Raw genomic sequence first — 51,873 nt, 5'->3', positions numbered from 1 at the left:
GGCGACAAAATCAGCTTGGATGGTTTTGATGAGTTCAGGGAAAAAATAATAAGGCTCATTGGTGGACATGCGTTGCATTTATATAAAATCCAAAAAGTTGCCTAGGGGTCTGATCAATGCCTGATAAAAGTTCATTAGCGATTAAATTAAAAACACTTTGCTCTAAGTTTGGACAAATCAATTGTTTTTTAATCACTTAAACAATTAATTTAAAAAAAAGCTTCACAAAAGGCACCGCTTTCCCTATTATGCAGGCCGTGCGGAGAGATGGCAGAGTGGTCGAATGCACCGGTCTTGAAAACCGGCATGGGTTTATAGCCCATCTAGGGTTCAAATCCCTATCTCTCCACCACTTATTTAATAAGTGTGTGGTAATTAAATTATCATTCATTTAAATAGTTATTAGTTCACTCTTACTTTTAACTTAGCAGTATCGGAGAGATGGCAGAGTGGTCGAATGCACCGGTCTTGAAAACCGGCATGGGTTTATAGCCCATCTAGGGTTCAAATCCCTATCTCTCCACCATATAACAAAAAAGCCCGCTAAATTAGCGGGCTTTTTTTTATCTATAGAAAACTAATACCAATCTGCTTATATATGGGGTCTATTTAACGTTAAGAAAATTACGCTAGAACTAGGCAAAAATTTTTATATCTAGTTGTTCTAAATAAAAAATTTTTAACGACGTTATAGTGAAATTTAATTCGTTAAATTGATCAAAGATTTATGCAGGTTGGTATAAAATGCATTATTGTTAAATAGAGTCTATATAGGCCGATTAGGGCCTTTTATCTTTCGAGCTTGAATTTACAGTAGACTGTTTGGTTTTTGCTCAAGGCAGAGCCTATGTTATGTGGTTATTTTCCCATAAATAGGCGATAACGCAGCTCAAATGCCAAGCGTGCGCTGCTCTTGGGTTCGTGCTAGGGAACGCTTTGTTGCCTACATGTAGTATGTAGGTAAGGGGCGTGAGCAGGACGCGGATGTTTTACTCAATTTTTACTTATTCTTACATGAATGTAAGCCTGTAGGGTAACGCAGGAGCAGTTACCAAACCGACTAAGTATAAAAAATCGCCTAGTTATAGCGCAATTTCTTTATCGTTAAATAGACTTCATATATAAGCTGATTGGTATTACTTATCATTTTATATTTACTGAGAAAATGAAACCAGTAATTAGCGATGAATTTGTGGTATTTTATTAGCAAGCGTGTTTTTAAAGGTATGTAAAATATGACGTTGTGGCTTAAAGATGATTTAGCGTCAAGAAAGTTGGTTGTATACAGGGCAATTTTATTTTCGATAGTAACTCTATTTATTCTATTCGTATTCCAACCTTTTGGTACAACCAACGATACTGAACCTTATAAATTACTCCGGCTTTCAGGTTACGGCTTAGTCACGTTTTGCGCTTTATTGCTTTCGGGTTTTATTGAGATCTTTTTAATTCGGTTAAACCTTAGCAATAAACTTCGAATAATAGTGACCCCCAGCCTTTATATTTTAGTTACTGCTTTGTTTAACCACGGATATTTTGTTGTTGCTATGTTAGGGGCTTGGCATTGGCAAAACCAAATACTCTTCATTGTATATACATTAGCAGTTGGGTTATTCCCGATTAGTTTCATATTTGTTGTCAATCGTCATGCAAAGCATATGGTCTTAACAACTGAAAAAATACCGGTTGTTAAGACTAAACAGCGTTCTTGTGAAGAGGTAGAAAAAAATAACGCCCCCCCACACCCTCTAATAACACTTATTGGCGATAATAAAGGTGACAAGCTAACAATTGCGCTATCGGATATATTGTTTATTAAGTCAGCCGATAATTACTGTGAGCTCGCAACGATAGAAAACGATGTTGTTTCTCATAAATTGCTGCGTATAACGTTAACTGGTTTATTAAAACAATTACCCCAAAATACATTTTTATATCGCTGTCATCGGTCTTATGCAGTTAATTTACAATTAGTCGCAGTAAGTAAAGGGAATGCCGGAGGATTACAGTTATCGATGAACTCATTTGATTTCACAATTCCAGTTTCGCGAACTTATGTTGATGTCATTAAACAAGCCTTGTTGTTAACCCCTGATGTTTGTTGATGACCCCAAAAACATGTAGTTAGCACCTAAAAATGAAATTTAGCCCTAATTGATCGATTTCATAATTAGTGATTGCCATGATTAAGTTGAATTTAAAATTGTAACTTAAGAAGGTACGTATGAAACATACAATTAAAGCACTGCTACTAATTACCACATTTATATTTTGTCATTACATGATGAAAGAGTTCTGGGGGGATAACTGGGTAAGTGTCCTATCTGACCTTGATCAACAATCAGCCCTTTTGTTATTTCCTGCTAAATACTTGTTTATTTATGGGCCATTGTTAGTTGTGGCAACATTATTATTTAAACATGAGAGTTGGTACAACGTTTTAGGTGTCGACATTGAAGGTTTTCAACGTTATTTACTCGCAGCGGTAGTCTGTTGCACACCTATGGTGATAGGTTACGCTTATTTGAGTAACGCGCTAAACCTTTCAATTACGGGGATAATTACAGGTTCAATATACGCGGGAGTTTTTGAAGAAATAATTTTTAGGGCTGCTTTGTTCGGCGTGTTATTTCGTTTTTGTCGTTGGGGGTTTATTCCCGCCGCATTAATTAGCTCAACGATATTTGGTTTGGGTCATATTTATCAAGGACATGATGCTATTTCAGCTGTGATGGCTGTTGCAATTACAACAATTGCAGGAACTTGGTTTGCGTGGTTATTTTGCGAATGTGGATACCGTATTTGGTTTCCATTATGGATGCATATATTTATGAATGCGGCTTATGGCATATTTAGCATGTCAGGTGGTGCAGCAGGGGATTTAAAAGGCAATTTGTTCAAGGCAACTGCAATAATTTTAAGCATACTCTACGTAAATTTACTTATCCGTCGTGGTAAACCGCGCCAAATAACACTCTTCACACTATTTAAAAAACGTCTAGGTTTTTCGTCTAAGCATTATAAATTAGCAACACAAAACACTTAAAGGAGATAATAATGTTTGAATTATTTTTAATTATAATGATTTTTTTGTCGCCTTTTTTACTTTTAGTGCTAATTAAAAATTACTTTACCTATAAAACGACTACTAAAGAAAAGTCACTTTTATTACAAGATAAAAATCAGAAAAATACGATTGTTATGCTGCAAAGAAAGTTAGACGTTTTAGTTGATAGAGTCATAGTGCTTGAAGAGTTGGCGATAAATAAAAATATCGATTTATCACAAAAAATAGCTCAGTTGTAACTACTGAGCTATTTTTTATTTCTTTTAAAAACTGGGCTTTTATTACTTTATTAAATTACCTAGCTTATATGTTGTATGTTTTATCATCATAAGTTACGACCATAGTCTCTATTTCTAAGCTTTAGATCTTGGTGCATGCTTAATACATTAAATTTTATACGCTGTATTAAGGATTATTAGATGAAACATCAACTTGCAAAAAGCGTCGCGCTTTCATTATTGTCCCCGGTGATTGTTGGCAGTTTATTAGGTTTGTATTATGCACTAGCGTTGCAGGGGGATTTTCTATCGGTATTTTTTCAACTGCTGATGACGGCTATATCAAATGCGCATATTGTAGGTTTAACGATGGCGGCTTTTGTTGTGCCTGGATACTTGTTGATGTTTAAATATTCTAAGGTTAACTATTCAGGTGTTTTGACACTTGGTTTATTAGGTGGCGCTATATTTAGTTATTTGTTGAGTGCATCAACGGGTGAGATATTTTTAATTAATAGTGTAATGTCGGCATTCGCAGCTGGGCTGTTTTTATTTGGACTTCGTAAATCGATAAAAAAATAATCGCAGCATTATTGACCAAGCACGCTGATAAACGGTGCGATTTCCTTTTTTTTACCTCCAAAAGGTTCCAATTTTTCACGACAAAGAGTACCTTTAGCTACTGTCTGTTTAATAAGAAGTAGTTTGGTATGCAAAAGCACGATTTTTACCAGTCATTAGTTAAGCAAACTGAATCACTAATAGCTGGTGAATCTAATGTAATTGCCAATATGGCAAATATAAGCGCGCTATTATTTACCTCTTTAGAAGATGTAAATTGGGCTGGCTTTTACTTTATGGATTCTCCTACTGAATTAGTACTTGGCCCGTTTCAAGGTAACCCTGCATGCATCCGTATTCCAGTAGGAAAAGGGGTATGTGGAACGGCTGCGGCAACCGCAGAAACGCAATTAATTGAAGATGTTCACGCTTTTGATGGGCATATAGCCTGTGATGCAGCGTCTAACTCTGAAGTGGTTGTACCTATCATGAAACATGGTAAAGTATTTGCTGTACTCGATATCGATAGCCCTAGTATTGGCCGATTTGATACTGATGACAAAGCCGGTCTTGAAGCGATAGTTAAATGCTTAGAGGCGAGCCTGTAATGAAAGATTTGCTAAATGTTCAAGACTACCTATTTGCTGTGCAAGATGTTGGCGATTGGGAAGGCGAAGAAGAACATGTAGCGGAAACGCTCAATGATTTGATTCACATTGCTTGGGATCGTCTTCCAGATGATTCAGAATGTGAATTTATTGATGAAACAATTAATGGTATTTGGGAACACCTTCGAGGTGATATGGCTGTTATTGAAGCCGATTTCGAAGAGTTGGTCGACTGGGTAACACACTACGTCGATTCGTCCCTTGATGAAAAGATGTGAAAAATAGGTTCTAAAATGGAAACCACAAACAAGCTAAAAGATATTAATGAAGTGTTGGAATTTTTATATAAAGAATTTCCACAATGTTTTAAACAAAAAGACGGTATCAAGCCGCTTAAAGTCGGTATCTTTAAAGATATTGCTGAGCGTATTGAAGGGTCTGATAAAGTAAGCAAGACTCAAGTACGTCAAGCGCTAAGAAAATATACGTCTAACTGGCGCTATTTAGAAGCTGTGACTAAGTCAGAGTTTCGTATTGATCTTGATGGCAATCAAGGTGAAAAAGTTGAGCAAGAGCATATCGACCATGCACAAAAAGCATTGGAAGAAAGCCGCGCTAAAATGGCAAAACGCAAAAAACAACAGCGTCCTCGCCAAGATTCTGATGCTAAGTCTTTCAAGAAAAAGCCAGCACATGCTAGCAAAGCAGGTGATAAAAACGCCTCCACTGCTAATAAACCAGCTAAAGTAGTACCGGCTAAACGTTCAGGAAAAATTGAACCTTTACCAGCAACTGAGGTCAAGGTTAATAATAAGGTTAAGGTTAAACTTGGCCAAGCACTTGTAAATGCAGTAATCACTGAAGTGAACAAAGATGACGTTCATGTTGAATTAGTGACGGGTATGCAAGTTAAAACCAAAGCTGACAGTTTATACATCGTTTAAACTGTAAATAAATTAAGGAGTTTGTATGAGTAAAAAGTTTACGCTCATTCCGTTAGTTGCTGCCCTGTTTTCAGGTTCATTATTTGCTGCTGTTGAAGCCGTCACAATTGACGATCTACCCCAGCTCAAACAAGAAAGTCAACATGGTACTGCCAGCAAGCGCGTGGCTAGCTTATTTACTCGTTCACACTATATCCCAGTTCGATTTAACGATGAGCTTTCTAGTAAAGTGTACGATCGTTATATCGAATCCCTTGATTTTAATAAAAGTGTTTTTTTAGCCAGCGATATTGCCTCTTTTGAGCAATATCGTGATGACTTTGATAATGCTTTAACTACCGGTAAGGTAGGCTTCACATTTGATATTTTTAATTTAAGCCTTAAACGTCGTTTTGAACGTTATGAGTATTCATTAGCATTACTTGAAAAAGAGATGACCTTTGACAAAGAAGATGAATACTTTTTTGATCGTGAAGATGCCACGTGGCCAACGTCTCAGGCTGAGCTTGACGAAATTTGGCGCGAACGTGTTAAATACGATGCATTGCGTTTAAAAATGACAGGTAAAGATTGGAAAGGTATTAAAGAAGTGCTTACCAAGCGCTATAGGAATGCCCAAAAGCGTTTAGTACAATCAAACGCTGAAGATGCATTCCAAATAGTACTAAATTCTTTAGCACGCAGTATTGAAGCGCATACATCTTATTTATCGCCACGCCGTGCAGAGCAATTTAAAATGGATATGGACCTAGAGCTAGAAGGCATAGGTGCAGTATTAAGTCCAGATGAAGATTACACGGTTATTCGCAGTTTAGTGCCAGGTGGCCCTGCGGATAAAACCGAACAGATTAAAGCTGATGACCGTATTATCGGTGTTGCTCAAGATGGTGAAGAGTTTACTGATGTCATCGGTTGGCGTTTAGACGACGTCGTTGATTTAATTAAAGGTCCTAAAGGGACTAAGGTGCGTCTGCAATACTTAAAAGGTGCTGATGCCCATGGTACGCCTAAAACAGTTGAAATTACCCGTGATAAAATTCGCCTCGAAGATAGGGCGGCCAAATCAGAAGTGTTTGACGCTAAATATTCAGACTTAACCAGTAAAATAGGGGTGATCGAAATACCTGGTTTTTACAACAATCTTTCCAAAGATGTAAAAGTTGAATTGGCAAAGCTTAAAGAAGAAAAAGTGGATGGTATTATTATCGACTTACGCCAAAACGGTGGCGGCTCTTTATACGAGGCAACGCAGCTTTCAGGATTGTTTTTTGACCAAGGCCCTGTAGTTCAAATACACACTTTAAATAATCGTATTGAAGAACAAAGAGATCGTGATGGTATTACCTATTACGATGGCCCGCTTACAGTGTTAGTTGATAGATACAGTGCGTCCGCATCTGAAATATTTGCAGCAGCAATGCAAGATTATGGTCGAGCGGTTGTTATTGGCGAGCAAACATTTGGTAAAGGCACGGTACAACAGCACAAACGCTTAGGTCGTAAGTATGATTTATACGATAATCCACTTGGCAGTGTACAATATACTATTGCTAAGTTTTACCGCATTAATGGTGGTAGCACGCAGCATAAAGGTGTGATCCCTGACATATCGTTTCCTTCAGCAATCGATCCTGCACAGTGGGGAGAAAGCAAGCAAGACAATGCACTGCCATGGGATAGTATTGTAAAAGCTAAATATGATAAGCTGGATAATTTAACGCCAGTTATTACGCAGCTTCAAAAGCAACATGAATTGCGTATTAAGTCAGAGCCAGAATTTAATTATGTACTTACTGATATTGCACGCTACAACGAAGAAAAGGACCGTAAAACAATTTCGTTAGTAGAAGCTAAGCGCGTTAAAGAAAAAGATGAAAACGAAGCACGCACACTTGTACGCACTAATGAGCGGCTTAAGCGTTTAGGTAAAGATCCGGTAGAAAACTTAGATGATTTACCTGAAGTCATCGAAGAGCTAGATCCATTTTTAGAAGAAGCGGCGTTAATTACTCAAGATTATATTAAGTATGGCCGTATAGCTAAGCAGTAACAACTGGTTTTACCTCTATAAAAAAGGCGCTTATGCGCCTTTTTTACTACCTATAATTTACTAAATTGTTATAATCTCTGATTACATAAAGTTGAGCCAGATCAAAGGTGCTCAATTAATGCGCTAATTGTGCTTAAAATAATAATTAGACACACCTTAAGTGTGTGTAGGAGTCTCTACTTTGAAGCCATTGGAAGATAAACCAATTAAACCCGCCTCGTTTTTTGATGCACTTATTCCGATTTCAGTTTTGATCTGTTTGCTTGGAGCTGCCGTTTACTTATTTGGCGATAACTCATCATCGGGTCCAAACCAAATTGCACTTTTATTTGCTACTTTTGCCGCTGCGTTAATTGGTCTTAAAAATGGGTACACTTGGAAAAAACTTGAGCAAGCCATGATTGAAGGGATCACACTTTCACTTGGTGCTATTTTGATTTTACTAATGGTAGGTGCCTTAATTGGCACATGGTTACTTTCGGGAACCGTACCAACCTTAATTTATTATGGCTTGCAGGTTATCAATCCGAGCTGGTTTTATGCAGCTAGCTGCTTAATTTGTGGCATTGTTGCAATGAGTATTGGTAGTTCATGGACAACAGCTGCAACAATCGGTGTTGCGTTATTAGGTGTTGCAACGGGTCTTGGCCTTGAGCAAACGGTCACAGCAGGTGCGGTTATATCGGGCGCATACTTTGGTGATAAATTAAGCCCGCTGTCAGAAACCACAAACTTAGCGCCAGCAGTGGTGGGTGCTGATTTGTTTGAGCATATTCAACACATGCTTTGGACCACAGTACCAAGTTTTGTGATTGCGCTTATTATATTTATTTTTATGGGCTTTAATGCAACGGCTTCAAGTGAAGCGGGGCGCATTGATGAGATAACAGCTATTTTACAGCAAAACTTTAATATTGGTTTTGAAATGTTAATACCGCTTATAGTATTACTTGTATTAGCGATTAAAAAAATGCCAGCGTTTCCAGCTATTTCAATTGGCGCAGTTGTGGGTGCTATTTGGGCTATGTTGTTTCAGTCTGATTTAATTAGTAGCCAAATAGATATTTCCCAAGGACAGTTAGTCGGGTACTTTAAGCTTGTTTGGACCACCTTTTTTGATGGTTTTAGCATAAGTACAGGCGATGATAAAATGGACTCACTCCTTAGCGGTGGCGGTATGTCAGGTATGCTAACAACCACGTGGCTTATTATGACTGCACTGATGTTTGGTGCCATTATGGAAAAAACAGGCCTTTTGGATATTTTTGTTAAAAGCATACTTAAAATAGCTAAAAGCACGGGCTCATTAATTGCTGCCACTATTGCTACTTGTATTGGTACCAACGTTATTGCGGCCGATCAGTATATTGCTATTGTTGTACCAGGGCGTATGTTTAAAGACGAATATAAAAAACGTGGGTTAAAGCCTGTAAATCTATCTCGTACTTTAGAAGATGGCGGCACGATCACGAGTCCACTAATCCCGTGGAATACATGTGGTGCTTACATGCAAAGCGTTTTATTAATAAATCCTTTTGATTATGCTCTTTACGCTTTCTTTAACTTGATAAACCCAGTTTTAGCGGTTATTTATGCCTATTTAGGTATTAAAATCTTACGCATTAAGCCAAAACAATCTGCCTAATTTAAATAGCTCCTTTTAACTCAAAAGGAGCTATTTTGGAGTATTTATGACTGAATCAAATAAACCTCAAGCACACTATCTTAAAGACTATAAAGCTCCTGATTTTTTAATTAATCACACAGAGCTAACTTTTGACTTACAGCCATTATCAACGAAAGTGAGCGCTTTGTTGACGCTTACACGTATAGGGGATAAGAAAGCACCTTTAGTGCTTGATGGTATTGATTTACGCTTACTGTCTTTATCTGTTGATGCATTGGACATAACAGATTATAAAATTGCTGGAGAGCAACTAATAATTAATAATCTGCCGGATAGTTGTCAATTAAGTATAGTCACCGAGATATCGCCTGAAACCAATACTTCACTTGAAGGTTTATATTTATCAGGTGGTGCGTATTGCACGCAATGTGAAGCGCAGGGATTTAGAAAAATCACCTATTACATGGACCGTCCTGATGTTTTATCTACATTTGATGTAACGATAATTGCTGATAAAAAATACCCACAATTATTGTCTAATGGTAACCAAATAGACAGTGGTGAAACTCAAGATGGTCGTCATTTTACCAAATGGCAAGATCCGTTTAAAAAACCAAGTTACTTATTTGCCCTAGTTGCTGGCGATTTTGATGTATTAAAAGACAGCTACGTTACTCAAAGCGGTAGAAATGTTGAGCTTGCATTATTTGTTGATAAAGGTAATTTATCTAAAACACCCCATGCCATGACTTCACTAAAAAAAGCGATGCAATGGGATGAAGCGCGCTTTAATTTAGAGTATGACCTTGATATTTATATGATTGTAGCCGTAGATTTTTTCAACATGGGGGCGATGGAAAATAAAGGGTTAAATATTTTCAACAGTAAATGTGTTTTAGCAAATCAAGAAACGGCTACAGATAAAGACTATCACACCATTGAATCAATTGTCGGGCACGAATATTTCCATAACTGGACGGGCAATCGTGTAACGTGCCGAGATTGGTTTCAGTTATCGTTAAAAGAAGGCTTAACGGTATTTAGGGATCAAGAGTTTAGTAGTGACTTAGGCTCGCGTGCGCTTAATCGAATTGATGCTGTAAAAGTAATGCGTACACATCAGTTTAGCGAAGATGCTGGTCCTATGGCACACCCCATTCGTCCAAAAAAAGTTATTGAAATGAATAATTTTTATACGGTTACAGTGTATGACAAAGGCGCTGAAGTTATTCGTATGATGCATACGCTACTAGGCGAGCAAAACTTTCAAAAAGGCATGACGCTATATTTTGAGCGTCACGACGGTCAAGCAGTAACCTGTGATGATTTTTTAAGTGCAATGAGCGATGCATCAGGGATTAACTTAGCACAATTTAAACGCTGGTATAATCAAGCAGGTACGCCACGTCTAAATGCGCTGCAAAGCTTCGATAAAGATTCAAATACCTACAGCTTAACAGTAGAGCAATTAGCACCGCTTAATCAACCAAATAATGAGCCTTTACACATTCCTTTTGCGATTGAGTTATTGGATGCAAACGGACACAGTATTGCGCTTGAGTATCAAGGCAAAAAAATTGAGCATGTGTTAAATGTGACGCAATCTACGCAAACATTTAACTTCGATAATATTAGCAGTAAACCAGTTGCTGTATTACTGGAAGATTTCTCTGCACCGTGTATTTTAAATCAACAAACAGATGAACATGCGCTTCTTCATATTATGCGTTTTGCACGGAGTGATTTTTCTCGTTGGGATGCCCAGCAGCAGCTATTTATCAATGCAGTAAAAGCAAATATAAAGAGCACCGAAAGCATTGCACTAAGTGATGAAATAATTAATGCGCTCAGAGTGTTAGTTGTAAACCAACAAGGTGATTTAGCGCTAATTGCTGAGTTATTAAAGTTACCTAGCTTTGATACTCTAGCTGGTGAATTTGAAGTTATCCCTGTTGATGAAATAATTAAAATTACTCAGCAATTTGAAAAACAAATAGCAGATTCATTATGTAGTGAATTTATTCAATGTTTTGAATCATTATTTGATGACGGTAGTGTAAGTGCTAATGCGGTTGCTATTCGTTCATTAAAACAATTATGCCTTCATTATTTAGCTAAGACGCAAAGCATCCAGGCAACTGAATTTATTAAGGATGCAGCGAGCTCATCTAATATGACGAATGCGTTAGGTGCGTTGAGTGCTGCGGTTAAAGCATCGCATGAAGTGTGTGATGAATTATTAAATCACTTTGATAGTCAGTGGCGCCATGATGTTTTAGTTATGGATAAATGGTTTGCTTTACAAGCGATGCAAACATCAGAAAACGCAATCGAAAATATTAAAGCCCTGTATGAGCACCCATGTTTTGATTTTTCTAATCCTAATCGAGTTCGTGCGTTAGTCGGCAGCTTTAGTCATTTTAATACGCCGCAGTTTCACCGTGCCGACGGGCAAGGTTATTCACTATTAGGTGATTTATTAATAAAGCTAAATGCTATAAACCCACAAAATGCATCACGTATGTTAACGCCTTTTATGTCATGGAAGCGTTACGATAAAGTTCGTTCTCATGCAATGAAGCAGCAATTAGAGCGTATAGCTGCTTTGGATGGCCTAAGCGACGATTTATTTGAAAAAGTTGAGAAAGCGCTAGCGTAAATGATTGAGTACTATTTTAACTTAACACTGAGCTACAACGATTGCATGGATTATTATCATGGTCGTTTTAGCTCCTTACAAGTAGTGGAAGATGGTGGGAAAAGAATTCGTTTTTCTGCTAACCACTTGAGACCTTACATTTCTAGCTTAGGAATACGAGGTCGTTTTAGAATATTATTAACACCTGAAAATAAGTTCATTCGTATTGAACGAGTGGCTTAGCGCGCTATTTTTATGTTATAGATACATAAAAATATTGTCTTTTTGTTAATTTCAATTTGTTCTATTGTTAAATAACGTGTATAAATTATCTGGTATGACGTCTTACCAATACGTAAACGTCAGCCAGAATAAATGTATAACAGATTGAATGCGACCATTTGTAATTTATTAATATCGCTTCTATCGTTATGATTACACTAAAAACAATAATTTGATCACACAAAATGACCCGCGACAGGGGGGAACCACAATGATAAGAAGATCGCTTTTTGTTCGAAACAAAATAGCTTTAAGCATAGCAGCCGCTAGCTTAGGGTTGTCTGCAGCCAGCACACAAGCTGTAACATTCGAAGCTGGAGGTTTTGATATAACCTTCGACTCTACTTTTTCTTATGGGCAAAGTGTCCGTGTAGAAAATAGAAACTTTGACCTAATTGGCAAAAGTAATAATCCAGCGTTTAATTGGACGGGTTATAATCCTGCATTAAACACAGTCTATTCATCGCAAGATGTATGGGCACAACCAGGCTCATATTCAAATAATGGTGACGCCGGTGGGTTAAACTTCGACAGTGGTGATTCATTTTCAAAACTGTTAAAAGGCACACACGACCTATCAATTAGCAAAGATAACTACGGTTTGTTTACCCGCTTTATGTACTTTTATGACTTTGCGTTAATGGATAGCGATCATGCTTACGTTAATCCAACATCGGGTCAAGGCGTTGATCCGTGTGATGATAAAGACACTAAAGAGCAAAGCTGTGCAGATATTCGCTTGTTAGATGCGTATGTGTGGGCTAATTTTGATTTTAATGGTGGTAATAACCCTTTATCAATCCGCATTGGTCAACAAGTTGTTAACTGGGGGGAAAGCACACTTATTTCTCACGGTATCAATGTAAACCCAGTCGATATTGCGCGTTTAAAAGCGCCAGGTGCGGAGCTTAAAGAAGCATTTATTCCTGTAGGCATGCTATGGGCTTCACTCGGTATTACTGAAAATATAACCCTTGAGGGTTTTTATCAGTACCAATGGCATGAAACACGTTTACCAGCAGCGGGAACTTATTTTTCAACGAATGACTTTGCGGCTGAGAACGGCTATCAACAAAATGTTCAATTAGGTTTTACAGCTAACCCTGACATTGATTTAGCATTTTTAACAAGTAGCTTAAATAATTTAACGACTAACTTTGCTCAAGTCGCTGCAGCTCGCGGTATTGACCCTTCTAGCACTGAAGGCCGAGAACTGCTTTCAAATATGTACCTTGCCCATCCAACTAAAGTTGCGTTAAAGGGTAAAGGCGATGAAGGTAAATCAGAGCCAAGCGATGACGGCCAGTACGGTTTACGCTTAGGTATGTTTTTACCTGACTTTTATGACACTGAAATTGCGTTATACCATGTCAATTACCATAGCAGCCGTCCTCTCATTTCTGGTCGAGTCTCAAACTTTACGCAAGCCTCTATAGCACAAGATTTAGCGATGCTTTCTACTACAGAAATCACACCTGATAACATATCAGATTTAAGAGCGTTTTCTAAAGCGACCAACGAATACCCTGAAGATATTAAACTCTATGGTTTGAGTTTTAATACGTCACTGGGTGAGACTGCCTTTGCGGGTGAGTTTACTTTTAGAGAAGATGAGCCACTGCAAATAGATGATGTTGAACTGCTTTATGCAGCTATGCCAGAGCAGCTTGCTGTTGCTGGGCTGCGTCCTGAATTTGCTGGTATTTCACAGTTAAGTATTGGCGATGCAATTAGTGCTGTAGGACCAGGTGAACTAGCTAAAGGTTATATTGAGCGAAATACATCGCAACTACAGTTTACTGCTACTCATTTATTTGGTCCTTCATTAGGTGCTGATAGTTGGGCTGTGGTGGGTGAGATTGGTGGTGTGCGTGTTAATAATATGCCCTCATATGACGAGACGCGTTTAAATATTTCAGGTACTGGACGAAGCGGTCGAATTTCAGGCCCTAATGCAAGTGATTACTCAACGTTGCAAATGGGGTTGTCTAATGGTGCTGAGCAAAAATCATTTGCGACTGCATCCTCTTGGGGTTACCGCCTTATTGCTAAAGGTGATTACTTTAATATTTATAACGGTATTAATTTCTCACCACGCTTTGTTTTTTCTCACGATGTTAATGGTAGTACACCGGATCCTATGTTCTTGTTCATTGAAGACCGTAAATCATTAGGTGCCACTATGAGCTTTAACTATCAAAATGCGTGGTCACTTGATGTGAGCTATAACTCTTTTTGGGGCGGCGGTGATATAAATACTTTTTCAGACCGCGACTACGTTTCTTTCAATTTAAAATATTCAATCTAGGGGTAACATGATTATGATAAAAAAACCTACCCTCATCGCAACCGCTTTTTGTAGTTTGTTTGCAAGTAATGCAGCACTAGCAAAACTCACTGCTGATGAAGTTGCACAATTAGGCCAAAACTTAACACCACTTGGTGCTGAGAAAGCGGGCAATGCTGATGGATCTATTCCTGCTTGGAATAATGGCATAACGACTGCTCCGGCAGGTTATGAGCCTGGTATGCATCACCTTGACCCATTTGCAACAGATAAAGTGCTTTTCACTATTGATAAAAGTAATATCGATAAATACAAAGCGAACTTAAGCCCTGGGCAAATTGCATTATTTGAAACGTATCCTGATACATTCAAAATGCCAATTTACGAAACACGCCGTTCAGCGTCTTTCCCTCAATTTGTTTATGATGCTACAAAACAGTTTGCAACAACTGCTGAATTAGTTGAAGAAGGCAATGGCATTAAAAGTACTGCAATTGGGACGCCATTTCCTATTCCAAAAACGGGATTAGAAGCAATTTGGAACCATTTATTACGTTACCGAGGTCAGTCTATCGAACGTTTTGGTGGTCAAGCGGCTCCTACAGCATCGGGTTCTTACAACTATGTTGGCTTTGATGAGCAGCTATTAGTTAAATATTCAGATCCGAGTGCAACGCCTGCTCAGTTAAAAGATTCAAATATTTTGTTTAAATTTAAACAAAAAGTAACAGAGCCTGCACGTTTAGCCGGTACTGCATTACTTGTTCATGAAACAATGGATCAAATATTAACACCAAGACAAGCGTGGACTTATAATTCAGGACAACGTCGTGTTCGTCGCGCGCCAAATGTTGCATATGATGCACCAGGTACAGCGGCTGATAGCTTACGTACGACTGATGATTTTGATATGTTTAACGGTTCGCCAAATCGTTATAACTGGACGTTGAAGGGTAAAAAAGAACTTTATATCCCATATAATAGTTATAAACTTCATAGCGATCAGCTTAAATACGATGATATTTTAATGCCTGGCCACATTAATCCTGCACATACGCGTTACGAAAAGCACCGTGTTTGGGTTGTTGAAGCTAACTTGAAAGACGACACTCGTCATATATATAAAAAGCGTGTTTTTTATATTGATGAAGATAGCTGGCAAGTTCAGGTAACTGATATTTATGATAACCGTGATCAACTGTATCGTGTTGCAATGGCATATGGTCTTAATTACTACGAAGTGCCTACACAGTGGAGTACTTTAGAAGTTTATCATGATTTGAATTCACGTCGATACTTGGCAATTGGTTTAGATAATCAAGAGAAGATGTACGACTTTTCGCAATCGTTTAACGATAACGAATTTACTTCAAGTGCACTACGTCGCGCTGGTAAATAGTCCTAAAGTTGGCATCTAACTAATTGGTTAGGTGCCTTTTTCCTATCTCATCGCGTTTGTCTTGTTAACGCGCTGGACTTTCCTCAGTATTAAAGACAAACAATTCCTCAGTTCAAGGCGATTAAAACTTATGAAGTATTTGGTATATGCCAGCCTAATTATAAGCGGTGCGAGTATTGCGCAAGATGCTCCTAAAAATGCTATTAACGTGATCAATGCAGATAAAACCCTCTTAACCGATATCACTAGTACAGATACACACTTAATTGCTGTAGGGAAACATGGCACGATCATTAGAAGTACTGATGGAACTCAATGGCAACAAGCTGATGTAGTACCTACTCAAGTTTTACTTACGGCTGTTGATTTTAGTAGTGACAATAATGGTTGGGCATGTGGTCACGATGCAACAATAATTAATACAACGGATGGTGGCGTAAACTGGCAGCTACAACAATCTAGCCCACAATTAGACAAACCATGTTTAGATATTCTTTTTAAAGACGACTTGCATGGCTTTGCTGTGGGGGCTTATGGCATGTTTTATCAAACCAGTGATGGTGGTGTGCATTGGCAAAAACGTTTTTTAGATTCATTACTTTTTAGTGAAGATAGAGAATACTTAAATGATTTAAAAGAAAATGATCCACAGGCATACGATGCTGAAACAGCGTCAATCTTGCCACACTTTAATCGGATAGAACAAAGTGCAAATGGACTGGTTTTGGTTGGTGAAATGGGCTTAATGGCAAAAAGTATGGATGCAGGCCTTACTTGGCAGCGTATAGAAGAAATTTACCCAGGTTCATTTTTTGCGTTTAATTCAGATGACGCACTCGAAGTTGTTGCAGGCTTACGTGGTAATGTATTTACTAAGCAGCGCGAAGAGCAAGATTGGCAACATTTAGAAAATGTTAAAACGGCAACCATTAACAGTATTCTCAATTATAACAATGAACAATGGTTAATGCTGGCCAACAGTGGTGTGATTTTTCATTTAAAAGATGGGCTGCTCACTTATGAGCAACTAGCAGATGGTAAAGCAATTCTTGATGGCGTGATTTCAAATAATAAGTTAATCATGGCAACAGAAAACGGCATTAAAGTGAAGGAGTTGACCCCTTAATGCATAAAATATTAGATTTTATAGAAAAAGCGATTTTTAGGCATCGTTTGATTATGCTTATAAGTTTTGCACTTATAACGTGTTTCCTCGTATTTAAAGCGACACAGATCCAACTTGATGCCTCGTTTAACAAAAATATTCCGTTAAACCATGAATACATGAAGGTATACACGAAACACGAAACACAATTTGGCGGTGCAAATAGCATTTTAATTTCGGTGTGTGATGACAGCGGAAATATATTTAACCCTGAGTTTTTCACGCAATTGAAAGCGGTTCACGATCAACTCTATTTTATCCCAGGTGTAAATCGTCCTTTAGTAAACTCAATATTTTCTCCCAGTGCTCGTTTTGTTGAAGTAGTTGAAGATGGCTTTGCCGGCGGCCCCATTATTCCTGCAAACTTTACAGCGGATGCGCGTGGTTTAGGCGTTGTTAAAGAAAACATCGAAAAAGCAAAAGTTGTTGGGCGAATGATTGCTAGTGATTATTCGTGTGCGATGGTCACAGCGCAGCTTCTAGAAACTGATCCACAAACGCAGCAAAAACTAGATACGCTTTTATTTGCGCAAAAGTTAGAAAATGAACTTCGTGAACCTCTCAGTACTGACAAAGTCAGTATCCATATAATTGGCTTTGCTAAAATGGCGGGGGATATTGCCGAGGGTGCAAAAGGGGTCGTACTATTTTTTGCTATAGCGATTGCCTTTACGTTTATTATGGTGTGGTTATTTTGTGGTAGCTTAAAGTTAACTATTTTACCTATTGCCTGCTCAATTATAGCTGTTATTTGGCAGTTAGGTTTACTCTCAAGTTTAGGCTTTGGCCTTGATCCAATGTCTATTTTGGTGCCATTTTTGGTGTTTGCTATTGGTGTAAGTCATGGTGTGCAAATGATCAATGCCATTGGTAAAAAAGTAGGTGAAGGCAAAAGTACACGTGTATGTTGTCAATCTAGCTTTCGATCTTTACTGGTGCCAGGTGGCATAGCCTTGCTATCTGATACGGTTGGCTTTTTAACGTTACTCACTATCGATATCGGTATAATTCGAGAACTTGCTATAACAGCGAGCTTAGGTGTTGCCGTAATTATATTTACTAATTTAATTTTATTACCTGTGTGGGCTTCGTACATGAAGTTTGAAGGCAGCGTGCATATTCAATCAGGCGATGCTAACAAACCTAATATGCTCGATAAAATTAGAGATTTACTTGTCAAAGCAACCGACCCTAAAGTCGCAAAAATGATCATCGGATTTACGTTAGTGTTATTTGCGTTAGGTTACTGGCAAGCAGATAAAATGCGCATTGGTGATTTACATGCAGGTGCGCCATCACTGCATCAAGATGCTCGTTATAATCAAGATACTTTTTTGATATCGGATAGATACACTATTTCATCTGATATTTTAAAAGTAATAGTAGAAGCTTACCCAGCAGCGTGTACTGATCACGATGTGATGCAGCGTATTAGTCGTTTCCAATACAAGGTGGAAAATGTTGTTGGTGTACAATCTGCGGTTAGTTTAAGTTCTGTGGCACAGTCGGTAAATGCAGGCTATAACGAAGGAAATCTAAAATGGCAAAGTTTACCACGTAATTCGGCAAGCTTAGTCCAGTCTACTTCTCGCGTAGAAACAAGTACTGGTTTATTAAACGGTAACTGTTCTGTTATGCCAGTGATTATCTTTTTAAATGATCATAAAGCACAAACTATTGACCGTGTAATAGAGAGCGTTAAGCAATTTGCACAAGAGGAAGGCACAGATAAAGTAGCCTTTAAATTAGCATCGGGCCCAGTTGGTGTGATGGCCGCTACGAATGAATCGGTATCTGAAGCGCAGATACCGATGATGCTATACGTTTATGGCGCTGTTATTATTTTATGCTTACTGAGCTTTAAAAGTGTAAAAGCGACGATTGCTGTGGTTCTTCCACTTTATGTGGTTTCAACACTTGCACAAGCACTAATGGTACAACTGGAAATTGGTTTAACAGTGTCTACATTACCTGTAATTGCATTAGGTGTTGGTATTGGGGTCGATTACGGTATTTATATACTCTCATCGATGATGGGCCAGCTAAAGCAAAATGTACCGCTTTCAGTGGCGTATCGTAATGCACTAGTGGAACGTGGTAGTGCGGTCTTGTTTACTGGTATTACATTAGCTATCGGTGTAAGTACGTGGATTTTCTCTGATTTAAAATTCCAAGTTGATATGGGAATACTGCTTACCTTCATGTTTTTAGTAAATATGCTAGGCGCAGTACTGTTATTACCTGCAATTGGTAGCCTGCTCTGGACCGACCAGAAAAAATAATGTGAATAATTTTGCTCCTAAATGGCTAGGAATAGCCATTTATATCTATGTTTTGTGAATAGATGACCAAATAGCTGAAATGCTTAAAATGTTTTCATCGAAAAGGCTGTTTATTAGTTGTAAAAGGGTTAGAATTTAACTGACTCCACGCTAATAAATGGCTGTACAAAATTCCTGCTCCTGAGCAGTAATAGATTAAGGAACATACAATGACACGAAATGAAGGCCAAGCCTCGGTTATCCTAGATAATGTCTGTAAGCTGATCCAGAAAAAAGTTCACGCTGATAATGTGTTACTCGTTGAAAAATTCGCCAAAGCCTTGTACAGCAATATGTCTAAAGAGGATTTGGCAAACCGCAACGATAGTGACTTATATGGCGCTGCACTAAGCCTTTGGAATTCGCTAGAAAAAAATACTAACGACGACGCTGTTATTCGCGTTTTTAATCCAGAAGTGGCAAAAGATGGCTGGCAGTCATCACATACAATTGTTGAGATTATTGCTAAAGACATGCCGTTTTTAGTTGATTCAGTTCGTATGGCCATGACTCGCGAAAATATCGCCTCTCATTTACTACTTCATAGCCCACTTAAAATTCAGCGTGATAAAAACGCTAAAATATCGGGCTTATCAAATTTAAAAGCAGAGCAAGAATCAACATCAACAAAAACTGTGTTTTTTATTGAAATTGACCGTCAAACAGATTCTTCTGTGATTGAGTCTTTTAAGAAAGAATTAGAGTCAGTCCTTGTTGATGTGTCTGTTGCGGTAGAAGACTGGCAACCAATTCGCAAAAAATTAATTGCGGTAAATAAAGCGCTGCCAAAGCGTAGCCACAATAAAAATGAAAGTGAAGTATCAGAAACAGTCGAATTTTTAGATTGGTTAGTTAAAGATAACTTTACCTTAATGGGTTACCGCGAATATGAGTTAAGCCCAGTGCAGGGTGATTATCAACTTAAAGGTAAAATGGAAACAAGCCTTGGTTTGATGAAAAACTCGACTGAAGAGCACACGCGCTTACTTTCTGAATTACCAGAAGTGGCCCGTCAAGAAGCGCGCAGTAGCAATTTGCTTATTTTAACAAAAACGAATTCACTTTCTCGCGTTCACCGTCCTGCTTATATCGACTACGTTGGCATTAAGCGCTTTGATGAGGAAGGTAATGTTATTGGTGAAGATCGCTTCATTGGTTTGTTCTCATCAAATTTTTATAATAACAGTGCCTCAGATGTACCTGTTCTTAAAAGTAAAATTAATCGCATCATGGAAATGTGTGATTTTGCTAAAGGCACACATGCGTACAAAGCAGTACTGAATATCTTAGAAACGTATCCACGTGATGAGCTTGTTCAAGCACGTGAAAGTGAGCTGTTAGAAGTTGCCACCGGTGTTTTACAGGTACAAGAGCGTGATATGTGCCGCTTATTTGTGCGAAAAGATGCCTATGGTCGCTTTTTCTCTTGCATGGTGTATGTACCACGAGAGCGTTACAACACAGCATTACGCCGAGAAACGCAAGCTATTTTAGGCAATGCATTTAATTCTGACGATAAAGTCGAATTTACTACTTATTTTTCTGAGTCAACACTGGCGCGTACTCATTATACCGTTCGTGTGACCGACAACAATATCGAATATAACGTGAAAGACATCGAAAACAATTTAGTAGAAGCTGCCCGAACATGGGAAGATAAATTACAATCGGCATTACTAGAATCTGCTGGCGAAGCTCGCGGAAACGATTTAAATCGTAAATATTGCAATGCATTTGCGCGCTCATATAAAGATGAAGTTTTACCAAGCGCAGCCGTTGTCGATATTGAAAAACTAGAATTACTAACCGATGAAAATAAGCTGGAAATGCTTTTTTATCGCCCGCAAGAAGAAGCCAACAGTAATATTGTACGCTTAAGCTTATTCCATAAAGATGAGCCGATTCACTTATCGGATGTAATGCCGATGCTTGAAAACTTCGGTTTACGAGTTGTGGGTGAAACACCTTACTCAGTTAAAACTAGTGATGGTCGCATTAATTGGATCATGGATTTCTCTATGCTGATAGACAGTAAAGGGATGGCTGATTTTGACAAAGTGTCTGCACGTTTTCGCGCAGCGTTAACTAATGTTTGGGCTAATCGCTTAGAAAATGATGGTTTTAACCGTTTAGTACTTATGGGTGGCTTGGCTGGACGTGAAGCTTCAATTCTCCGCGCTTATGCTAAATACATGCGCCAAATTGGTGTTACTTTCTCGCAAACGTATATTGAAAGTACATTCGCTAACTACCCAAATATTGCCGCGCAGATTGTTAACTTATTTGCTAAAAAATTCTCAGTTAAAGCACCCGCCAGTGCAAAAACAATAGAGAAGCTTATTGCTCAGGTTTACTTAGAACTTGAGAATGTCGCGAACCTCGATGATGACCGCATTATCCGTTTATACGTTGATATGATTGTAGCTACACTTCGTACCAACTATTATCAAAAAGATGCGCAAGGGCAGTTTAAATCGTATGTTTCATTTAAGATTCAACCTAGCTTAATTCCGGATGTGCCATTACCTTTACCGGCATTTGAGATTTTTGTTTATTCGCCTCGCGTAGAAGGTGTGCATTTACGTTACGGAAAAGTAGCGCGTGGTGGACTTCGTTGGTCAGACCGTCGTGAAGATTTCCGCACTGAAGTACTTGGCTTAGTTAAAGCTCAACAAGTTAAGAATACAGTAATTGTACCTGTTGGTTCTAAAGGTGGTTTTGTATGTAAACAGCTACCGACTGAACGCGAAGCGTTTATTAAAGAAGGACAAGAGTGCTATAAAATCTTTATTCGTGGTCTATTAGATATTACAGACAATATTGAGCGCGGTGAAATAGTGCCAGCTAAAGATGTTGTACGTCACGATGAAGACGATGCGTATTTAGTTGTTGCGGCCGATAAAGGAACTGCTACGTTCTCAGATATCGCAAACGGTATTGCTAACGAATATAATTTCTGGCTGGGCGATGCATTTGCTTCAGGTGGCTCTGTCGGTTATGACCACAAGAAGATGGGCATTACCGCTAAAGGTGCATGGGAGTCGGTAAAACGTCATTTCCGTGAAATGGATATTGATTGTCAAACGACAGACTTTACCGTTGTTGCAATTGGTGACATGGCGGGTGATGTATTTGGTAACGGTATGCTGTTATCTAAACACATCCGTTTACAAGTTGCTTTTAACCATATGCATATTTTTGTAGATCCTAACCCAGATGCTGCAAAATCTTACCCTGAACGTGAGCGCTTATTCAACATGCCACGTTCTTCTTGGGAAGATTATAATAAAGACCTTATTTCTGCCGGTGGTGGTATTTTCTCTCGTGCGGCTAAATCAATCACATTAAGTCCTGAAATGAAGAAAATGCTTGGCACGAAAAAAGCAAGCATGACACCAAATGAATTAATGAAAGCGTCATTAATGATGAATTTCGATTTACTGTGGAATGGCGGTATCGGAACATACATTAAAAATTCAAAAGAGACCGATGCTGATGTAGGGGATCGTGCAAATGATGCACTACGTATTAACGGTAAAGAATTAGGTGCGAAAATTATAGGCGAGGGTGGTAACTTAGGCGCGACCCAACTAGGGCGTGTAGAATTTGCTGCAAAAGGCGGTCGTGTTAACACTGACTTTATTGATAACGTAGGCGGTGTGGCATGTTCAGATAACGAAGTTAACATTAAGATTTTACTTAATGGCTTAGTTGCAGAAGGTGATTTAACACGTAAACAACGAGATGAATTACTTTATTCGATGACAGATGAAGTATCTGAGTTAGTGCTAAAAGACTGCTATCGTCAAACGCATACCATCTCAATTACGCAATCTAAAGGTACGTCTACGCTTAAAGAGAAAATACGCTTTATCCACGCACTTGAAAAAGAGGGCAAATTAAACCGTGCAATTGAGTTTATCCCTAGTGATGAAGAGCTTGCTGAGCGTGCAGCAGCAGGTAAAGATTTAACTCGTCCTGAGCTTTCAGTGCTTGTTTCATACGCTAAAATGGTATTGAAAGAGACGTTAGTAAGTGATGAAATTACTGAAAACCCTTATTATCGTCAGTTGCTTGTTAAGTCATTCCCACGCCCATTACGTGAGAAGTTTGACGATGCGATGAATAATCATCCGCTTCGTAAAGAAATTATCGCGACTAAGTTGGCTAATAATATTGTCAACGATATGGGTTTAAACTTCATGGTTCGTATGCATGAAGAAACCGGTGCAAACGAAGCTGAAATTGCAATGTGTTATTCAATTGCCAGTGAAATCTTCGAGATGCGTGATACTTGGTCATCAATTAGCGCGCTAGATAATAAGATACCGTCAGCAGTACAAACTGAAATGCTGTATCAATTACGCCGTACTGTACGTCGTACTACGCGTTGGTTCCTACGCCATAGAAACAAAGCGCAAACGATTGAACAAGCAATTGCGCATTTTGCACCAACCTTTAAAGATCTAAGTGATAACTTAGGAAACTATATGGTTGAAAAAGAAAATGACCGTATTGTTATCGAAGCGAATAAACTGATAGAAGACGGTGTACCTAGTCAGATTGCTGAACGCATTGTGTCGTTATCAAGCTTGTTCTCTGTAATGGACCTAGCTGAAGTAGCAAGTAAAACAGGTCGAAATATAGCAATGGTTTCTAACACTTACTTCAAGTTAGGTGCGCGAATGGGGCTACATTGGTTCTTAGACCAAATAACAAATCAACCAGTTGCTAACCACTGGCAAGCACTTGCTCGTTCTTCTTACCGTGAAGAATTAGATTGGCAACAACGTACGTTATCTGAAGTTGTATTAAATAGCTTTGAAGGTGACGATAGCGATGTAGATAGTCAAATTGATCAGTGGATGAATAGCCAAGAATTACTGCTTCTACGTTGGAAGCAAATGCTGGCTGAATTTAAAACATCGCAAAGTCACGATTTCGCTAAGTTTTCTGTAGCGCTCCGTGAACTGATGTTATTAAGCCATAATTGCGATACATCTGTTAAATAATTTAGTATTTGGGTTATTATTTCTTTCGTAAATAATAAGTTAATTATTAAAATTGTTATACAATACCTCAGCCTTGTCTGAGGTATTTTTTTGTCTGTTATTTATTAGAGGATTATCTTGATGTTTTATGATTTAGCTCGCCGGTTTATGTTCACTCGTGATGCGGAGTGGGCCCATGAGTTTGCCCTCAATAATCTTCGTCGCTTCGCACATACCCCTTTAAAAGCCGCATGGTCACAAAATGTTGCAGACAAGCCTGTTAATTTTTTAGGCCTTGAATTTAAAAATCCAGTGGGACTTGCAGCAGGGCTTGATAAAAACGCTGAGTGTATTGATGCCTTTAGCCAAATGGGCTTTGGCTTTATTGAAGTAGGTACAGTTACACCTCGTCCTCAAATAGGAAATGATAAGCCGCGTATTTTTAGGTTGCCAGAGTCAAATGCGATCATCAATAGAATGGGTTTTAATAATAAAGGTGTTGATAACTTAGTCGCCAATGTAAAAGCGGCAAAATACAATGGCATACTAGGCATTAATATTGGCAAAAATAAAGATACGCCTAATGAACAAGGTAAGGATGATTATATTCATTGTATGCGCAAAATATTTGAACATGCTTCTTATATCACAGTGAATATTTCATCGCCCAATACCCCAGGCCTTCGTGATCTGCAGTACGGTGCGGCGCTGGATGATTTATTACAAAGTTTGAAAAATGAACAGTTAGATTTAATCGCAAAATATAATAAACAAGTCCCAATGCTTGTCAAAATTGCGCCCGATCTGGATCAGATCCAAATTGAGCAAGTAAGTGAGTCTTTAATTAACAATAAGATTGATGGTGTGATTGCCACTAATACCACGTTAGAGCGAAGCGCAGTGATTGGTCAGCAATATGCTGATGAAGCGGGTGGGTTATCAGGACATCCAGTAAAAGAACGTTCTACGCACGTGGTAAGTGAGTTAAAACGTTTAACTCACGGGCAACTACCAATAATAGGGGTAGGTGGTATTGATGATGTACTATCGGCAAAGGAAAAAATAAATGCCGGAGCAGATTTAGTGCAAATTTACACCGGGTTTATTTATAAAGGCCCGCAATTGGTAAAATCAATTGTAAATGGCTTATAAGGATCTGCTATCTAAGCTTTTGATCGTTCGATAAATGTTCTAAGTAAATATTTATATAATGATTAAAAGCGGTTATACTCTAAGCTTATTGTATTATTTTAATTATATCACTTAAGTAAGGGGGGTTATATGTTACAAGCATCAAAGCAATGGCAATGGATTGCTTGTGCCGATAAAAATCGCTTACTGCTTGATTTAAATGACGATATGCAGTTGTGCACCCCCTATAAACTAAGGTTATTAACCGACTCTGCATTTAAAAACCCTTACTTTAGCGTGGAGGATGCCGCGTTTTACGAGCAAGTATATAACTATTTAGTAGGCTTTAACGTGTGGAGTCCTGCAAAAATATGCCAAATATCGCTTAATGCAACCGCAGTAAAATATCATTTAAAGCCAGTTTTAGCTAAAAGCTGGTTTTTTAAAGAGTATACTGGCTCAGATCCTAGTGTTGAAGCAATTGTAAAATTAACATCTAAAGCACAATCGGGTGACTTTCTTATTGTGGAGCATTGCCCTGATGCTTCTATTTGTTTAAATCTGAGTGAGGACTTTAAACTGGATGAAAATTTATCATTAACACAGTTTGAAGTTGTCCGTATTTTAAATAACCGCGTACACCCTATCTTAAATCAGCAATATCAAAGCCAAACCGCCTAACCAAATTTACCTTATATGCACGTGTTTATGGCGTGTTTGTATGCCAACCTATGATATAATCCTGCGCAATTAGCTATTAAGGGTTACTACTTTGCAATTTATCGCACTTACTTCTATCGGAATCGAAAATTTATTGGTTGATGAACTAACAGAGCTTGGCGCAACGGTGTCTAAGCAAACTGTGGGTTCAGTTCGTTTTGAGGCTGACTCATTACTAGCGCAAAAGGTTTGTTTATCAAGTCGTTTTGCTACGCGTGTGCTTATGCTTATTGAAGAAAAAGAAGGCGTAGATGACAAAAGTAGCCTGTACAACTTTGCGCGTTCGCAGCCATGGCAAGAATGGTTTGGACCAACGCAAACATTCGCAGTTGACTTCAATGGCACAAATGATTCATTAAAAAATACGCAGTTTTCTGGTCTTGTAATTAAAGATGCGATAGTTGATTACTTTAATGATTTATTCGAACAGCGCCCAAATGTAGATAAGCAAGATGCTAACGTACGTGTTGTTGCACGTTTAAATCGTTATGGTGTATCAATGTATATTGATTACTCTGGCCCCCGCTTATCTGAACGTGGTTACCGTCAAGGTCAAGGTAAAGCACCTATTAAAGAACATTTAGCAGCCGCTCTAATTAAGCGCAGTGGCTGGCTTGATAATGTAAAACAGCCTTTATTTGATCCATGTTGTGGTGCGGGGACTATTTTAATTGAAGCTGCAGGTATGGCACGAAATGAAGCACCAGGCTTGTTCCGTGAAGGTTTTGCTTTTGAACGTTTGCCAAGCTTTAGAGCCGCTAAATTTAAAGAACTAAAAGAAGAATTACTTGCTAATATTACCGATCCTAAATTGTGGTTAATTGGTCACGATTACGATGAGCAAGTTTTAGGTAAAGCTATTGATAATGCAAAACGTGCTGAGCTTGATGACGTTATTAAATTTAAACAAAGCGATGCAACCAAACTGACTGCAGTTGCTAAGTTACCGGGTGTGGTCATTTCAAACTTACCGTATGGTGAGCGTATTGGCTCTATGGCTGAACTTGTAGACTTACACCGTAATTTAGGTGTTGGCTTTAAAAAGCATTTTAATCACTGGAAACTTGCCTTACTAGGCATGGATGAGAGCTTATTTAAACTTTTAAAACTAGTTCGCCTTAAGCGTTATAAGTTTAAAAATGGCCCACTTGACGTTGAACTTAACTTATATCAATTAGATGATAAGCAAGTAAGCCTAACGACAGATGATAAAAAAGCACTTAATTTTGAAGGCTCAACGTCATTTGCAAATCGTTTAAAAAAGAATAAACACGGTTTAAAAAATTGGCTTAAACAAAATAAAGTGGATGCTTACCGAGTATATGAAGCGGATATCCCTGAGTACAATGTTGCTGTGGATATTTACGGTGATTCAGCGGTCATTTTTGAATACGCAGCGCCTAAAGAAATCGATGAAAAAACCTCAGAAAAACGCCTGCAAGATGTAATCAGTTTAACCTCTCAACAGCTTGAAATTGCCCCTGAAAACATTGCTGTAAAAGTGCGTAAAAAACAAAAGGGTGAAGATCAATACACCGCAATGTCTAAACAAAACCGTACTATGGTTGTTGAAGAATTTGGTGCTAAGTTTAAAGTCAATTTATTTGATTATTTAGACACTGGATTGTTTTTAGATCACCGCTTAATGCGTCGTTACATTCAAGAAAATGCCAAAGATAAACGCTTTTTAAACTTGTTTGCTTACACGGGTACAGCGTCTGTGCATGCAGCCTTAGGTGGCGCAAAAGCAATTACCACCGTTGATTTATCAAAGACTTACTTAAAATGGGGCCAAGATAACTTTGATTTAAATGGTATCAATAATACACGTTACCGTTTTGAACAAGCAGACTGCTTAAAATGGTTAGAACATGCAACCGCGCAATACGATTTAATATTTTTAGATCCTCCAACTTTTTCTAACTCAAAACGCATGAAAGATGCATTTGATGTACAGAGCGATCATATTAAATTATTAACTTGGGTTAAAAAGATTTTAAGCCCATCGGGTACGTTAATTTTCTCTAATAACAAACGTGGCTTTGTGATGGATGAAGTAGGGCTGATTGGTTTAGGTTTAAAAGCCGTTAATATTTCAGATAAAACATTATCACCCGATTTTAAGCGCAATAAAAAAATCCATAATAGCTGGTTAATTACGCATGGCTAAATGGGTTTTATATCACACGGATGGTTGCCATTTATGTGAACAAGCAGAGCAACTTATCACTGAGGTACTTAGTGATACTAGTGAGTTATTACTAATCGATATTATGACTGATGAGCAGCTTATAGCTGAGTATCAAATCAGTATTCCTGTATTAAAAAGTGAACATGGCGAACAGTTTTTTTGGCCTTTTACCTCACACAGTGTGCGTGAATTTTTAGCGCAAACAGAATAAGAGCAAATAAGAATTATGGATTTAATTAGAATTTTAAAAGCACAACTTGCCTTTGGTACACACGCCTTGTTGAACAAAGCTGATGCTGTAATTGAAAGTGGCGAGCGAGTGTGTGTGGTTGGCCGAAATGGCGCGGGTAAATCAACGTTATTAAAAGTACTTGATGGCCAAGTTGTTTTAGATGATGGTGAAATAAATCAGCTTGGCGGAATACGAATTTCACGCTTAGAGCAAGATCCACCAAAAGGTGCAAGTGGAACAGTATTTGATTACGTTGCGCAAGGTATGCCAGAAATTGCTAATTTGCTTATTGATTTTCACCATGTAAGTAATGAGTTACAAACAGAGTGTAATGATAAGTTATTAAACAAACTTGAGCGTTTATCAAACCAATTAGAAGCAGCAGATGGCTGGCGCTTTGATAGCCGAATTCAATTAGTGTTAACTCAATTAGAGTTAACACCAGACGCTAAACTTGAGTCTCTTTCAGGTGGTTGGCTACGTAAGGTGGCACTTGCTCGTGCACTTGTTAGTGAGCCTGATTTATTACTTCTTGATGAGCCAACAAACCACTTAGACATGGCAAGTGTTATGTGGCTTGAGCAGTTCTTAAAAGAATTTAAAGGCGGTATTGTATTTATATCGCATGACCGTGCGTTTATTCGTGCTGTTGCTACGCGTATTTTAGATTTGGATCGCGGTAAACTTATATCCTATCCTGGTGATTACGCGACTTATTTAGAACAAAAAGCGCATGATTTAAAAGTTGAAGAAGCTCAAAATGCATTGTTCGATAAACGTTTAGCAGAAGAAGAAACATGGATCCGACAGGGTGTTAAAGCACGTAGAACGCGTAACGAAGGACGTGTTAGGGAGTTAAAGCAGCTTCGTACCGAGCGCAAACAACGTGTTGATCAAGTAGGTAAAACTGACTTTAATATCGAAACGGCAGATCGCTCTGGTAAGTTAGTGTTTGAAGCTAAAAATTTATGTCATGCATTCAAAGACAAAGTCATTGTAAATGACTTCTCTACGCTTGTTATGCGCGGTGACCGTATAGGTTTAGTTGGCCCAAATGGGATTGGTAAAACAACCCTATTAAAATTAATGTTCGGCGATTTAGTGCCAGATAATGGCATAACTAAACAAGGTGTTAATTTAGAATTTGCTTACTTTGACCAATATCGTGAAAAGTTAGATGAAGAAGCAACAGTACAAGATAACGTTGCTGAAGGTAAACAAGAAGTGATGATGGGTGGTCGCTCACGTCATGTTTTAGGTTATTTACAAGACTTTTTATTCCCGCCAGCACGTGCTCGAACCCCTGTTAAAGCACTCTCTGGTGGTGAAAAAAACAGATTACTATTAGCTAAATTGTTTTTAAAACCGTCTAATATACTTGTTCTCGATGAGCCAACGAATGACTTGGATATTGAAACACTTGAGTTATTAGAGGACATAATTAATCAATATCAAGGCACTGTGCTGATTGTAAGCCATGACCGTGAGTTTATTGATAATACGTGTTCAAGTGTTTGGGCATTTGAAGGAAATGGTAAAGTAACTGATATAGTAGGTGGTTACAGTGACTATGAAGCTTATGTTAGCTACTTAGCAGAGCAAGAGAAACAAACACCGCAGCTAACAAAAAAGACTGAAAAATCGGCACCGGTGACGCCTGTAAAAGTAGAGAGTAAAGGAAATAAACTAACGTACAAATTAAAACTTGAATTAGAACAACTGCCTAATAAAATGGAACAACTTGAAGTTGAAATTGAAACTCAACAAGCGGTTGTTAGTGACGTTGACTTTTTCAAGCAAAACAGTGATGTAACAACGAAAGCGTTGAACCATTTAGCACAACTTGAGTCTGACCTTGAAGCCGCCCTAGAGCGCTGGGAAGAACTTGAAGAATTACAGAATCAGTAGTAAGGATAAAAATGAAATATAAATTACTCGCTGCCAGTGTTTTAGCGACCCTGAGCACATCAGCAATGAGCGCAACTTATCAATTAAGCGAATTAGGTACACTCGAGGGCGCTAAGCATTCTTATATTAGCGATGTAAGTGAAAGTGGTCATGTTATCGGTTTTGCAAATGGTGTTTATAATTTGCCAATTGATATTAGCTATATTGACTTTACAGAAAGTGTAATAAAAACAGCTTACAATGATGAAAAAGATGCGTTTGAGTTAAGTGATAAAGTGATCACATTTACACTTGATGATATTGAAAATAAAGATGCCATTAATACGAACCCCGATGCCCATAGTTTTATGGTAGGGTTTTTATCGAGACTTTCAAGTAATTTTGAATATCAAAAGCTCAACTCTTTGGTTGCAGTTGATTTTAAAGATGGCAGTGTAATAGAGCAGCCACTATTTGATATTGCTTCTGTTGATTATGATGGCCTAACTCGCTCCACTACCAATATTTATAACGCAGTAAGTGAAGATGGTGTTGCGGTTGGCTGGGGAAGCGCGCCTTATGATAAAGTATCTTTTACGCCTGATGGTGAAGACGAGGCTGAAAGCTGGTTTACCCATGAATTTATTGAACGAGGAATCGTTGTTAGTGCTGATGGTGTGCGTGTACCTCTGACACCTGAGTTCAATGAATATGGCGGGACAAGCCGGGCAAGCGATATTGTAAAAACAGCAAACGGCTATACTGTTGTTGGTAGCGTATCTACAAGTATTCCCGACGACAGGCAAGTTAATATCAATGATAGTTGTGATAATGAAGATGAGCCAACATCAGTCTGCATTAACTTATTAAATACCAATATTGCAAGAGGGTTATTTAATAAACGCGCAGTTAAGTGGGAACTAGATAATTCATTAAATATAACTTCTGTTGAACAGCTCGGCTTAGCACTCACTCCAGATGAAGGCGAAACTGAAGATGATGCTTTTACAAGTACAGCTATTGCTATTAATGCAAACGGCACTATCGTTGGTTCTTCAAATACTCGTTATGACAATAATAATGATATAATTATAACAATGCCGGTATATTTCAAAGGTGGCGAGGTTGTATCTTTTTTAGACCAAGAGAATGATTCCCGTCAATCCGGCAAAGCAGTAGCCGTTAATGACAATGAGATCATTACCGGTTACGCAACGAAAGTTATTGAAAATACTCGCCGTAATAAGTTTTTCTATCATGATATAAAAACAGGCAACACTGTTTTTCCAACGAGTTATTTTAATAGCTCCAGCTCTTTCGGTAACGATATAAACAACAAAGGTTATATCGTTGGTGAAGGCGAAGTAGGTACTACCGATAGTTCTCGACGTAAAGAAGCATTTGTTTACAAAATTGGTGATGATAAAATCACGAATCTTAATGACTTACTGCCGTGTTTTGAAGCGGATGGGGAAACGACATTCGCTTATACTATGGCAGAAGCTAAAGTTATCAACGAAAATAATGAAATATTTGGTGTAGCGACTAAAACCGTTGAAAAACGTAATTCTTTAGGTGGTGTTGTCACTGATATTAACGGCAAAACTGAATTTGAAAGCGTGGCGGTTGCTGTAAAACTTACACCATTAGTGAACGGTACAGTAGAGAATTGTGCTCCTCCTGAAGCGGAAGTGTATGAGCGTAATTCAGCGAGCTTTCCTTGGTATGCATTATTGTTATTACCACTGGTTGGCGTAAGACGATTTTTTCGCTTTTAGCAAATTAGTTTATACCGCCTCAAGCAAACTGTTTAGTTATGCTTGTACACTGCCTATCATTTATATCCGTAAAGAGTATGAGTGATAGGTGGCCTTAACAATGTAAGCTTATCCCTACCAAATAGTGCGACTAAGGTTATTATAAATATGCCCAGTTGCGTGCATTTATTATTGATTAGTACTTAAATTCAAGATAATAAATCGGTTACAAACCGCAATTTTCGATGTTAACTGAATTAAATTTACTGCAATAGGTCAGTAAATTTATTAAACAGAGTTATTGAGTTTTCTTATTACTGATAAACACAATGAAAATTTAGTTGTTCTAACTAAAAGCTAAATAACCTGAACTCTGGATAATAAATCTATCTCCAGCAGCTATTATCAGCGCTAACTGCGTTGAATTTACTTGCAATAGGCTAGCTATTGACGCGTAAATTCGCCTTGTTTCCACTGAGAATTTCTGGCTGGAGAAAAATAAATTTAAATATCATTATGGTTCAATATGTTAGTAAATCTCTTAACCAGAGTTCAGGTTAAATAGAACAACTAAATACTATAATATCATTATTAATTTATTAGTAAGCCTTATCTACACGCACTGTATTGTCATTTAAATACACTAGCCTAACGTTGTCGCCTTTGCTAAAGCGCATGGACTGGTCTTGATCTTGAACGACCATAAACTGCTCGCCATTTTCAACCTGTATCAATAACTCCACAAAGTGATTTTGTTGGTAATGACTTCTCTGTTGTTTGTTATGTGCGACACTGCCACCAATAACTGAGCCAAGTATTGTTGCGACAGTTCGACCGCTTCCGCCACCAAACTGATTCCCAATAACCCCACCTAACAATGCACCACCAAATGTTTCCCATCCGTTATTTTTATCTTGGATTATTTCTTGCTCGGTAATATTACGCACCGACTTGACATCCCCAAATAGAACTTGTTGTACGGGCACCGCTTTGTTGCGTTCATATTTGGCAAAAGTAGGTGCGCTTACCGATAATAAAGCACACATTAATACTGTAATCGCTTTCATCACTCACTCCCATTAGCTACCAGCCAAAGGTTGATTTCTCTTTTGTTTTACGAATTTCAGTTTCGTCAGCCCACTCTATAAGGCCGCTTTCCATGTCCATTAAACGCATTGTAAATTTGTAGTAAACGTCTGACTTGTCGGCATTTGATTTAACAATGCTTGATAAGTTTCCGTATAACATAAATTGCGCGCCAATCTGTTTACCAAACGCTACAGCTGTTGCTGGATTAACAAGGGCGTCTTCGTTTTGGAATGTTAACTGCTCACGTACAGACTCGACACGACTCATATCAACAAAGCGGAATTTACCGCTGCGAAGCATCTGAGTAGAGATTGAATCGGTAATTGATTCTGTATCAATGTGCTCACTGGTTTTGTTTTTAATACGCTCAACAAACACAACAGGACGTTTATTCGCTGTCATAGTGCCAACTACTGGCGAGCTTAGTAATGAGTCTGTCATTTGGCTCGCCACTTTCTGTAAGTCTGTCGAGCCAAAGTTAATATCGGTTGTTTCTACCGCTTGTGCATCTCCATAACTGACAACGGCTTTGTTTGCACAGCCGCTTAATACCAATGCACTTAAGCCAACTAAAGCGTAAGTTGATGCTGTTTTATATTTTTTACTGATGATCATGGTCGTTTCCTTTAATCTTTGAATTCTTGTGATTTGGTTGATACTTCTCTTACTACTAATGAAAAGGTAACCGCATCAGGACTTGGTGCTAAGCCCGGTAATTGTGTTTTTGCAAAACCAAATAAAGTAAGTGCCTGCCAAGGCGAATGATTGCCTTTAATAATAAAGCCATCTTTATCAAACCAATTGAATTGATATTGCAAGTATTGAGACTTTTTATAATTGCTAGAAAGCGTAACGACCACGTCGGTTAACTGGTTCGTTTGGCGAGTTTTTACATCAGTGATAGCGAGCTTTTTAGCTAAATTTGGATTATCAACACGGAGTTGATCACTAAATGAGTTTTGATGTTGTTCAACTGAGATACCTGATGTAACGGGTCTACTTGAACATGCACTGAGCACTAAGGCTGCTAATAATGGCGCGATGTATTTCATGATGCCTCCTAAAGTTGAACTACATGGTAGTTAAAGTAATTATTAACAGAGGTTAAGTAAATTAATGTTAACCTTTGCTTACTAACGGTAAAATTTATAGGTGCGTGTGTACCTACATATAATGAATGTACGCCCACGTTGAGTGTGTCACGGGCGACACTAATTTGATTCGGAAGCGTAAGCCAGCTACGAGTATCGGCTTGCTCAGATGCTAAATTATAAATATTGGCAAGTATATTACCTACATCACCAGCACTGCGTGCAAGCTCCGCACGCACCTTTTCTTTCGCAATTAAACGCAATACTTGACGGGCCACTTTTGCAGGTATTGCATCCTCTAATGTTTTTGCAGCCAGCGCCTCAATATGTACCAAAGGGCTAAGTGCTAAATTTTGTGTATCTATATTTATATTATTGACGCGACGAACATAGGCATTATCTTTGTACACAGGTATTGCTAGGCTGTAAAAACGCATATCGTCACGTGATGTATAAATTGGTAGACGTAATTTAAATTCATCTTGCTTTGGAACTAAACCTTGTTCAAATAAAACAATAACTTCGCCTTGATTTGCAGCCATGCTAGGTGCATCACTAAAACGTTGTTTAAACTCGTTTAAATCTTGCTCAAACCCTTGTTTTTTTGCAAGGCGCATTACGTCGCGTTGTAAATAAATATTATTTGGCTCAATTGCGAGTGCTTTTTTATAATCAATATAAGCATCGTCGTATTGTTTAGCGCTTTGATATAGCAAAGCAGATAAGTAAAAGGTATAAGCGTTTTGAAAGCCATTTTTTATCTTTCTCGTTATATTATTCATACTTGGATAGTGCCGTTGCGCTTCTTTTGCTATTGAATCAACGTCTTTATCATTTTCAACAAGCGCATCCACTTGTACCTTATTTGCTCGGCGAATTTCGACTAAAGCGCTTTCAACGTCGTTTTTATACACATAGTTAAGTGCTTTATAACTATGTAGCATGCTCATTTCGTAAGCGGGAGGGACGTAGGTAATAACTGAGTCGTTAGTAAATAATGCGTTACTTTGCTCAAGCCCTGCACTGACTTGTATTTTTGCTGCTGCACGCTTGCTCTGCATTTGTTTGTATACGTTTTCGAACTTGTTTTGTGCATCATCAGCGCGCTTAGCAAAATCATCTAAGCGTGCTTGCTCTAATTGATTAAGTAAATAACTACTGTGCGTGGTGTTATTTTTAGCAATAAGAGAGCGTGCTTCTTCGATATTATTATTCTCGATCGCGTTTCTTACTGGTGTCATTTGAGTTGCGTAGTCATTAAATAGATCACTAAAACCTATGGTGCTACAACCACTTAAAATAAAACTAAAGCTTAAAATAATACTGCGGCGCACTGAGCACTCCTTTTAATTTACGCTCATACATTAACATACTCTTATCGGTTAAATATGTGAAAGATTGTAAAAAATCGTAGAGTAAAGTTGGTGAACAAAACGTGAATTTTTAAATTTTTTATCAACTACACTGAAATAGTTATTTAGCTTTTGCGGTCTAGCTATTTGTTATATCACTCAGAGGAAATAAAAATGAAAAAGTTCACAGGTGCTGCAATGGCAGTAATGGTTGCGGGTTTAGTTGGTTGTAATGCGACTGAAACACAAACGTCTTCATCAAATACCGTTGCTAATAATACAGCAACAACCGATTTAGTTCATTGTTACGATGCTAATGTATGTGGCGGTCATAACGATTGTAAAACAGCCGAAAACGCATGTGCTGGTCAAGTATCTTGTAAAGGTACTGGTTTTGTAGCAATGCCTGCAAAAGCATGTGCTGACGTTGGCGGTAAGGTGAAAGATAAATGGGTTGGCGCAGTTACTAAAACTGATTTAGTACACTGTAATGATGTAAATGTGTGTGGTGGTCATAACGATTGTAAAACAGCTAATAATGCGTGTGCAGGTCATGCATCATGTAAAGGCACCGGTTTTGTTTCTATGCCAGCGAAAGCATGTGGCGATATTGGTGGCTCTGTAGACAGTTAATAGCTAATTATTAATAACTAACCTGAACTCTGGATAATAAATCTATCTCGAGCAGCTATTTTCAGTGCTAACTGCGTTGAATTTACTTGCAATAGGCCAGCTATTGACGCGTAAATTCGCCTTGTTTTCACTGAAAATCTCTGGCTAGAGAAAATAAATTTAAATATCACCATGATTCAATATGTTAGTAAATCTCTTAACCAGAGCTCAGGTTAATTAAAGTTATAAAATAAGCCTGAGTAACATATCAATTACAAATGTATTACTCAGGCTTTTAAGGAAGTATATGACGAACCGCTTTTTAGGTTTTGGCTTAGGCTTAAGAGCCCCACATTTTGAACAGATTATCGCACAACAACCACCTGTAGATTGGTTTGAAATCATTTCAGAAAACTATTTTGTTGCAGGGGGTAAACCTTGGCATTATTTAAATAAAATTAGAGCGGATTATCCAATTGTGATGCACGGGGTATCAATGTCTATTGGTAGTGTCGACCCGATTAATAAAGCTTATTTAAATCAGTTAAAAAACACAATTGAAAGAGTTGAGCCGCAGTGGGTGTCTGATCATTTATGTTTTACCCAAGTAGGGGGGATCAATAGTCACGATTTACTGCCAATGCCTTACACTAATGAAGCGCTGAATCATTTAGCAACTAAAATAGCGCAGGTGCAAGACTACCTTGGCCGTGAAATGATTTTTGAGAACGTGTCGAGCTACTTAACGTATAACGATTCACAAATGACAGAATGGGAGTTTTTAGCGCAATTACATAAGCAAACGGGCTGTAAATTTTTAATGGATGTAAATAATGTTTATGTAAGTGCACGTAATCACGATTTTAACGCAATGGATTATCTAGCAGCGATACCGAGTACTGCTATAGCGCAAATTCATTTAGCAGGGCATCAAGACTTTGGTACGCATATAATAGATACCCATGATGAAGATGTACCTGACGCAGTGTGGGATTTATATCAGCAGTATGCGCAAACGCTAAGCCCAACAAGCACCATGATTGAGCGCGATGATAATATAGGATCGTTAGATGAACTAATTAGCGAGCTTGAGCATGCTAAAACATTGGTAAAACCGTTTTGGAAAATGACGTCATGAGTGATTTAGCAAAGCTGCAACAACAGTTTATGGATTTACTGCAAGGTGAAAATTCGGATATTACCGAGCAAATTGCACAGCAAGGGCAGTTAAGTACACAGCAGCGGCTCTCTATTTATCAAAACGCTTATAAAATTCGCTTAAGAGCAGTGATAGAGCAAGATCACCAGCAGTTAGGTATTTACTTAGGTGATGATTTATTTGAACAAATGGTTGATGGTTATTTAGCCCTGTATCCTTCATCTCATACATCGCTACGAATTTTTGCAGATAAACTACCTGATTACCTAGCGACCCAAACTCCTTTTAAAAATTACCCCATACTAGCAGATATAGCCAAATTTGAACGCTTGTTGCTAAGTGCGTTTGATGCAAGTGACGCTGCATTGTTAGCGGTAGAATCCTTAGAAATGGTTGAACCGCTAGCATGGCCGACTTTAATATTAAACCTGCACCCCAGTGCTCAATTAGTAAAGTTTAGTACATCCGCTGTTGAAAGTTGGCAAGCAATAAAAGAAAAGCAAACCCCGCCAGATCCCCAATTATCAGCGCTGCGTTTTTGGGTTATAGCGCGTGATGCTGACAGGCGTACGCAATACGTAAGCGTTGATGAGCAAGAATACCGTCTATTAAATCTATTAAAACAAAAGACCCCCTTTGCACAGTTATGTCAATCCTGTTTAAATGAACTTCCTGGCGATAAAATCGCTGAGTTTTTAATTATTAAAGTTAATCAATGGCTTGAACGTGGTTGGTTAATAAGCGGTTAAATTTAAACAACGTTGTTCTTTTTAAGGATTTTTTTTGAAAGCCACCCTATACACAATTATTGCTTTAATAGCATTTGCTGCAAATTCTCTATTTTGCAGAATGGCATTAGCAGAAGGTTATATAGATGCTTGGAATTTCACCATTATTCGTTTACTCAGCGGCGCTGTGTGCTTGGGTATTATAATGGCTATTTATACGAGTAATTTAAAACGTAAAGGTAGGTTTAATCGCACTATTTTAGATGATAAAGGCAGCTGGCGAAGTAGTATTAGCTTGCTTGTTTATGCAATTTGTTTCTCTATAGCTTACGTAAAACTTGATACCGGTACGGGGGCACTTATTTTATTTTCGGCTGTGCAACTGACCATGATTGGCTGGGGGATTTATAAAAAAGAGCAATTAAGTGCCCTTCAGTGGTGCGCGTTTTTAGTTGCGTTAGGTGGTTTTTTGTACCTAATGTTGCCCTCTGCTGCAGTGCCATCTATTCTTGGTGCATCACTTATGGCGTTAAGCGGAATAGCATGGGGCATTTATAGCATTCGCGGAAAAGTGTGCGTATCGCCATTACGTACAACAGGTTTTAACTTTATAAGAAGCTTAGTTGCTATCCCTATTTTACTGCTGGTAGGCATGAGCCATTTACAAGATGTGAGCATTGAAGGGGTGTTACTTGCCTGCGCCTCGGGCGCGATAGCATCGGGTATGGGTTACAGTATTTGGTATGTGGCTATGCCATTACTCAAAAGTACGCAAGCTGCTGTTGTTCAGCTGTGTGTCCCCGTACTTGCAGCAATGGCGGGTGTGTTATTTTTATCAGAGCAGGTAACAATGGAGTTTACAGTAGCAAGCTCATTAATATTAGGCGCTGTACTTGTATTTATTTTAAATAAAAAGAAGGTTTAACGTCACTTAGGCAAAGCAGACCTTCTTTTTAGGGCGGACCAACGTTTGTTACAAAGCGTGTATATATAGCAGGTAAGTTATCAAGTATTGCCTGCTTACCCTGTAGTTCACTGTTTTTTATGCAGTCAAAAAATGCGTGTTCGTCAAGCCTATTCACTAATAGCTGTGATTGCTTAATATGGCTTATATGCCAAAGCTCTGGCGCTACGCCGCCTAAATCATGCTGGTAAGGGCGATAAAAACCATATTTAACTAAGTTAGCATCAAGCCAATTACTTAAAGGTGAAAATGGCCCGCCTAGTTGGTATTCATCGGGCGTTAGCTGTAGTTTGTAATCATCACTTACCGCAGCTTTATCAAACACATCTAAATCGGTGCCTAAATGATGCCTGCTTGCCCCAGGTAGTGCAGAGTAGAGCATTATCGCTATACATTTATCAATATCGCTTAGCTTAGTTAAATCTACAACTTCTTGCTGTTTATTAAAAACAGGTCGAATACCTAAAAACTTATTATTCCAAATAATTGACTGGCGTTCAAAGTCGCGAAAACTTGAGGCAATAGTAAGATCAAATCCCGCTTTTTTTGCTGCACTTTGTAGCGCTAAAAAGTCGCTAATAATAGCGCTGTGCAAGCGATGATTTTGTATATCAGTTAAATGTGTATCACTTTGACCTGTAATACACATTATTGGTGTTGGTTGAGTGGCATCCATTATGTTAAAAGTTGCTCTAATATTTGCTCGTAAATGTCGGTAAGGGCTATTAAATCATCGGTACTTACGCATTCATCTACTTTATGAATAGTAGCGTTACGTGGCCCTAGTTCAATTACTTTAGCACCTGTTTGCGCAATAAAACGTCCGTCAGATGTGCCACCTGTGGTTTCTAGGTTTGTGGTTAAACCGGTTACAGATTTAATAGCATTGACTGTGGCATCAACAAGGGGTCCGTGCTCGGTAATAAAAGGCAAACCATTTACTATCCAACTTAATTCATAATTTAAATTATGCTTTTGTAAAATGTCGTTCACTCGTTGTTGTAATTGCTCATGCGTTACTTGCGTGCTAAATCTAAAGTTAAACTGTATTTCTAGTTCAGCCGGGATCACGTTACCAGCACCTGTGCCGCCATTAATATTTGAAATTTGAAAGCTGGTAGCAGGGAAGTATTCATTTCCGTTATCCCACACCGTTTGGCTAAGCTCAGTAAGTGCAGGCGTGGCCAGATGAATTGGGTTTTGTGCTAAATGGGGGTAGGCAACATGACCTTGTACGCCTTTAACTGTTAAAAATGCGGTAAGTGAACCTCTTCGACCATTTTTAACCACATCCCCCAATTTATCGCGCGATGAAGGTTCGCCAACTAGGCACATATCGATTTTTTCACCGCGTGCTTCAAGGGTATCAATTACACGAGTCGTCCCGTTTACAAACGGACCTTCCTCGTCAGACGTAATTAAAAAAGAAATAGAGCCTTTATGATCTGGGTTTTTAGTAACAAAACGCTCGGTTGCTACAAGCATTGCGGCTAATGAGCCTTTCATATCGGCAGCGCCCCGGCCATGTAATAAACCGTCTTTTATTAATCCTGAAAACGGCGGATGTTGCCAATTTTTTTCAGGCCCAGTTGGCACTACATCGGTATGGCCTGCAAAACAAAAGTGCGGCGATTGTGTGCCTTTTCGAGCCCAAGTGTTTAATGTATCGGTGAAAAATAATGATTCAATATTAAAGCCAACCGCAGCAAGGCGCTCGTTCATCATTTGTTGGCAGCCAGCATCTTCGGGCGTTACTGATTGTCGTTGGATTAGTGCTTGGGCGAGTTTAATTACATCATTAGTCATTATTTAAAAATCTCATCGTATTGAGTGGCTTTAAATCCTAAATGGTAAGTGCCATTGTTTACCAGTACTGGGCGTTTGATCATTGCAGGTTGTTCAACTAACAGTGAAATAGCACTCTGTTTAGTCAGGCCTTGCTTTTGCTCATCAGTTAAAGCCCGATACGTAGTACCGCGCTTATTAACAAGCTGTTCCCAATCGAGTTGAACAGCAAAAGTACTAACCATTTTCTCGTTTACGCCGTCTTTGCGGTAATCATGAAAAGTGAATTCGATATTGTTGTCGGCTAAGTATTTTTTTGCTTTTTTTATCGTATCGCAGTTGCTAATACCGTATAGAGTGATCATAAATCTAGTTCTTCTTAATAATAGTTAATAGGGTGTCTTCGCCTGCTTTTACCTGCGGGTGAGAGTGATGAAACGTACCGAGATGATGGCCGTTTAGTAAAATTAAACTTGCAAGTAAAGGGCTGTCGAGCTCGCGTAAATCAAAATAAGCAAGGCGTTGGCCTTTGATTATTTTACTACCGTTAAGCTGTGCTATATGAGTATGCATTATCGATTGCGAATCGGGGATAGTTAAGTTAATTAAAATCTTTAAACCATTTTTAGCTTGTAATACAAACTCAGTACCTGCGTTTTTTACTTGTAATAAAGTGCCGTCGAACGGCGCTAAAATTTTATGATGTGTTAATTGCACCATTATACCAGGGCCCAATGTACCAAAACGAAACAAAGGCTCAGAGTGTTCATTAAGCTCAAGTACTTTACCTGAAAAAGGGCTGGTAATATTTATGGCATTTTTGGGGATTTTATTTTGCGCTATGTACTGTATTTTTTGAGCTTTCATGATTTATTCGACCACCACGTTGTAACCATCTTTTTTTAGCGCAGTAATAGCCAGAGGTACTGTTTGTTTTTTTACTAGTATGTAATCGGTATCGTAGGTCGAAATAGAAAAGATAGAAATTTTGGCACGCGCTAAAACACCTGAAATATTCGCCATAATTCCAGTTAACGAAAAGCCAAGTGGGCCAATAACTTCAAGAGCTTGCCAGTTTGGCTCTGTGTCTAAGCTGTCTATTTCAAAGTTACTCGGGCAGACAACCGATACTTCGTCATGGGTTTTAGAAATAAAAAATAACGGCAGTGTTAACAGTGCCGCAGGTATGTCGGTATCAACATCTAGACTGTGTATAGATAAAATGGTGCTGTGTAATTGTAATGTTTGTTTTGACATTAAAAACCTGCGAAACAGCAATATAGATAGCTTTATAGTATAGATCATTAGCTTTGAATTAAAGGTGTAACAGTAACTAACCTCATAGTAAGTGAGTAAATTCCCGAAGATAGAAAAACTTACCCACAATTTCTGTGGATAACTGTGGGGGTTGCGGGGTATAAATAGCCTAACTAGTTAATTATTAAATAAATAATAGCTAGGCTATAAAAAACACATGTTAATTCAACAGTTAATTATGTGTCTGCGCCTGTGCTGCTTGAATTGCAGTTAGGGCAATTGTATACACGATATCATCAACTAAAGCACCACGGCTTAAGTCGTTAACTGGTTTGCGCATACCTTGTAGCATAGGACCAATACTTATTAAATCCGCGCTACGTTGTACCGCTTTATACGTTGTATTACCGGTATTTAAGTCAGGGAATATAAATACGGTCGCTTTTCCTGCAACAGGGCTATTGGGCGCTTTTTTAAGAGCCACGTTTTCCATGATTGCGGCATCGTATTGCAGTGGGCCATCAATAATAAGATCAGGGCGTTTTTGCTGTGCTATTTTTGTCGCTTCGCGTACTTTTTCAACATCAGCACCGGTGCCAGAAGTACCGGTGCTGTAGCTGATCATCGCCACGCGTGGCTCTATACCAAATGCAGCGGCTGAGTCGGCTGATTGAATTGCTATATCAGCTAATTGATCGGCGTTTGGATCTGGGTTAATAGCACAGTCACCGTAAACTAATACTTGATCTGGCAGCAGCATAAAAAATACCGAGGAAACAAGCGACGAGCCTGGCGCCGTTTTAATTAACTGTAGAGGTGGGCGAATTGTATTGGCTGTGGTATTAACCGCACCCGATACTAAACCATCGACTTTACCTTGTTCTAGCATCATAGTGCCAAGTACTACGTTATCTTGTAGTTGTTCTTGTGCTACAACAGCTGTTAGGCCTTTGCTTTTGCGAATTTCGACCATAGGCGCTATATAATCATTAATGATGCTTTGAGGCTCAATAATACTTACGTGTTCGTTAAGCTCAATGCCTTGCTGCTCGGCAATACGCATTATCTCTTCACGATCGCCAAGTAATATGGTTTTAGCAATACCGCGTTGACCACAAATAGCAGCGGCTTTAATGGTGCGTGGCTCGTTACCCTCAGGTAGTACAACGGTTTTGCCTGCCTTACGTGCTTTATCGGTTAATAAATAACGAAATGCGGGAGGGGATAATTTGCGTGTTTTACCTACGTTTTTGGCTAATGTGTCTAGCCAATCAGAATCAATATGTTCAGCGTTATGATCTTTTACTTTTTCAATACGTTGGTCATCATCGCTGGGAACTTCCATATTAAAGTTATGTAGTAATAATGAGGTACGCCATGTATCAGCGTCAGTAGCGAGTATAGGCAAACCCGTTTGCATTGCTTGTTCACACAAAGCCATAATACGTGGCTCTGGTTCAAAGCCACCGGTAAGTAATATAGCCCCCAGTTTTGTACCATTCATTGCTGATAAGCATGCAGCTACGAGTATGTCTGAGCGATCGCCTGGTGTTACCAATAAGGCACCTGGGGTAAAGTAATTTAAAATATTTGACACTGTACGCGCACAAAAAGTAATACGACGCAGACGACGATGCAGCATATCGCCTTCGTTTATTATCGTTGCTTTTAAATACGCGCTTAAATCTTTTACGCGCGGTGCGACGAGGTCAAAATCCCACGGAATTGCACCAAGTAACATAAACGGGTTTTTTCTAAAAATAGGTAACGACGCTAAACGATTTAATTCGTTTTCAAGTTCTTCTGGTTTGTAGGTATCAACTAAATCGGCGCGCGCGCGGCCTTCTTCATCAAGTGGTGCATTTACTTTATTAAAAATACAGCCTAGTACGCGAGGGTGGTCAATACCGCCATAGTTACCGGCAGCAATCTCAAGGCGGTCCTCTATTTGTGTAATGCTGTAATTACCAGGGGTAAGTACAAATACAATGTCTGCTCCCAGTGTTTGTGCTATTTCGCGGTTTACGCGCCCAGCGTAAGGCTGACGTCGAGTAGGAACCATACCTTCAATGATGGCCACTTCATCATCGTTTATTTTGCTTTCAAAGCGCTCAACAATTTCTTCAAGTAGGTCGTCACCATTACCATCGCCAATCATTTGCTCTGCATAATCGAGTGCAAAAGGTGTGGGTGGGTTAATAGGAGATCCTTGGGTAACTATTTGCGTTGATTTTTCAGGACCTGTTTCACCCGAGCGAGGCTGTGCAATTGGTTTGAAAAAATTCACTTTCACTGTTTTTTGTTCAAGAGCACGCACTAAACCAACAGAGACAGAAGTTAAACCAACACCTGTAGATACAGGGATTAACATAATACGACGTGCCATATTAAAGCTCCTTGGCTATGTTTGCAGCATCAAGCGCAATAACCCATTCTTCATTTGTAGGCATGACTACAGCTTTACTACGTGCCTGTGAAGAACTAACTATGCCTTCTTGGCCAAAGCGAGCATTAAGATTGGCTTGTTGATCGCAATCAACACCTAAAAAGGCAAGTTGGGAGATTACTTTTTCGCGGATAATATCGGAGTTTTCACCAATACCACCGGTAAAAATAATCGCATCAAGGCGTTGTAGTGGCACCATATAAGCAGCAATCTGTTTTGAAAGACGATAGCAAAACATATCAAGCGCGAGTATTGCTTTTTTATTACCGGCAACAGCTGCTTCTTCAATTGTGCGGCAATCATTAGAAAGCTCGCTGATACCTAATAAACCACTTTTTTGATTGAGTAAGTTGTCTATTTGCTGTGCGGTGTAATCGAGCTGCGTGGTTAAAAAGTTAAACAGACCGGGGTCTATATCACCACTACGCGTGCCCATCATGAGGCCCTCTAGTGGTGTTAATCCCATACTTGTATCAACACTTTGACCATTTTTTATTGCACATACGGAGCAACCATTCCCAAGGTGAGCACTAATAAAGTTACTTTTTTCAATTGGTTGATTAAGTAGCTTTGCAGTTTGTCCTGCAACATAAAAGTGACTTGTGCCATGAAACCCATAACGCCTAACGCCAAATTCTGTATATAACTTATATGGCAGTGCATAAAGGTAAGCTACTTCATTCATTGTTTGATGAAACGCAGTATCAAATACAGCTATTTGTGGTAAACCTTCGAACGATGCCTGTGCAGATGCGATGCCTAATAAATTAGCATGCCCGTGCAGCGGCGCAAGTGTTGCAGCTTGTGTAATACCCGCAATGACCTTCTCGTCAATCAATACCGATTGTGTAAAATGCTCGCCGCCGTGCACAACACGATGACCCACAGCAATAAGTTGCTCATCTAAGTTATGATCTTTTATTAGGCTTACTAACGTATCTATAGCCTCAGCATGGGCTTGCTCCGCTGCCAAGTTAATGACTGTTTTAGCGCCGTTAAATTTATATTTTATAGAAGGAGTTGCTGCACCTAAGCGCTCTGCCAAACCCGATATGATTTCGTGGCCTGTGTTTGCATCAATAATGGCAAATTTTAAGCTGGAGCTACCACAGTTTAGTACTAAAACGTGTTGTGACTTAGGGGAAGTTGTTGGCATAAATTCATTTCCATAAACAAAATTTAGTAAGTGCACGTGAAACATTAATCGTTACACTTAGCGTGATAAATAAGGCTAAAACATTTAATTAAGCTAAACTAAAATGTAGCTGAATCAATGCGTAATATTTTACCCCAGTTACGGAGTTTAGTTTAGTGTTTTGCACACTTTGACAGCAAAATTAAGCACTTTTACTGATAAAGTAAAAGCCTTTAGAATTGTGTTACACTTTAGAGATAACCCATTTAGTATTGTGTTTTAATAGAGTCACTGTGAGGAGTCATGATGCAAAAAAGTGTGATGTCACAAGTACAAACAGGGCGGTTGTACGCAAAACAATGGCCAATGAGAAAAGAATTAGCACCTCTATTTATCGAGTTTAAGGTTATTAAAGCCACTGATCTTGCGATCACAGTTATGCCCATTTTAGCCATGCTTACGTTGTTTTTTCAGATAAATTATTTAGGGCCAGATTTTTTACCGCAAGCTATTGCAAGTGCTTTATTTTTTATATCGTTACCGTTGCAAGGCTTATTGTGGCTAGGTAAACGCGCGCAAACGCCTTTAGAACCAGCTATGCAAAGGTGGTATAACGATCTTTACACAAAAATGCTTGCCAATGGTTATCAAACACAGCTAAACGAAAAAAAGCCTCGTTATCTGGAGCTTGCAAATCTTTTAAAAGACATGTTTGATAAAATGGATAAAGCGTTTACTAAAGAGCAATTTTAGAGGTTGTTAAACTTACGCCTAAACAACCTCAAATTTGATTATGCAGTTTTTGTAAACTGCGTAATGTAAAATGACAAGGTGACAGTATGCTCACCTTTTTCTTCGAGTAACTTCCAGTGTTCAGGTCTGAATTTCCACGCAAATGGTGTCATCATAATCAGGTTCTTTACGTCGTTAAAATTAAGCGTTACCTGCTCAGTTAGCAGTATTTGCTGTGCTTGAACAAATCCACTTGGGGTATCTATTTGAGTATGTTCATTAACGTTTTCGTAAATATAATTTTTTAATTCTTTTAAGTGCCAAGGCCCTGGACTTGCAACAATCAGTGTTGCTCCAGATTTAGCAAGTCTAGCCTGTTCTTGTTCAAATAAAGGAGCAAACACACTCACTAACACATCGGCGAACTGGTTTTCAAATGGTGCCTGGCTAATTGATGCAACACTAAATTGACAATTATCATAACGCTTTGCAGCATATTTTATTGCTGACTTTGATATATCTACACCATACACATTAGCGTTTGTTTTATTCGCCAGTGCATGCGTGTAAAAACCTTCCCCACACCCTAAATCAATAATATTGCCTGCATCTAATGTGCTAACTATGTTACCCAGTGCGTGTTGTAAAAAGCGGTAATAACCGCGCTCTAAAAATGTGCGTCTGGCTTGTACCATTTCTAATGAATCGCCTGGCTGCTTAGAGTTTTTCTGCTGTACAGGTAATAAATTGATATACCCTTCTTTTGCCAAGTCAAAACTGTGTTTATTTTCGCAGCTAAGCGTGTTGTTCGTTTTTGTAAGCATGTTGCTGCACAAGGGGCAGCGATATTCAAGACTCATGAGTCTAGGTAGTCCTTATCATAAAAAGTTTTTACCCAATGTGGGCGATAAGTGATCATTATAGTAATGGCCATTCCATTTAGCATGGCTTCAGGAAACCAAATTATGGCACTTAAATATACATAGTTATCAGCGAGCTCTTGCCAATTATATTGCCCAATAGCTAAGTAAAATAAGGCACCCAAGCTTATTTTTAGACATGCTATGAATCCTGCAGTAATAAAAGCACAGACAAATATATAAACAAAAAAGTGACGAGGTAAATAATGATAACTAACAATAAAAGCTAAGTAGCTAACTATTATAGGTATGAATGCATTAATAAGTATTTGCACCGCGAGTAATTCAAGCTCAATAAGCCCAAAAGCGAATAGTAACGCAGTTGCAAGCAAACTACTTAAAATAGCCAAGCGCCAACCCAGAATTAAAGTGGCTGCGGTTACGCCTAAAATATGTAAATCTAGGCCTGTTAGTATCCCAGCTTTGATCCGCCATAATAGTGCAAAGACCAGCGCACAAGCAAGTACACCCGTTTGTCGAACGGGTGTAGCAAAAAGCGCTTTATAGGTCGCTTTATCAAAACTGAGTAAACTAATTATTATTACTAGGACCCAAAGCAACCCTTGTAATTGTACGCTCAACATCATAGTTATTTAAACGTTGACCAAATTGGTGCGTGATCTGACGGTTTATCAATGCCGCGTAGTTCGTAATCAATTCCAGTTTCAATACAACGAGCTGACAAGTCGTTAGTTGCAAGCACCACATCAATGCGCAAACCTCGGTTATCTACAAATCCTTTTGAACGATAATCAAACCACGAATATTGATCGTCTGTATCAGGGTTTTGCTCTCTAAAGGTGTCTTTAAAGCCCCAGTTAAGTAGTGTAGCAAGCCATTCACGCTCCACGGGTTGAAAAGAACATTTACCCGTTTTTAACCAACGTTTTGCGTTTACATCGCCAATCCCAATATCTAAATCGGTTGGAGATATATTGATATCGCCCATAACGATAACATCTTGATCGGGTGTATGGTTTGCTTCAAGGTGAGTCATTAAATCTCTATAAAACTGACGTTTATAAGGGAATTTAGTTTCATGATTAATATTGTCGCCTTGTGGGAAATAGCCATTCATTACGGTTAAATCACGGCCGTTTTCTTGCTCCACGGTAACGCTGATCATACGTTTTTGTGATTCTTCAGTATCTGTGGCAAAACCTTTTAAGACTGATTTTGGCTCTTTTTTGCATAACATAGCTACGCCGTAATGTGCTTTTTGACCATGGTAATACACGTGATACCCCATTTTTTGTACATCTTCTAACGGGAACGCTTCATCATGAACTTTAATTTCTTGTAAGCCAATCACGTCTGGTTGATGTTTATCAATAATAGCTTGTAACTGGTGAAGACGAGCACGCAGGCCATTGATGTTAAAAGAAATCACTTTCATTGGATTTGCCTTAAAATTAGTTCGATTTAATACGTCAAATTGTATCAGTAAATACGCTTACATAACATGACTGAAATGAGAAAATAGCTGCGCAAATGTTGTGCAATTGGTGTTTAAAGTTTAAACATTGTTAATGTTTTATTAATTTGTAAAATAAATAAAAAATTCAATTGCTATGTAGATTATTGGTCATATAATGCGCGAAATTATTTAGCAACCTCGTTCAAATAGGAACTCTCATGAAAACACAATTAATTCTAGCTGCAGCACTTTTAGTATCAACAACTGTTTCTGCACAAAGTAATTCGTATTTTAGTAAAGACAATAAAATTGAATCTAAATTATGTGTACTAAGTGCAAATGAGGGTTTTACAGCCGCTCGTAAAGTAGCGGCTCAGCATGGTGTATTTTTATCACGCTTTTCATCAAGCATCTTGTGTAATGGTGAAGATATTCGTGATATAGCTAAAAAAGAAACAGCCAGTAAAGTAACTAAAGCTAAGGTTGAGGTATTTGCTAAAGATGCTCAACAAGAAACACAATTATGCCTTACAGCTTTAAAACAAGGGCTAGCACCAGTTCGTCAAAAGCTAGGTAATGTAGATTCGTTAAAGTGTAATGGGCAAACAGTCACTGAATTTGTTAAGCGTTATCAAAATGCCGCTATTTAATCGCTAAAGACTTAAAAAGTGCTCGGTATTTTTACCGAGCTTTTTTTTGTAAAAATTACAAGGTGTATTGAAAAGTCTGCAGAGGTGATGTGATAAAATAGCTTCTCTCGAAGATAATGAATATGCATGCAATTGATTTAATTGCACTTTTTATTTTGGCATTAGACTTGTATTAATTAAACTGACATTTATTAATTACAAGGATACGTCTTATGAAAAAGTTAACATTAGCAGCAACAATTTTAGCATCATTGAGCCTAGCAGCTTGTTCTTCAAATCAAGGTCTTGATAAAATAGGCAGCGATTTTGCAAGTCTGGACAATGACAGCGATGGTTATATTTCAAAAGTCGAAGCAGATGACGATAACATCTGGGAACATTTTTCAAATATTGATACCAATATGGACAATGAAATCAGCCGTAAAGAGTTTAGCGCTTACATGCAACTAAATGCCGGTAAAGTTGCGACTGATAGTGATGTGAGCGAGTCGGCATTTAAAGCCGATATTGCTAAATTTGATAAAATTGAAAGTAGTTTTGCAAGTTTAGATAACGACGAAAATGGTTATATTTCAATCGTCGAAGGTAATGACGATGATATTTCAAATCATTTTGGTTATATGGATAAAGATAAAGATAAACGCGTTAGTAAAAGCGAGTTTGTCGGTTATATTGAAAAGTACGGCAGCGCCGTGGCTGAAGATGACGCACTTGAGTCACTTAAACGCAGCTAATTTTTGCTGTTAGATTAATCAAGTTAGAAGCCAGTGATTTTCACTGGCTTTTTTGTGTCTTTAATTTAACTATTTGATAGATATATTTTCCTAGTTTGGTGTTGTTCTGTCATAATAGATGGCTGTGTATTTTTATTTGTTAAGAGTGTTTATGGCGGGTCGGCGAATTAGTGATGAGCAATTAGTTGAGATCATTGAAGCGGCGATTTTTGTTGCAGATAAACCGGTTAGTAAGCGTCATCTTAAAGACGTTGTATTAATGGATTTAGCTGTATCTATGGCGCAAATAAATAATGCAATTGATACAATACAAATACATTTTCAAACTCGTGGTATTCGCTTAGTTGAAGTGGGCAGTGGGTATCGTTTTCAGGCATGCAATAGTCTAAGTCCTTGGCTAAACAACCTTTGGCAGGAACGTGCGCCTAAATACTCACGTGCTTTGCTAGAAACATTATCGCTTATTGCTTACAGGCAGCCTATTACACGCGGCGAAATTGAGCAGGTAAGGGGTGTTACTACGGGTTCGAATATTATTAAAACCTTACTCGAAAGAGAATGGGTTAAAGTGGTAGGGCATAAAGAAGTTCCGGGTAAGCCGGCTTTATATGCAACTACTAAACAATTTTTAGATTATTTTTCGTTAACTGGTTTAGACAATTTACCAGCGTTGCCAACAGAGCAGCAAAGTAAGATTAACCAGTTATTAAGTGATCCTTCTGTGAGAGAACCATCCGAATGAGTATACAAGGTGAAAAGTTACAAAAAGTCCTAGCCCGTGCAGGGGTAGGCTCACGCCGTGAAATGGAAAAATACATTGATGGAAACCGCGTTAGTGTAAATGGTAAAGTCGCAAAGTTAGGCGACCGTGTTGAAGAGACCGATTTAATTCGCGTTGATGGACACACAGTAAAAATTGAAGAAAAAGCAGATAGAATTTGCCGTGTTATTATGTATAACAAACCAGAAGGTGAGTTAAGCACACGCAAAGATCCTGAAGGTCGCCGTACTGTATTTGATCGACTTCCTCGCATTGATGGCGATCGTTGGATTGCAGTTGGCCGACTTGATGTTAATACGTCCGGTTTAATGCTGTTTACGAATGATGGTGAGCTTGCAAACCGTTTAATGCACCCAAGCTACGAAGTTGAGCGTGAATACTCAGCGCGTGTGTTTGGCGAGGTAACAAACGAAACCCTGAAAAATTTAATGCGTGGTGTTGAGTTAGAAGATGGACCTGCCAAGTTTACTAGCGTAAAGCCTATGGGTGGCGAAGGTGTAAACCGCTGGTTTAACGTAACGTTAAACGAAGGTCGTAACCGTGAAGTTCGTCGTTTATGGCAATCACAGGATGCTGAAGTATCTCGTCTTATTCGTATTCGTTACGGAAAGTTAGAGCTAGACAAGCGCGTACCACAAGGTGGCTGGATAGAGTATGACTTAGAAACAGTTAACTATTTACGTAAAACTGTTAAATTAGGCCGTGAAACACAAACCAAACTTTCAGTTATGCCAGAAAAGCGCAAAGATAAACGCGCTAAAATCAATCAGATCCGTAAAGCAGTTAAAAAACATAATCAACGTGTTAAGCCGACTAAACGTAAGTAACCTGAACTCTGGATAATAAATCTATCTCTAGCAGCTATTTTCAGCGCTAACTGCGTTGAATTTACTTGCAATAGGCCAGCTATTGACGCGTAAATTCGCCTTGTTTTCACTGAAAATC

Annotated in this window: 45 protein-coding genes and 2 tRNA genes; 33 read left to right on the top strand and 14 right to left on the bottom strand. The window is 38.6% G+C overall.

Features of this window, described 5'->3' with window-relative positions; all coding sequences use genetic code 11:
* Positions 1–261: 261 nt before the first annotated feature.
* The 24 genes from H5119_RS12265 (at position 262) to H5119_RS12150 (ending at position 32,097) form a co-directional block, all read left to right on the top strand.
* A tRNA-Ser gene (locus tag H5119_RS12265) sits at positions 262–352 on the top strand.
* Positions 353–435: 83 nt separating this feature from the next.
* A tRNA-Ser gene (locus H5119_RS12260) sits at positions 436–526 on the top strand.
* Positions 527–1,235: 709 nt separating this feature from the next.
* Positions 1,236–2,105: a LytTR family DNA-binding domain-containing protein gene (locus tag H5119_RS12255; protein ID WP_182702434.1), complete on the top strand. Its 870-nt coding sequence runs from the start codon at positions 1,236–1,238 to the stop codon at positions 2,103–2,105.
* A gap of 119 nt (positions 2,106–2,224) precedes the next feature.
* Positions 2,225–3,046 (top strand): CPBP family intramembrane glutamic endopeptidase, encoded by an 822-nt coding sequence (locus tag H5119_RS12250; protein WP_182702433.1) that lies wholly within the window; start codon positions 2,225–2,227, stop codon positions 3,044–3,046.
* 11 nt (positions 3,047–3,057) lie between these two features.
* Positions 3,058–3,306 carry a hypothetical protein gene (locus H5119_RS12245; protein WP_182702432.1) on the top strand — a complete coding sequence of 83 codons (249 nt, stop codon included), beginning with the start codon at positions 3,058–3,060 and terminating at the stop codon, positions 3,304–3,306.
* A 180-nt stretch (positions 3,307–3,486) separates the two neighbouring features.
* Positions 3,487–3,867, top strand: coding sequence for a hypothetical protein (locus tag H5119_RS12240; protein WP_077537777.1), 381 nt, complete (start codon positions 3,487–3,489; stop codon positions 3,865–3,867).
* A gap of 128 nt (positions 3,868–3,995) precedes the next feature.
* Positions 3,996–4,454: a GAF domain-containing protein gene (locus H5119_RS12235; RefSeq protein WP_077537778.1), complete on the top strand. Its 459-nt coding sequence runs from the start codon at positions 3,996–3,998 to the stop codon at positions 4,452–4,454.
* Positions 4,454–4,732, top strand: a complete 279-nt coding sequence (locus tag H5119_RS12230) for a hypothetical protein (protein ID WP_002961910.1) — start codon at positions 4,454–4,456, stop codon at positions 4,730–4,732. The genes H5119_RS12235 and H5119_RS12230 overlap by 1 nt, the downstream gene beginning before the upstream one ends.
* Positions 4,733–4,747: 15 nt before the next feature.
* A complete protein-coding gene (gene proQ / locus H5119_RS12225) occupies positions 4,748–5,398 on the top strand; it encodes an RNA chaperone ProQ (RefSeq protein ID WP_182702431.1) in 651 nt (216 codons plus the stop codon).
* A gap of 25 nt (positions 5,399–5,423) precedes the next feature.
* Positions 5,424–7,448: a carboxy terminal-processing peptidase gene (prc, locus tag H5119_RS12220; protein ID WP_182702430.1), complete on the top strand. Its 2,025-nt coding sequence runs from the start codon at positions 5,424–5,426 to the stop codon at positions 7,446–7,448.
* 181 nt (positions 7,449–7,629) lie between these two features.
* The gene (nhaC, locus tag H5119_RS12215) at positions 7,630–9,093 is read left to right on the top strand and encodes a Na+/H+ antiporter NhaC (RefSeq protein WP_182702429.1); all 1,464 of its coding nucleotides are present in this window, start codon (positions 7,630–7,632) and stop codon (positions 9,091–9,093) included.
* 46 nt (positions 9,094–9,139) lie between these two features.
* Positions 9,140–11,734: an aminopeptidase N gene (pepN, locus tag H5119_RS12210; RefSeq protein ID WP_182702428.1), complete on the top strand. Its 2,595-nt coding sequence runs from the start codon at positions 9,140–9,142 to the stop codon at positions 11,732–11,734.
* Complete coding sequence (locus H5119_RS12205) at positions 11,735–11,956, top strand: DUF2835 family protein (RefSeq protein WP_077537783.1); 222 nt, start codon at positions 11,735–11,737, stop codon at positions 11,954–11,956.
* 250 nt (positions 11,957–12,206) lie between these two features.
* Entirely contained in the window at positions 12,207–14,303 is a 2,097-nt protein-coding gene (locus H5119_RS12200; protein ID WP_182702427.1) for a DUF1302 domain-containing protein, read from the top strand.
* Between the two features lie 13 nt (positions 14,304–14,316).
* Positions 14,317–15,681 carry a DUF1329 domain-containing protein gene (locus H5119_RS12195; RefSeq protein WP_077539010.1) on the top strand — a complete coding sequence of 455 codons (1,365 nt, stop codon included), beginning with the start codon at positions 14,317–14,319 and terminating at the stop codon, positions 15,679–15,681.
* Between the two features lie 130 nt (positions 15,682–15,811).
* The gene (locus H5119_RS12190; protein ID WP_182702426.1) at positions 15,812–16,807 is read left to right on the top strand and encodes a YCF48-related protein; all 996 of its coding nucleotides are present in this window, start codon (positions 15,812–15,814) and stop codon (positions 16,805–16,807) included.
* Positions 16,807–19,128: an RND family transporter gene (locus H5119_RS12185; protein ID WP_182702425.1), complete on the top strand. Its 2,322-nt coding sequence runs from the start codon at positions 16,807–16,809 to the stop codon at positions 19,126–19,128. The genes H5119_RS12190 and H5119_RS12185 overlap by 1 nt, the downstream gene beginning before the upstream one ends.
* Positions 19,129–19,337: 209 nt before the next feature.
* On the top strand, positions 19,338–24,179 hold the full coding sequence (locus tag H5119_RS12180; protein ID WP_182702424.1) for an NAD-glutamate dehydrogenase: 4,842 nt from the start codon (positions 19,338–19,340) through the stop codon (positions 24,177–24,179).
* Between the two features lie 120 nt (positions 24,180–24,299).
* Complete coding sequence (gene pyrD / locus H5119_RS12175) at positions 24,300–25,310, top strand: quinone-dependent dihydroorotate dehydrogenase (protein ID WP_182702423.1); 1,011 nt, start codon at positions 24,300–24,302, stop codon at positions 25,308–25,310.
* Positions 25,311–25,439: 129 nt separating this feature from the next.
* Complete coding sequence (locus H5119_RS12170) at positions 25,440–25,970, top strand: cell division protein ZapC (RefSeq protein WP_182702422.1); 531 nt, start codon at positions 25,440–25,442, stop codon at positions 25,968–25,970.
* Between the two features lie 91 nt (positions 25,971–26,061).
* Positions 26,062–28,179 carry a bifunctional 23S rRNA (guanine(2069)-N(7))-methyltransferase RlmK/23S rRNA (guanine(2445)-N(2))-methyltransferase RlmL gene (gene rlmKL, locus H5119_RS12165; protein WP_182702421.1) on the top strand — a complete coding sequence of 706 codons (2,118 nt, stop codon included), beginning with the start codon at positions 26,062–26,064 and terminating at the stop codon, positions 28,177–28,179.
* Positions 28,172–28,411: a glutaredoxin family protein gene (locus H5119_RS12160; protein WP_182702420.1), complete on the top strand. Its 240-nt coding sequence runs from the start codon at positions 28,172–28,174 to the stop codon at positions 28,409–28,411. The genes rlmKL and H5119_RS12160 overlap by 8 nt, the downstream gene beginning before the upstream one ends.
* Before the next feature lie 15 nt (positions 28,412–28,426).
* A complete protein-coding gene (locus H5119_RS12155; protein ID WP_182702419.1) occupies positions 28,427–30,340 on the top strand; it encodes an ABC transporter ATP-binding protein in 1,914 nt (637 codons plus the stop codon).
* 11 nt (positions 30,341–30,351) lie between these two features.
* The gene (locus H5119_RS12150; RefSeq protein ID WP_182702418.1) at positions 30,352–32,097 is read left to right on the top strand and encodes a DUF3466 family protein; all 1,746 of its coding nucleotides are present in this window, start codon (positions 30,352–30,354) and stop codon (positions 32,095–32,097) included.
* Between the two features lie 578 nt (positions 32,098–32,675).
* Here H5119_RS12150 and H5119_RS12145 read toward each other — a convergent pair.
* From H5119_RS12145 to H5119_RS12130, 4 genes are read right to left on the bottom strand one after another with little or no spacing between them, the layout of a single operon-like run.
* Positions 32,676–33,143: a glycine zipper 2TM domain-containing protein gene (locus tag H5119_RS12145; protein WP_138586941.1), complete on the bottom strand. Its 468-nt coding sequence runs from the start codon at positions 33,141–33,143 to the stop codon at positions 32,676–32,678.
* Positions 33,144–33,159: 16 nt separating this feature from the next.
* Positions 33,160–33,780 (bottom strand): penicillin-binding protein activator LpoB, encoded by a 621-nt coding sequence (gene lpoB, locus H5119_RS12140; RefSeq protein WP_182702417.1) that lies wholly within the window; start codon positions 33,778–33,780, stop codon positions 33,160–33,162.
* An 11-nt stretch (positions 33,781–33,791) separates the two neighbouring features.
* Positions 33,792–34,217, bottom strand: a complete 426-nt coding sequence (locus H5119_RS12135; RefSeq protein WP_182702416.1) for a YcfL family protein — start codon at positions 34,215–34,217, stop codon at positions 33,792–33,794.
* Between the two features lie 8 nt (positions 34,218–34,225).
* Positions 34,226–35,590, bottom strand: a complete 1,365-nt coding sequence (locus H5119_RS12130; RefSeq protein ID WP_182702415.1) for a COG3014 family protein — start codon at positions 35,588–35,590, stop codon at positions 34,226–34,228.
* Positions 35,591–35,782: 192 nt separating this feature from the next.
* On the opposite strand from H5119_RS12130, the gene H5119_RS12125 reads away from it, so the two are divergent.
* The 4 genes from H5119_RS12125 to H5119_RS12110 all read left to right on the top strand — a co-directional run bounded on the left by H5119_RS12125 (position 35,783) and on the right by H5119_RS12110 (position 39,032).
* On the top strand, positions 35,783–36,241 hold the full coding sequence (locus H5119_RS12125; protein WP_182702414.1) for a hypothetical protein: 459 nt from the start codon (positions 35,783–35,785) through the stop codon (positions 36,239–36,241).
* A 286-nt stretch (positions 36,242–36,527) separates the two neighbouring features.
* A complete protein-coding gene (locus H5119_RS12120; RefSeq protein ID WP_182702413.1) occupies positions 36,528–37,358 on the top strand; it encodes a DUF692 domain-containing protein in 831 nt (276 codons plus the stop codon).
* The gene (locus H5119_RS12115; RefSeq protein WP_182702412.1) at positions 37,355–38,128 is read left to right on the top strand and encodes a DNA-binding domain-containing protein; all 774 of its coding nucleotides are present in this window, start codon (positions 37,355–37,357) and stop codon (positions 38,126–38,128) included. The genes H5119_RS12120 and H5119_RS12115 overlap by 4 nt, the downstream gene beginning before the upstream one ends.
* Positions 38,129–38,162: 34 nt before the next feature.
* Positions 38,163–39,032, top strand: coding sequence for a DMT family transporter (locus H5119_RS12110; protein WP_182702411.1), 870 nt, complete (start codon positions 38,163–38,165; stop codon positions 39,030–39,032).
* Between the two features lie 28 nt (positions 39,033–39,060).
* On the opposite strand, the gene H5119_RS12105 is transcribed toward H5119_RS12110, so the two are convergent.
* From H5119_RS12105 to H5119_RS12075, 7 genes are all read right to left on the bottom strand, one after another.
* Positions 39,061–39,747: a M15 family metallopeptidase gene (locus tag H5119_RS12105; RefSeq protein WP_182702410.1), complete on the bottom strand. Its 687-nt coding sequence runs from the start codon at positions 39,745–39,747 to the stop codon at positions 39,061–39,063.
* Positions 39,747–40,877 carry a succinyl-diaminopimelate desuccinylase gene (dapE, locus tag H5119_RS12100; protein WP_182702409.1) on the bottom strand — a complete coding sequence of 377 codons (1,131 nt, stop codon included), beginning with the start codon at positions 40,875–40,877 and terminating at the stop codon, positions 39,747–39,749. The genes H5119_RS12105 and dapE overlap by 1 nt, the downstream gene beginning before the upstream one ends.
* On the bottom strand, positions 40,877–41,221 hold the full coding sequence (locus tag H5119_RS12095; RefSeq protein WP_182702408.1) for an ArsC family reductase: 345 nt from the start codon (positions 41,219–41,221) through the stop codon (positions 40,877–40,879). Before H5119_RS12095 ends, dapE begins: the two co-directional genes overlap by 1 nt.
* Before the next feature lie 4 nt (positions 41,222–41,225).
* Positions 41,226–41,723: a PTS glucose transporter subunit IIA gene (locus tag H5119_RS12090; RefSeq protein ID WP_077537805.1), complete on the bottom strand. Its 498-nt coding sequence runs from the start codon at positions 41,721–41,723 to the stop codon at positions 41,226–41,228.
* A 3-nt stretch (positions 41,724–41,726) separates the two neighbouring features.
* Complete coding sequence (locus H5119_RS12085) at positions 41,727–42,113, bottom strand: ACT domain-containing protein (RefSeq protein WP_077537806.1); 387 nt, start codon at positions 42,111–42,113, stop codon at positions 41,727–41,729.
* Between the two features lie 232 nt (positions 42,114–42,345).
* Positions 42,346–44,499, bottom strand: a complete 2,154-nt coding sequence (gene pta / locus H5119_RS12080; protein ID WP_182702407.1) for a phosphate acetyltransferase — start codon at positions 44,497–44,499, stop codon at positions 42,346–42,348.
* A 1-nt stretch (position 44,500) separates the two neighbouring features.
* Complete coding sequence (locus tag H5119_RS12075) at positions 44,501–45,715, bottom strand: acetate kinase (protein ID WP_182702406.1); 1,215 nt, start codon at positions 45,713–45,715, stop codon at positions 44,501–44,503.
* A 285-nt stretch (positions 45,716–46,000) separates the two neighbouring features.
* On the opposite strand from H5119_RS12075, the gene yfbV reads away from it, so the two are divergent.
* A complete protein-coding gene (yfbV, locus tag H5119_RS12070) occupies positions 46,001–46,447 on the top strand; it encodes a terminus macrodomain insulation protein YfbV (RefSeq protein ID WP_077537808.1) in 447 nt (148 codons plus the stop codon).
* Between the two features lie 38 nt (positions 46,448–46,485).
* On the opposite strand, the gene H5119_RS12065 is transcribed toward yfbV, so the two are convergent.
* From H5119_RS12065 to xthA, 3 genes are read right to left on the bottom strand one after another with little or no spacing between them, the layout of a single operon-like run.
* Positions 46,486–47,286, bottom strand: a complete 801-nt coding sequence (locus H5119_RS12065; protein WP_182702405.1) for a putative RNA methyltransferase — start codon at positions 47,284–47,286, stop codon at positions 46,486–46,488.
* On the bottom strand, positions 47,283–47,930 hold the full coding sequence (locus tag H5119_RS12060) for an energy-coupling factor ABC transporter permease (protein WP_182702435.1): 648 nt from the start codon (positions 47,928–47,930) through the stop codon (positions 47,283–47,285). Before H5119_RS12060 ends, H5119_RS12065 begins: the two co-directional genes overlap by 4 nt.
* Positions 47,931–47,935: 5 nt before the next feature.
* A complete protein-coding gene (gene xthA / locus H5119_RS12055; RefSeq protein WP_077537810.1) occupies positions 47,936–48,742 on the bottom strand; it encodes an exodeoxyribonuclease III in 807 nt (268 codons plus the stop codon).
* A gap of 239 nt (positions 48,743–48,981) precedes the next feature.
* On the opposite strand from xthA, the gene H5119_RS12050 reads away from it, so the two are divergent.
* From H5119_RS12050 to rluB, 4 genes are all read left to right on the top strand, one after another.
* Positions 48,982–49,413, top strand: a complete 432-nt coding sequence (locus H5119_RS12050; protein ID WP_138586070.1) for an exonuclease III — start codon at positions 48,982–48,984, stop codon at positions 49,411–49,413.
* A 212-nt stretch (positions 49,414–49,625) separates the two neighbouring features.
* A complete protein-coding gene (locus H5119_RS12045; protein ID WP_182702404.1) occupies positions 49,626–50,147 on the top strand; it encodes an EF-hand domain-containing protein in 522 nt (173 codons plus the stop codon).
* A gap of 151 nt (positions 50,148–50,298) precedes the next feature.
* Positions 50,299–50,889, top strand: a complete 591-nt coding sequence (scpB, locus tag H5119_RS12040) for an SMC-Scp complex subunit ScpB (protein WP_077537813.1) — start codon at positions 50,299–50,301, stop codon at positions 50,887–50,889.
* The gene (gene rluB / locus H5119_RS12035) at positions 50,886–51,755 is read left to right on the top strand and encodes a 23S rRNA pseudouridine(2605) synthase RluB (protein WP_077537814.1); all 870 of its coding nucleotides are present in this window, start codon (positions 50,886–50,888) and stop codon (positions 51,753–51,755) included. The genes scpB and rluB overlap by 4 nt, the downstream gene beginning before the upstream one ends.
* The last annotated feature ends 118 nt before the right edge of the window (positions 51,756–51,873 follow it).

The sequence above is a fragment of the Pseudoalteromonas sp. SG45-5 genome, assembly GCF_014164085.1.
Lineage (GTDB): Bacteria > Pseudomonadota > Gammaproteobacteria > Enterobacterales > Alteromonadaceae > Pseudoalteromonas > Pseudoalteromonas aliena.
Note: the sequence above shows the minus strand (reverse complement) of the source record. Positions and strands in the feature narration are given on the sequence as shown.

Excerpts from the sequence above, each read along its gene's own strand:
- H5119_RS12255 (WP_182702434.1), top strand. The coding sequence starts at position 1,236 with ATGACGTTGTGGCTTAAAGATGATTTAGCGTCAAGAAAGTTGGTTGTA.
- H5119_RS12250 (WP_182702433.1), top strand. The coding sequence starts at position 2,225 with ATGAAACATACAATTAAAGCACTGCTACTAATTACCACATTTATATTT.
- H5119_RS12245 (WP_182702432.1), top strand. The coding sequence starts at position 3,058 with ATGTTTGAATTATTTTTAATTATAATGATTTTTTTGTCGCCTTTTTTA.
- H5119_RS12240 (WP_077537777.1), top strand. The coding sequence starts at position 3,487 with ATGAAACATCAACTTGCAAAAAGCGTCGCGCTTTCATTATTGTCCCCG.
- H5119_RS12235 (WP_077537778.1), top strand. The coding sequence starts at position 3,996 with ATGCAAAAGCACGATTTTTACCAGTCATTAGTTAAGCAAACTGAATCA.
- H5119_RS12230 (WP_002961910.1), top strand. The coding sequence starts at position 4,454 with ATGAAAGATTTGCTAAATGTTCAAGACTACCTATTTGCTGTGCAAGAT.
- proQ (WP_182702431.1), top strand. The coding sequence starts at position 4,748 with ATGGAAACCACAAACAAGCTAAAAGATATTAATGAAGTGTTGGAATTT.
- prc (WP_182702430.1), top strand. The coding sequence starts at position 5,424 with ATGAGTAAAAAGTTTACGCTCATTCCGTTAGTTGCTGCCCTGTTTTCA.
- pepN (WP_182702428.1), top strand. The coding sequence starts at position 9,140 with ATGACTGAATCAAATAAACCTCAAGCACACTATCTTAAAGACTATAAA.
- H5119_RS12205 (WP_077537783.1), top strand. The coding sequence starts at position 11,735 with ATGATTGAGTACTATTTTAACTTAACACTGAGCTACAACGATTGCATG.
- H5119_RS12200 (WP_182702427.1), top strand. The coding sequence starts at position 12,207 with ATGATAAGAAGATCGCTTTTTGTTCGAAACAAAATAGCTTTAAGCATA.
- H5119_RS12195 (WP_077539010.1), top strand. The coding sequence starts at position 14,317 with ATGATAAAAAAACCTACCCTCATCGCAACCGCTTTTTGTAGTTTGTTT.
- H5119_RS12190 (WP_182702426.1), top strand. The coding sequence starts at position 15,812 with ATGAAGTATTTGGTATATGCCAGCCTAATTATAAGCGGTGCGAGTATT.
- H5119_RS12185 (WP_182702425.1), top strand. The coding sequence starts at position 16,807 with ATGCATAAAATATTAGATTTTATAGAAAAAGCGATTTTTAGGCATCGT.
- H5119_RS12180 (WP_182702424.1), top strand. The coding sequence starts at position 19,338 with ATGACACGAAATGAAGGCCAAGCCTCGGTTATCCTAGATAATGTCTGT.
- pyrD (WP_182702423.1), top strand. The coding sequence starts at position 24,300 with ATGTTTTATGATTTAGCTCGCCGGTTTATGTTCACTCGTGATGCGGAG.
- H5119_RS12170 (WP_182702422.1), top strand. The coding sequence starts at position 25,440 with ATGTTACAAGCATCAAAGCAATGGCAATGGATTGCTTGTGCCGATAAA.
- H5119_RS12160 (WP_182702420.1), top strand. The coding sequence starts at position 28,172 with ATGGCTAAATGGGTTTTATATCACACGGATGGTTGCCATTTATGTGAA.
- H5119_RS12155 (WP_182702419.1), top strand. The coding sequence starts at position 28,427 with ATGGATTTAATTAGAATTTTAAAAGCACAACTTGCCTTTGGTACACAC.
- H5119_RS12150 (WP_182702418.1), top strand. The coding sequence starts at position 30,352 with ATGAAATATAAATTACTCGCTGCCAGTGTTTTAGCGACCCTGAGCACA.
- H5119_RS12145 (WP_138586941.1), bottom strand. The coding sequence starts at position 33,143 with ATGAAAGCGATTACAGTATTAATGTGTGCTTTATTATCGGTAAGCGCA.
- lpoB (WP_182702417.1), bottom strand. The coding sequence starts at position 33,780 with ATGATCATCAGTAAAAAATATAAAACAGCATCAACTTACGCTTTAGTT.
- H5119_RS12135 (WP_182702416.1), bottom strand. The coding sequence starts at position 34,217 with ATGAAATACATCGCGCCATTATTAGCAGCCTTAGTGCTCAGTGCATGT.
- H5119_RS12125 (WP_182702414.1), top strand. The coding sequence starts at position 35,783 with ATGAAAAAGTTCACAGGTGCTGCAATGGCAGTAATGGTTGCGGGTTTA.
- H5119_RS12120 (WP_182702413.1), top strand. The coding sequence starts at position 36,528 with ATGACGAACCGCTTTTTAGGTTTTGGCTTAGGCTTAAGAGCCCCACAT.
- H5119_RS12115 (WP_182702412.1), top strand. The coding sequence starts at position 37,355 with ATGAGTGATTTAGCAAAGCTGCAACAACAGTTTATGGATTTACTGCAA.
- H5119_RS12105 (WP_182702410.1), bottom strand. The coding sequence starts at position 39,747 with ATGGATGCCACTCAACCAACACCAATAATGTGTATTACAGGTCAAAGT.
- dapE (WP_182702409.1), bottom strand. The coding sequence starts at position 40,877 with ATGACTAATGATGTAATTAAACTCGCCCAAGCACTAATCCAACGACAA.
- H5119_RS12095 (WP_182702408.1), bottom strand. The coding sequence starts at position 41,221 with ATGATCACTCTATACGGTATTAGCAACTGCGATACGATAAAAAAAGCA.
- H5119_RS12090 (WP_077537805.1), bottom strand. The coding sequence starts at position 41,723 with ATGAAAGCTCAAAAAATACAGTACATAGCGCAAAATAAAATCCCCAAA.
- H5119_RS12085 (WP_077537806.1), bottom strand. The coding sequence starts at position 42,113 with ATGTCAAAACAAACATTACAATTACACAGCACCATTTTATCTATACAC.
- pta (WP_182702407.1), bottom strand. The coding sequence starts at position 44,499 with ATGGCACGTCGTATTATGTTAATCCCTGTATCTACAGGTGTTGGTTTA.
- H5119_RS12075 (WP_182702406.1), bottom strand. The coding sequence starts at position 45,715 with ATGCCAACAACTTCCCCTAAGTCACAACACGTTTTAGTACTAAACTGT.
- yfbV (WP_077537808.1), top strand. The coding sequence starts at position 46,001 with ATGCAAAAAAGTGTGATGTCACAAGTACAAACAGGGCGGTTGTACGCA.
- H5119_RS12065 (WP_182702405.1), bottom strand. The coding sequence starts at position 47,286 with ATGAGTCTTGAATATCGCTGCCCCTTGTGCAGCAACATGCTTACAAAA.
- H5119_RS12060 (WP_182702435.1), bottom strand. The coding sequence starts at position 47,930 with ATGTTGAGCGTACAATTACAAGGGTTGCTTTGGGTCCTAGTAATAATA.
- xthA (WP_077537810.1), bottom strand. The coding sequence starts at position 48,742 with ATGAAAGTGATTTCTTTTAACATCAATGGCCTGCGTGCTCGTCTTCAC.
- H5119_RS12050 (WP_138586070.1), top strand. The coding sequence starts at position 48,982 with ATGAAAACACAATTAATTCTAGCTGCAGCACTTTTAGTATCAACAACT.
- H5119_RS12045 (WP_182702404.1), top strand. The coding sequence starts at position 49,626 with ATGAAAAAGTTAACATTAGCAGCAACAATTTTAGCATCATTGAGCCTA.
- scpB (WP_077537813.1), top strand. The coding sequence starts at position 50,299 with ATGGCGGGTCGGCGAATTAGTGATGAGCAATTAGTTGAGATCATTGAA.
- rluB (WP_077537814.1), top strand. The coding sequence starts at position 50,886 with ATGAGTATACAAGGTGAAAAGTTACAAAAAGTCCTAGCCCGTGCAGGG.